Genomic DNA, 57,671 nt, shown 5'->3' on the forward strand with positions numbered 1-57,671 from the left:
ATTCCGAACCCGGAAGCTAAGGCCACCTGCGCCGATGGTACTGCACTCGACAGGGTGTGGGAGAGTAGGACACCGCCGGAACATCATTCGAGAAGACCCCCAGCCTCCGGCTGGGGGTCTTTTTCGTTTCTCCCTCAATTCCTTTGCGCCCCACAGGCATCGACTCCGAATAGATGTCATGCCTCTCTACCTCTCTTACGTCGAAGACCCCGACAGCGGCAGATGGACCGTAACCGGCGAACAAGGCCACCGAACCGTCACCTTCGAACACGAATCCAGAGAAGCCGCGGCGTCCGAAGTCCAAAAAGCCTTCGGCCGCAACGCCTCCCCAACCCCACCCCAACTCCCACCAGGCTGGCACCGCTTCACCCTGATGGACAGCCTCTTCGGCTCGGACGGCGTAAGCCCCACCGACTCACGCTACGAAACTCTTAAATCAAACCCACCCCAGGGCTGCGACCCCAGAGGTTTCGTGAACAGTTTCGGCCTCGAATGTGCCCGTCCAGGAACAGATCTCCTAGATGCCGTGTCATCGACCTGTGCCGACATCCGCGCACAACACGGATTGCTCCTGGCTGACGCCGGCATCGAGCAGGTGGATGAATGGATCTCCGATGGAAAAGACGGTTGGGGTGCTCGCATCCTGGTTCAGCTACTTCTGATGTCCATCGAGCGCGGCCGCCTACTGGGCTACACCTCCGACGATTTGATTCGATTCGTTCAACGGGTCGGCTGACTCGTCCTGGCGCCCGCTAGTCTCGATCGGTGCCGGACCCCTCGATTCGATTTCTGCCGCCCGGGCTTGCGCCGCTCTGGAATGAACTGCATCGTCGCCTGTCATCGGGACAGGCGGTACGGCGGGTGAAGGTAGGTCCTCTCGATGAGCATGAACGGATCGCATTCGCCGACTTCTTCGGCTTGGAACGTTTGCCAGGCGAATTCGCCGTGGTCGACATGGATTCTCTCGAGCCGGTTGTCTCCGCGTCGACCGGGTCGACCGTGCGCTCGGTGGTTGAGCAGTTGGTGGGTCCGATCGGCGACCGCGCTGCCGAACGACGCGAGGAGGAGGCGGAGCGAAACCAATTGTGGGACTGGTTGACAGAGCATGACGTGGTGCGCGCACAACCCGCTCTGCTGGGGTGGGCGGCGGCGATGCGTCGGGCCGGGCTGATTCGAGGCTCGGTGTCGCAGACCCGTGCCGAGCTGGATCGCGCCTTGCTGGTGATCTCTCAATTGCCAGGCGCGGGAATACCTTTACCCGTCTTCGCGGACTCCGTGCTGCGCAATCCGCACGCGCTCGATGAGGGTGCGCGGGTACATGGCATGGTCGTCAAAGCCCTGGCCGCGCTCTTCTGTGTCGACGTGCCCGCGGATTCGGTTCAGTTGCGAAAGCTGTGGGAGCGAGCTGGTCTCGCCGACGACGAGCTGTCTTCTACGGTGCTGGCGGCGGGGCTGCGCGGCGCGGGGGAGTCGGCCGTTGATCGAATCTTGTCGGCGTGTACGGACTCTGGTTGTGCCGCTGTTCTCACCTTGCAGCAGTTGCGGGCGGTGTCGCGCTTCTCCGGTGCGCCGGAACGGGTTGCGGTCGTGGAGAACCCGAGTGTCATGGCGCTGGCGTTGCGGCGTTTCGGTGACCGCTGCCCGCCGCTCATCTGTATCTCGGGCTGGCCCAGTAGCGCGGGAGTACGTCTGCTCCAGTATTTGCGCGACGCGGGAACAGAATTGCACTACCACGGTGATTTCGATGGCGAGGGTCTGCGCATCGCGGCGAATGTGGTGGCCCGGCTCGGGGCGTTGCCGTGGCGTATGAGTAGTGCGGATTATCTGGCGGCGGTGGATGGCAAGGGCCCGCCTGTAGGCCGGGTGACCGGGGTGCCATGGGATTCGGATCTTGCCGCGCACCTGCTCCGTCTCGGCGTATCTGTTCCCGAGGAGCGGGTGGCGGACGGTCTGCTCGACGAACTGGCGCGATTGCACGCTTTGTGAAGCGTTTTCCAGCCTGTCGGTGCTCGGGGTTATGGTGGCGGCTGAAACGTCAGACAGGGGAGGGCACCGTGTATCCGATCCGTGTTCCGCCGGAGATGTTCCGGTTCGCCACAGCGGATCGCTCCGGCTTGTACGTGTCGGTCTTACAGGCCTTCGGTGAGGCGAATGAGCGGTTGGAGACCGCGCTGGGGATCGATGATCTCCGTGCGCGGATGCGGTCGATCGGGTGGCTCGAACCTCTCGAGGACGATGATCTGGTCACCGCGCTGGACCAGCTTCGCACCTGGAATCTGGTCGATGTCATCCAGAATCATTCCGAGAATTACCGCACCGCGACCGAATACGAACGCCGTAACCTGCAGTATTCGCTGACCAGACAGGGCGAGGCAGCCTTCGCGGGTGTGCTCCACGCGATGTCCGTGCTCGTGTCGACCGGTGCGCTGCAGACCGCGGTGCTGGATGCGATCGCCGACCGGCTGGGTGATCTGCTCAGTGAGCTTGAATCCGGCACGGACCGACGGGTTTTCAGCATTCTGAGCGAGCTGGAATCGCATCTGGAAGCGCTGCGCGGCAATACCAAACGTTTCAATGGTGAACTGCAGCGACTGCTGCGTGCGGAGAATGCCGATCTGGCGGTGTTCCATGAGGTGAAGGCCGCGACCGTGGCCTATCTGCAGGAGTTCCTCACCAATCTCGATCATCGCCGTCACACCATCGCCACTCGGGTGCGCGCTGTGGAGGACTACGGCGTAACACTCCTGCACCAGCGCGCCCTGGTCGGTGCGGAACTGCCGCAGCTGAGCGGGGCCGATCCACGCCCGGCGTGGCTCGAACATCGCCGGGCGCGCTGGGATGGATTGCGCGCCTGGTTTCTTCCGCTCGATGGCTCGGTGCCGCGCATCGAACAGCTCGGGCTGGTCGGGCGCCGGGCGATCATCGCGCTGCTCCAAGTGCTGGATCGGCTCACCGAGTCGAAGCGCCGATCCAGCAGCGCGGTGGCCGATTTCCGGGAGCTCGCGCGCTGGTTCACGGTTGTTCCGGATCAGGATGATCTGCACCGTCTATGGTCGACGGCATTCGGGTTGAGCCCGGCTCGGCACGCGCACCTGGCTCATCCCGATCCCGAATTGGTGAGTTCGAGCGTGTCATGGAATGAGTCGCCGCCGGTGGAAGTTTCGGCGCTGCTACGTTCCTCGGGCCGCACCGAGCGCTTCACTCGCACTGGAAGAGTCCGTGATGTCACGGCGATCAAAGCGGAACGAGCCCGCCGTGCGGCGCGTGAGCGCGCTGAATTACAAGCCGCCTGGGACATGCTCGATACCGGTGGCGCAGTGCGATTGTCGGGTTTCGGCTCTCTCGACCAGGGGGTCTTCGAGCGCCTGCTGGATCTGCTGGGCAGGGCACTCGGCAATGCCCCGGACTCGGACGGCACCCGGCGTGGCAGCACCACCGACGGCCGGGTGGAAATTGTCCTGCGCTCGCCACCCGATAACGCGATCGCCGAATTGAAGACGCCGCGCGGTGTTCTCCGTGGTCCCGACTACCTCCTTGAGATCGTTACCGCGGCACGGCAGAGCCGCCGGGCGAGCGGAGATCGGTCATGAGCGAACTCGCCAATCAACTGGTGATCGCTGAGCGCGAGGAGGTGTCGCGGGGTGTCCGGCAACTGCTGGCAAGTCCTCTGGTGACCGAACACAGCGCGCCGGACACGTTCGACCTGATCCGTCGTCGCCGCGAACCCATCGCCAAATGGTTCGACTACTACTGCGGTTGGACGCTGACGGTCGAACCACGCTTGGGTTACGCACGTTTGGTGAAGGTGCGCCGGGCCACGGATCCGAGTCGGCCGGCGCGTCGGCACCGATCCGGGAAGGCACCGTTCGACCGCCGCCGCTATGTGCTGCTCTGCGTGGTGGCCGCGGAGTTGTTCGCCACGCCGGTCACCACGATCGGTTTGCTCGCCGATCGGGTGAAGGCGGCCACGGCGGCGGATCCGGTGGTCGATTCGTTCGACTCCGCGATCCGGCACGAACGGATGGCATTCGTCGATGCGCTGCGATTGCTGGAATCCTTCGGTGTCATGGACGCTGTCGACGGCGCAGCGGATTCGTACGTCGATTCGGCCGCGGCGAAGGTGCTGTACCGGGTGGACGGCACCCTACTACTGAGATTGCTGGCCGCGCCTGTCGGACCGTCGCAGCTGGCGGTGCCGATCGAGGAAGTGCCGTTTCGTTTCGACGATCTACTGGACGGAATTTCGCAGGAGCGCCGGTACGGCCTGGCATCCGGCAAACACGCCGACCGTGCCGTGATCTCCGACGTGCAACGGAATCTTTGGTTGCGTCACAAGATCTTTCGCCGTTTGATCGACGACCCGGTGCTGTACTTGGACGACCTGTCGGCCGAGGAACGGGCCTACCTCGCCTCGCCCACCGGTCGGCAACTGCTGCGCAGGGCCGCTGTTCAGGGCGGTTTCCTGCTGGAGGAGCGCGCGGAAGGTGTGCTGTTCGTGGATGTGGATACGATCGCCACCGACACCAAGTTTCCCGACGACGCCGCGACGGCGAAGGTCGCCGGGCTGTTGCTGCTCGAGGAGTTGGCCACACCGACCACCGTCGAGCGGCTGCGGCGTGCGGCAGCCGAACTGCTGGAACGCTTTCCACGCTGGGCGCGTATCTACCGCGGCGAGGACGGTGCGGGGGAACTGGTGGATGACGCGCTCGAGACTCTCATCGAGTTCGGACTCGTCCGGCGTACCGATACCGGATTGGTGATTCCGCTACCCGCTGCCCATCGTTACCGGCTGGGCGATATCCGAACCTCTCGGGAGTCATCGTGACAATCACTGAACTGCCCAGGCGCACCGATGATTTCGGCGAACATCAGGTGCGCTGGTCGCCGTCGCGGGCGGGCATCCTCAATGTCTGGCGCTACTACGATGAGGTATTCGAATTCCACGACGGCCGTCTACTGCTGCGTGGCCCCAATGGCAGCGGAAAGTCGAAGGCTCTGGAACTGCTGCTGCCGTTCCTGTTCGATGCCAGCCTGCGCCCCAACCGCCTGTCCACATTCGGTACGTCCGAACGCACCATGCACTGGAACATGATGGGGGAGGGGGCTTCCGGAGTTACCCGAGTCGGCTACGTGTGGCTCGAATTCCGTCTGCCCGGCGTCGAGGAGAGCTGGTTCACCTGTGGTGCGCGATTGCAGGCCACTGCTCATACCACGTCCGTCCACCCTGACTACTTCACCACGGACCTGCGCGTAGGCGTGGATCTCGCATTGACCAATGACGCGGGCCAGCCGCTCACCCGTGCCGGTTTGGAGCAGGCGCTCGATATGCGCGGCCGGGTGCATGCCGGGGCGAGCGACTATCGAGAGCAAGTCCGCACGGCACTGTTCCCGACCTTGACCGAGCAGCGATATGACGCGCTCATCATGGCGTTGCTACAACTGCGTACGCCGAAATTGTCCCAGCGATTGGATCCGTCCCTGCTCTCGGTCCTGTTGTCGCGTGCTCTACCACCCCTCGGGCAGGACGAAATCGAGGATTTGGCAGAGGGTTTCGAACGACTCGACGCTCAGCGTGAGCGACTGCAACGGTTGCAGGACGAGGTGACGGCCACCCGCACCCTGGCTCGCCAACAGCGCACCTACGCACAGCGGGTATTGCGCGCTCGCGCCGCGGCCCTCGTCTCCGCGACCACCGAGTTGGAGAAGCTCTCCGGCGAGGCGCGCGCGTCCGCCGAGGAGTACGAGTCGGTGGCCCGGCGCAAGAGCGAATCCGAGGCGCGGGTCATCGAATTGGAGGCCGAGCACGACGAAACCGACGCCCGTAAAGACGGGCTGATGGATTCGGAGGCATACAAACAGGGCCTCGAGTTGGATGGTCTTCGCACCGCGACCGCCAAGGAACAGCGGCGCGCTTTCGGACTGCGCACGCAGGCGGTTCGGTATCGCGCTGAGGCAGAACAGGATACGGCTGAATCCAACCGGGCAGCGGAGATCGAACAGCGCCATGCTCGGGCTGTCTCCGACCATGCCGCCGAGACGCGACAGGCGGCGCTGCGCGTTGGAATGGCCGGCATCTACGAGGAGATCGCGGCGGCGCTCGGCGACGGCAGAACCCGCGCTCTGCTGCGAGGTGCGGTGCGTGGCAAGCGGGATCAGATCGACGCCGTCGTGCGCGCTCTCGAGGATCATGAGCGTTCTGTGGCACTGCGCCGGGATGCGGAGTGCTCACTGGACACAGCCCGTCAGGGTTACGACCACGCGGTGGACCGGCAGGTCGAGGCTGCCGTATCTCGCGAAGAAGTATTGCGGGAGTTACGAATTCGGCTGCTCGACTGGGCAGGATCCTGCCGCCAGCTCACCCTCGACGCACCGGACGAGTTGGCCGACCGTGCCGAATCCGAGACGGCTGTGGCCGAGCTGATCCATGGCGCGGTGCGGACCGTTCTGGACGAGATCACCCGCTCGGAAACCCACGTCGAATCGGCCGTGGAGGTCGCGCGTGAAGAGCGGGAACAGTTTGTCACCGAACGTGATCGCCTCTCCGCCGAACACGATATCCCGCCGGCCGCACCATCCTGGCGGACCACCGACCGGACGCGAATGGTGGGCGCACCACTGTGGCGACTGGTTGATTTCGCCGAAGACATCCCTGAATCTGCCCGGGCCGCAATAGAAGCCGCCCTGGAGGCATCCGGGTTGCTGGACGCTTGGCTCGGGCCGCGGGGTGAGATCGTCGGCCACGACGTTTTCGCGGACCCCGCCGCGCTGACATCGGTCGCCGGTCGCTCACTTGCCGATGTCCTGAGCGTCGAGCCGGTCGACGGGGTCGATCCCGCGCACGTACGGAAACTTCTCCTGGCGATCGGTTTCGGTGATCGTATAGCCGCCGCGTCCATTGAATCCGGTGCGCCGATAGCGGCGATCGGGGCGGATGGCAGCTGGCGGATGGGCGCGCTCACCGGCAGCTGGAACAAGGACCACGCCGCCCACATCGGCGCATCGACCCGACTGTGTGCGCGGGAACGCCGCATCCAGGTACTGGACGACCTGATCGAGCGGTACGACGACACGCTGACTCGACTGGCAGCTGAGCGGCAGGCGCTGACCGCACGCCGCGACGTAATCCGCGCCGAAGTCGATGCCCGTCCCGGCTACACGGAATTCACCGCTGCCCAGCTGCGACTGACCCGAGCCGAATCCGACTTGGCCGCTGCCGATTCGGTCGTCCGCGCTCGGCTCGGCGAGGCCGAGGTGAAGGAGGCCGCGGTGAAATCCGCACTGCTGGAGCTGTCCAGGCTTGCCGCAGAAACCGGTCTGCCCTCCGAGCGGGAGGCGTTGACGCGGTTCGGCACGGCCGTGGACGGTTTCGGCGACCACGCCGAAACCTGGCTGGACGCGCACCGAGAGTGGAAGTCCGCTCAGGACACCGCGGCGCTGCTCACTGGAAAAGCTGGGCGCTCAACAGCATTGGCGCAGGACCGCGAGTCGGAAGCCGCGACCTCCGAGGCCGAACACCGGCAGCTGGCAGCGAAACTCGCGACGGTCGAATCCGCCATCGGGCTCGACTACAGAGACGTGCTCGACCAAATACGCACTGTCCGAACACGACTCGGGAGCATTGCCGACGAATTGCGCTCACGCCGTATCGAGGTCGGCGATCTGACCGGCGAACTCGGCAGGTTGGATTCCAAACGCGGCACCGACACCCAGGCCCGCGACGCCGCGGCCGCCGACCGCGACGCCCTCGCGCGAAGCTTCCGCCACGTGGCAACCGGAGTCTTCCCGATCGACGGAGATCTTCCAGAACTCGACAGATTCCGCACTGTGCTGGCCGGCTCCGAAGGTGTCCGCGCCGCCCTGGACGCCGCCCGCCTGGTGGCAGCCGCCTGGCCTGCCATCCCCCATTCCACAGCCAATCTCGGCGAAGCCCTGCGTCGCCTGAACGACTCCATCCATGAGTCCCGCACCGCCCTCAGCTCTCGTGCCGATCTTGATCTCGAAACCGATGACGACATCCAGATTTTCACCGCCGTCATCGACGGTGTCCGGGTCGGCGCCGCCGAACTCCTGAATATCCTGAGCACCGACGCACAGGAAGCCGAACACGAGATCACGGACCGCGAACGCGACCTCTTCGACAAAACCCTCACCGGCGACACCCGCCGCCACCTCGCCGCCCGCATCCGCCAAGCCAACGACCTCGTAGACGGCATGAACGCCCGCCTCGAACGCGTCCGCACTGCCTCCAACGTCGCCGTCCGCTTGGTCTGGCAGATCGCCGAGAACCTCCCACCCGGCACCAAGGCCGCCCGCGACCTCCTCCTCAAAGACCCGGTCCGTCTCACCGACGCCGATCATGAAGCGCTGCACCGTTTCCTACGCGACCGCATCGAGGAAGCCAAGGCCGATGACACTGCCACCAGCTGGGAACAGCAACTCGCCCAGGTCTTCGACTACACCGCCTGGCACCAGTTCGTCGTCAAGGTCGACCGAGGCAAGGGCGAGGGCTACCAGAAACTGACCAAGAAACTTCACGGCGCTCTCTCCGGCGGCGAAAAGGCGATAGCCCTGCATCTTCCGCTCTTCGCCGCCGTGGCCGCCCACTACCAAACCGCGCCTCAGGCACCTCGCCTGATCCTGCTGGATGAGGTATTCGTCGGCGTCGACACCACCAACCGCGGCCAAATCTTCGCTCTCCTTTCAGATCTAGATCTGGACCTGGTGCTCACCTCGGACCACGAGTGGTGCACGTACGCGGAATTGAGCGGGATCGGAATTCATCAGATCATCACCGGCGACGGTGACGACGCGGTGACAACGGCACGCTTCACCTGGGACGGACAGGAACTGTTGGAGGCCTGACCGCAGAAGCATCGACTTCCGTGCCGGTATCGAAGGGGCTGGCCGACGAGCCACGATGAACGTCGCCATGGCCGACTTCACCCGAACAGTGCCCGAATGTCTTCCGCATCGAGTCGTCCGGCGAATCCGCCGTTCTCATCGTCGAGAACACCGTTGAACAGCGCCGATTTTCGTGACTTGAGGTCCATGACCTTGTGTTCGATGGTGCCTTCGGCGATCAGCCGGTAGACGACGACATTGCGGGTCTGCCCGATGCGATGGGTGCGGTCGACGGCCTGCTCCTCCGTGGCGGGATTCCACCAGGGGTCGAGCAGGAAGCAGTAGTCCGCCTCGGTGAGGTTGAGTCCGAAGCCGCCGGCTTTCAGGCTGATGAGGAATACCGGCGCGGAACCGCCACGGAATCGCTCGATGACGGCTTGTCGTTTGCGGGTGCGCCCGTCGAGATAGCAGTATTCGATTCCTTCAGTGTCGAGCCGGGCCCGGACGTGCGCGAGGAAACCGGTGAACTGGCTGAAGACCAGCGCCCGATGTCCGCCGTCGACAACTTCGTGCAGGTGCTCGGTGAGCACGTCGATTTTCGCCGAAGCGACGGCATGGTGACTGTCGTCGATCAGCCCGGCGTGCAGGCTCAGCTGCCGTAACAGGGTCAAAGATCGCAGGATGGTGAAGCGATTGCGATTCATATCGTCGACGAGACCGAGCACCTTCTGCCGTTCTCGCTGCAGGTGCGTGTCGTAGAGCTTTCGGTGCTTCGGCGTCAGTGCGACTTCGAGCACCTGTTCCTGCTTTTCCGGAAGATCGGTGGCGACCTGTTCCTTGGTTCGCCGCAACAGAAGTGGTTTGATCCGCCGCCGCAGCTGGGCCAAAAGCTCTGTGTTGCCACTCTTTTCGATCGGACCGGCGTAATACTCGCGGAACCGGTTCGGATGCGGGAACAATCCCGGTGCGGTGATGGAGAGCAGGGCCCACAGCTCCATCAGATTGTTCTTCATCGGGGTGCCGGTGACGGCGAGCTTGAACGGCGCGGTAATGCGGCGCGCGCACTGGTAGACCTTCGACTGGTGGTTCTTGACGAATTGGGCCTCGTCCAGGATCAGGCCGGACCAGGAGTGGGCGGAGTAGGCGTCGAAGTCGAGGCGCAGCAACGTGTATGAGGTGACGATGATGTCGGCCTCCGCGGTGATCTGCTGCATGGTGCGGCCACTGCGGCGGAGAGTGTCGGAAACCGCAACCCTACGAAGTCCGGGCGCGAAACGTGCCGATTCGGCAGCCCAGTTCGCGACCACACTGGCTGGGGCGATGATCAGCCACGGATCAGCGTCAGAGGTCTGTTGCCGCGCCGCGCAGATCAGGGCGAGTACCTGCACGGTCTTGCCGAGACCCATATCGTCGGCGAGGATGCCGCCGAGCCGGTGCCGCCAAAGGAAGGACAACCAGGCGTAGCCGTCCTGCTGGTAGGGCCGCAGGTGGGCGGTGAAATCTGTGGGAAGCGCTGGGGCATCGGCAGATTCGATGTCCGGCAGTCCTTGGACCTGACGTCGCCACCCGTCGGCCTGTGCTCCGACGACACCGAGCGCGGCGAACTCCTGCCACAGTCCGGCCTGGAATCTGCTGATGCGCAGGCCGCCTGATTCGACGTCCTGCATGGTCCGGGCCTCGTCGATCAGCCGGCGTAATGATCGCAGTTGGGGGTTGTCGAGTGAGAAGTAGGCTCCGCTCGGCAGGATCAGATGTGTGTCATCGGTGTTCAGCGCGGTGAACACGTCCAGGAACGGAACCTGTTGTCCTGCAGCGGATATTGTGATTCCAAGGTCGAACCAATCAGTGCCGGAACCGTTTTCCTCCGTCGATACCTCGATGACAAGTGCATCATCGGTATCTCGATAGTCCGGTGCGGGGCCCTTGGCGTCGATCTGGACATCAGGTTGTTCCCGCAATAGCGGCAGCAGTTCGGTCACGAACCGCAAGCCCGCGACGCCGGTCAACCGCGTCGGCCGACTGCCGAGGGTGCGCGGGTCGAGTGTTCCGAGGTCGAGTTTCTCGAATGGTGCGATCAGCTCGGTCAGTATCCGCGATTCCGCCGCGATATCACGGAAGTGTGTATCGGTCCGAGGTCCAAGGTCGGCGCGGTGTTCGGTGCCGGCGATACGGTAGCTCCACTGCCACCGCGCATCGACGCGCGGCTCTGATCCGTATGTCACCTCGAGCATCAGCTCCGGACCGGAAATCTCTGGGGCGGTGAATGATTCATCGGCAGAGGTCATGTTGGCAGCGAGCCGCAACCGGGGATAGTACTGCGCGAGAAACGCTGACCGGTCGTGCTCCGGAATGGTCAACCGTACGCTGTTCGTCAGCATTCGCTGTGCCTTGTCCGGCACCGGCCGATCCAGCCGGGCCAGTCGCAGACGACTCTTGTCCGGGCGGTCGAAGTCGGTGATATCGGCCGCCTCGGCGTACACGAGACCGTGACTGGTCGCGCCGACAAATGCGATCGGCACGATCGCTCCGGAGCAGCCGTCGACCCGAATCGCCGGTGTGACAAGGAGATCCCCGGAACCCGCCTGCTGTTCCACATCGACGCAGTAGCGGGCGGAGCCGATGATCGGCTCGTCGTCGAAGGCTCGCTTGCCCTGCACCAGCGCGACCCCTGCGGCCTTAGCCGTCTCCAATAGCGTCCACAGGCGAGGGCTGTCGAAGCTCGAGAGATTGATCGTCTTCTCGGTGCCGTAGTAGGAGTACGCATTGCCGCTCTGGGACAGTGCGTGTATCTCCCGCAGAATCTGCACGTGATCGGGATTCAGCCGGCCACCGTAGTGGTAGCGGAGACTTCCCCAACTCAAATTCCCTGCTACCCAGCCGGTTCGGCCGGGCTGCACCGGCCGGATCGTCGCGATCATGCCCGGACTCGAAGGTTTGGCCTGCCGCACGGTGAACTGAATACCCAAATCGATTGTCTCGGCATCTGTTCGACCTGGGAGCAGACTCTCGACCGCCTCCTCCCAGACCGGCCGTCCCGGGTCCGGGCCGACCATCGATGCGGGAACACAAGCGGACAGTACGATCGCGGCCGCGTGTTTGCAGTCGTACCCGACCGGGCATGTGCAGTCGCAGTCGATGATCTCCAGCACGCCCAGACTGCGCGCGAACCGGACGGCGGTCTGATAAAGGGCACCACCGCTACCGCTCACCTCGCCGATGAGCGCAAGATCCTCGGCCGCCCAGACGATGGATCCTGCCTTACCGCGTTCGGCGTAGTTCAGGCCCCGGTGGAAGGTGAGCTCGTCGAAATAGGTTGCGAGGCAGTGATCGGCGATCGTCAGTTCCGCTCGGTTCACCGAAGGCACCATACGCGTCGAGCGCAATGGACGGAATGGCAGGCGTCGAGCCTTCTGTACACGAGCTGTCATTCGGAGAATCCGCCGACTCGGTTCCAGCATGCGCCGAGATCATTCGTTTCATGTAACGGGTCGGTCGATAGCCGATTTCGGCTCTGGATCGCTTGTGCACCAGTATCTTTGGACTGTCGAGAGCTGCATCCTGTTGAGGGGGCCCGGATGGCCAGGCGACGGAGACAATCGGATACAGCGGCCCTGGTGTTCGTCGCCGCCGTGCTGATCGCCATTCCCGCCGCGGCCGTCATCAGGTTCGCCGGCGACCATGTCGGTCTGCTGATCGGTGTCGCCATCGTTGTATGCGCGGGACTGGCCGGTAGCGCCCTCCTGGTCCGCCGCAGTCGAATCAAGACCCGAGAGATAGATCGAGTCCGCCTGATCGAGGCGTTTCGCCTTGCGCAGATGACCCCCACCGACTTCGAGCGATTGCTCGCGTCACTCTGCGAACGTGACGGCTGCCAGGATGTCCGCGTAGTCGGGGGAGCGGGCGACCTTGGTGCAGACGTCACCGCCAAAGCGCCCGACGGTCGACGTATCGTGTTGCAGGCCAAGCGATACCGAATCACCAGGGCGGTGGGAAGCCCCGACCTCCAGAAGTTCGGCGGAACCTGTTTCTCGATTCATAAGGCCGACGTCGCGGCCCTGGTCACGACGGCAGCCCAGTTCACCCCTCAGGCCCGGGGCTACGCGAACCAGATGAATATCCGGTTGTTCGACAACAAGGCGTTGTCTGCCTGGGTCTCCCAAACCGGCCCATCCCCTTGGGATTGAACGAGGTGCCACCACTAATCTGCGTAGCCGCAGAGTTCGTCGATCAATGGCCTGCGGTGTGCGCCAACAACCTTGGCATGATGTTCAGGTGCGCACCCTCCTCGTCACCCTGATCCTCATCGCCGGCCTAGCCGTAGCCGCCGACTTCGGCGCCGCGGCCTACGCCGAAAAAGCTGCGGCCGAGGCCATGCGCAATACCGCAAACCTCGGCTCCAACCCCTCCGTGGATATCAAAGGCTTCCCAGTCCTACTCCAGGCCGCCAAGGGCAAGTACGACGAACTGGTAATCGAAGCCAACCACGTAGGCACCGAAAAATTCGGCTTCGTAGACGTGGAAGCCACCCTCCACGGCGTAGAACTCCCCCTCACCGACCTGACCAAGCGCGAGCTACACCGTGTTCCGGTAGACCGCCTGGAAGCAACAGCCCGCTTCAACGCTCTCCGCCCCCTCGTCCTCCTCGACGTAGCCGGCCTGCTCCCGTTCGGTGTAGTCCCGACATCAATCCATATGGAGGGCACAACCGTCGTCGTAACCGGCACCGGCAAGAACGTCCTCGTCGATATCGACGCACTGAAGGGCAAATCCTGAAATGCATTGATTCACAAGGAGGTTGAGATCATTTCTGTGCACCGCCGACTACGGTCGTGGACCCGTGCATTCGAAATTCGCCGGTCGTGTACTACCGACCGGTTCGAATATTGCGGGCGAGCGGGCTGCGCTGGCGAGTTATCCAAAGTTTCGAACAAAGACAGTTCGGATTCGATGCTGGCTCTCGGTTCAGTGACAGGCTCGCAGCTTCGACTCCACGAATTCTGCGTGGAATCGACGAATGGTTCCCCGGGATTCGAGCGTGTGCCAGCCGGCTGTCACTGTAACGATTCGTCAACACCCTCGGCCTCGAATGCGCCCGCCCGGAACAGATCTCCTCGACGCAATCTCCGCCACCTGCGCAGAAGTCCGACAACACCACGGTCGCCAGCTGTCCGACCTCGGCGTAGACCATGTCGACGAGTGGGTCTCAGATGGCAAAAATGCCTGGGGCGCAACAATCCTGGCCCAACTCCTCCTGATGTCCGTGGAGCGCGCCCGCCTACTCGGCTGCACCCCCGAAGACCTGATTCGCTTCATCCATCGAACCGCCTGACCCCGAATCTCTTTCATCCTCCATCAGCAGGTTCGGTATCGCATACCAGCGGCCACTCCTCTCCCGAGCGGAGGGCCGCCAGAACCTCCTCACCCCTGGTCCCCGCGGAAGCAACCCAAAGCACAACCCACCGCATCAGGATCAGAGCCGCCGGACTCGGTCATAGCGCTGGCAAGCCGCACCGCCCCATTCTGGGCAGGAAACTCCGCCGGATCCCCGCCAAGCGACTCCACAAGCCTGTCGTACACCAACAGCTCCGCGGTCAACGTCCCCGCATTACAGTGGAGTGACGAACGTCGCCCGACCTCATGCGGTGTTGGTGTTGATCTCCAGTGCCCCCTGGGAAATGATCGCAGTTCATGCTGGATGGGAATGCTTGTCCGGCAAGGGGTTCGGTCTTCACGGGGGTGAATCGATGCAATCGGCATATGACTCGAAGAATCCGGAGCCACGTCCCAGGCCGGTCGTGGTGGCAATCTGTCTGTTGCTGGTGCTCGCGAGCCTGACGACCTACGGTGCGATCCGGTTGGCGCTGAAGACGTTCTCGGAGTCGTCGCCTGTAAGTCTTTCCGCGGCAGCCGATCTGCTCGCGAAGGCTCCCGCATTGAGCATGCGCGTGGTGTATTCCGATGTCGACGGCCGCCAGGTCTCCGGCGACGTCGTGGTCACGAGCGAGCGCGACACGGCCGGAGTGATCACCGATCCGGTAGGGGGTCGGGCGGATCTGGTTGCGACCGCGGATCGATCTGCCGTGCAGGGTGATTCCGATTTCTGGGCTCGCCGGGCGCCGAAGAAGGCCGGGCAGCTGCGCAATCAATGGGTGCGGCCGAACCGGGGCTCCGAATTCCCGGTGGATATCCCGAGCACGCTCAATCCGACCTCGCTCGCCGATTTCGTGCGTTCGCTGTCCGATGCAGCCACGGTCGATGGTGATATCGAGGTGATCGACGGCAAACGGGTTCGCACCCTGGTGTCGGGTGGCTGGACGGCCGCGCTCTCCACGGAGGACGGTGCGCTGCTCTGGCTCTCCGGTCCGGTGCGTCCAGGCTGGGGTGTTCGGCCGGCGGGTGTCCAGATCGACCTCGGCACCGAAACCACCGTCGGGCCGAAACCTGCTGCGCCGCTGATTGATCCGGTCGACAATGACGCCGATCTCCCACATATCTCGATCGCGCCTGCTCCGACGGAGGCAGGTCCGACCAAGGACAGGGTGGACAAGGTGCTGCCGCCCGCCGCCGCACCCTCAACAGTGCCGCAAGCACCGAAAGCCATGCCGAACGAGAATGACCCGGCACCGTTCATCGATTTCAAAATCAGCGGCAATACCCCCGACTGCTGGACACCGACCTGCAGCTGGACCGTCACAGTCACCAATACCGGCAATACCGCGGGCGATGCCACGGTGATCGCCTCCGCGACGCCGGGAATGGCCACCCAGGAAATATCCCTCGGTGTCATCGCCGCCGGTGCCTCGGCTACGACACCGCCGATGACATTCGCGAACCCAACCCCCAAACCCGGACCGGGACAGACGAATACCATCCGCATCCAGTACGCGGCCTCGATCTTCTCCACCGCACGCGACGGTTCGGACGACGGTGCGTTCCGCGATGCCCGGCAACGAATCACCGCCCAGAACGGCGACCCGAAACGTTTGCTGGTCGCGGACTCGACCCTGATGCCGGATATCTGGCGCGCCTTTCTGCAGATGACCGATCACGCACCCGCCGATACCGTCGTCCTGGAATCGGCGATCGAAGCCGTGGACACCGCGGTAGGCAAGGAACTGCTCCCCGAGGTGAGCGCACTTGTGAAGTCCGGACGGTTGCAGAATCCGCAGGATCTACCGAAACAGATCTCCGATGCTGTGAAGGCGAATAACGACGGTCGACTTTACGAGATCCAGCGCGCTGCCCGCTTGGTACGTGAGAACCCCACCGCGAGAGTGATTCTCGACGGCTACTTGGAGATGGTCAATCCCGCCACCGGTCAGCAGGAGAAGTACGGCGCGGACATCCTGGATACCGCGAACAGGATCGGCTATCAGCTTAAGGTCGTCACCGGCCCCCGAGTGCCCGCGAACATCAACGACGCAATCGACCAACTCAACGGCGTGAAGGGCCGGAATGATCAGACCGGTGTCTGGCAGAACGCCCCACCCGGATACCAGAAGGTTGTCGAGATCCACGTAGATCCCCAATCGGCCCGGTTCAGCAACTCGGACAAGGCCTGGATCGAGAACACCCTGCGCTACGCACAGAACCTCCAACTCTGCGGTCCCGATGGTATCCCGCGCGTGGATCTCCTGATCATCGAGAACTCCCGTGATACTTTCCAGTGGCGGAAGGAGGAATTCGGTGCCGTCTTCGGAAGCCCCTGCCAATAACTGGAACAGCTGCGAAGACGAGGTATTCGTCTGGCATTTCGACCTCCCCGCCATTCACGACGTCCTCGTGCCATGGCAGCGGTCCATCCTCGAGGCAGGCGAGCGCACCGGCATCCTGCGCGTTCAGGAACTGACCCTGATGGACGGCTACTTCCGCCACGACCGCGACGGCTATATCCTCGACTTCCTCGTCGCCCACCCGAATCAGATCCCGAACATCGAGCCCGAAGACTCCCGCTCCCAAGGCATCTTCACGAAGTACCTGGATTCCTCTTTCGGAGCGCTCCCGGCAACCCGCCTCGAGTACTACGGCCGAGACGGTGGAATCATCGACACCTGGGTCTCGGATATGAGCGAAATAGGCTCCGCCGCAGGACTTCCAGAGTGGTTCCACCAACCGCCCGTCATGCTCGGCGGTATGGATTCCCTCCCCGGCGAGGACGCGCCCGTCAGTTTCGAGCTGGCGGTAACCGCGGACATCTTCTTCCCATGGAATCCCGCCATCCGTAGACCCGGTTTCAAGCCCCTCGACAACACCCACCTCGCCCACCTCAACGGCTCCCGCCTGAACGCCTTCCTCTCCGCCCTGCGTGCGGCCACATTGACCGCCGGTGGCGAATGGAAGCCCGTCCCGAACTACAGCCGCAACCGCCGCCAAGTCGACGAGAACGGCTTCATCCTCCTCGACGCCCCATCCTCATCCTGGCAGATCGGCTCGCAGGCACGTTGATGAGATCCGATGCTGATTTCGGTTCTGGATTGCTTGTCCCCCAGTATCTTTGGACTAGCGAGAGCTGAATCCCGCGTTGAGGGGTCCCGGGTGGCCAGACGAAGGAAACAATCGGATACAGCGAGCCTGGTGTTCGTCGCCGCCGTGCTGATCGCCATTCCAGCTGCAGCCGTGGGCAAGTTCGCGGGCGACCATATCGGGCTGCTGATCGGTCTCGCGGTAGTCGCGTGTGCGGCACTGGCCGGTGCTGCTTTCCTGGTCCGGCGTAGTCGAATCAGGACTCGAGAGATAGATCGAGTCCGCCTGATCGAGGCGTACCGCCTTGCCCAAATGACCCCCGCGGACTTCGAGCGGCTGCTCGCATCCCTCTGCGAACGCGACGGCTGCAGGGACGTCCGCGTAGTCGGAGGAGCCGGCGACCTGGGTGCGGATGTCACCGCCAAAACGCCCGATGGTCGCCGTATAGTGTTGCAGGCCAAGCGATACCAAATCGCCAATACCGTAGGCAGCCCCGACCTCCAGAAATTCGGCGGAACCTGTTTCTCGATACACAAGGCAGACGTCGCGGCCCTCGTCACGACGGCAGGCAGGTTCACCCCGCAGGCCCGCGGCTATGCGAAGCAGATGAATATCCGGTTGTTCGACAACAACGCGCTGTCGGCCTGGGTCTCCAAGACCGGCCCATCCCCTTGGGGTTGAACCAGGTTTCATCGCTTGCCTTGTTCGGCGACCTTGACCTAGGGCAGGAATGCCTTCGCCAGTTCCACCGCTGCGACTTGCGGTTCAGTGACAGGCTCGCAGCTTCGACTCCACGAATTCTGCATCGAATCGACTACTGGTTCCCCAAATCTCGTGGGCAGCATTGAGTTTGGTTACCAGGTTGGCTACCAGTGCTGATTCTTGATCGGCGGTGCGGGCACCTTCCATAAGCACTTTCGCGTATCGAACCGAGTCGACAATGACGGACTTGATCCGCTCATGGTTCAGATACGTTCGCAGATCAGCTTCCCACCGGCCGGTCGCAGCTTCAGGTTCGGCACTGATCCACTGGGAGAGGAAGGACGATCGTTCACCCTGCTGATAGCCCATCTTGTGCAGATGCGTCGCGACGTCGTACAACGGATCGCCGAACAGTGCCAGCTCCCAGTCCAGGAATACGACCTCGCAGCCGCTCTGGATGATCATGTTCTTCCGATGGATGTCCGCGTGAAGGAGACGGAAAGGCCGGGATTCGAGCGTGTGCCAGCCGGCTATCACTGTCGCGAGCGGATCCTCGGGCACTCCGAGGCTGCGATACAGCGGGCCGAATCGGTGCTCGTTCTCCCGGTAGACGCGCTGAGTGATGTCCGATAGGCGGCGGGCGAACTCAACCGGATCCTCGATCCGTGGGCTGGGCGTCTCCGGCAGTAACTCCGCCGGAATCGTGCGGAGGTCGGCGAAGAGCCGGGCGACATCCCGCGGTACACAGTCGGGGACCAGCTGCCCACGCGGCGCGATGTCATCGAGCAGTTCACCGCTGATGAAGTCCTGAATCTGATACGCGGGATGCACTGACTCCCAACGCAATCGAGGTGCTGCGGGTACGAACGGCTCGATGGCTCGCAGCACCTGCACTTCCGGCCAGATCCGCAGATCCATCATGTCAGCACCGGTTACGGGGATCCGGACGTTCACCGGGCCGGTGGCAGTTTCGATTCGCACGTTGTGGTTGTAATAGCCTGCGGCGGAATCGGTTCGGGTGAGGGCCTCGCGGTAGTAGGAATCGAGGTCGAGGCCGAGTATCCGCGCGCTCAGCCGTTGGGCGGCAAGGTCCAGATCGCTGTCCGGGACAGGGGGTTGGATGCGGCGGTGTGCCCGGACCGCCGCCAGTGAGACCGCCGGATCGGACCAGCCGAGTAAGGCCAGCACCGCTCGCGCGACGAGCACGAGGGCGGGGTAGACGTTGGCGGCCTCCAATTCCTCGACCGCCCAACGGGTTCCGGTGACGGCTTCGGTTCGTCGGCCGCGTCGTGCGTGTGCCCCGGCTCGGAACAGTTCGGCTCGGGCTCGGCCGGACCGATAGCCCGCGCGCTCGAGTGTTTCGCAGGCATCGGCGAAAGCGCGCTCGGCTGCGTCGAGGTCACCGAGTGTCAACTGGGCGATGATTCCTCGCCCACCGCGGTGTGACTTTCCACCTCGACGATCGAGCCTGCGAGGACGCCTTCGCCCGAGCATGGGTCAAAGCCCGCGATGTACTCGGCCGCATCGACGGGACGGATTATCAGTACTGGAAGGACGAACTGCACCGCGTAATCAAGGGGCGCGGTATCACGACGTTCAAGGACGAGAACGGTCGCCGCGGCTATCGCGGTATCAAACGTACTGGGCGCGAAGGTGTTCCGCTCTTCAACGCCCAGCGCGAAGCGGTATGGAACCTCCTGTTCGAGCCCTACCAGGCACGGCTCGAACACCGTGGCGTCGATGACTTCAACGATCTCATCCGCAAAGCGGTCGAAGAACTGCGGGCCAGCCCACTCGACGACTTCGAGGACTACGCGATGGTCGTCGTCGACGAAGTGCAGGACTGCACTCTGCTGGAACTCCAACTGGTGCACCAGATAGCGGGCGGTGGACCGAACGCCCAACTGCTATTGGTCGGCGATGGCCAGCAGCAGGTCTACGCCGGCGGCTGGACACTCTCCGATGCCGGCATCCCTATCGTCGGCCGCGGTCGAGTCCTGCGAACCAACTATCGCAACCGGGAGACGGTGCTGAACTATGCCCAGCGCATCGAAGCCGCCAATACCGTCGACGACCTCGACGGCGGACCCGGCTTCGTACTGCGCGACAGCGAAGCTGTGCTGAGCGGCGGCCGTGCCATAGAGAAATCCGTGCACCGTAATGCAATTGAGGCGGAGTTGATCGCCGCGATCACTGAATCAGGCTTCTCATACTCCGAGATCGCGGTGATCACCCACACCCCGAAGGAGGCTTTCAGCTATCGGAAGGCACTGGAGCGAGCAGGTTTTCCGGTCTTGCCGCTCGTGGACTACGACGGCACGCAGCCCGACGTGATCAAAGTCGGATCCGTGCGGCGCGGTAAGGGTATGGACTTCGGTGCGGTCTTCCACATCACGGAATCGACGGATATACCGCTGAGCGAACTGACCGGCGGAGAGCGGGATCGGGCGGAGATCCTGGCCCGCCAAACACTGGTCGCGCTGACCAGGGCCCGGGACTACATCTGGGTCGCCTACTTTCACGACTAAACGGCTGTGCCGCGGTTGGTCGACGGTGCCGGATTGTGTGCCTCGCTGGTGACCAGATCGGCGGTACTGACGCAGGCGGCGAGGATCTGGTCGGAGGTTTGCAGTGCCAGCCCGGCGGCTTCGTCGTAGGACTTGGCCCAGTCCTGGCCGATGCTGTCGCTTCCTGCTATGCCGGTATTGGCGTTCAGGACCCCGAGTAGCCCGATATGAACATCGGCCGCATCGTCGGCGATCGATGCGAAAACCTCAGCGGCGCTGTGGTATTCCTCGCTCCGGACCGCGATCACCGGTTCGGTCGCTCACAGCCACATCTCCGAATTGGTCCGGCCGACAACGCCGTACGCGTCTGGCGCGGTGGTCAGCCTCGCCCGCAGCTGGGCGAGCGCGGCCCGCATCTCCGCGATCGCTCGCATCCGCGCCTCGTGCGCTTCGCGATGCGCGATGGCGGCAGCACCCGTCCACGACACTTGCAGTTCGTCGATCTGCTTCTCGGCGGCCGTGACCGCGTCCTCGATAGTCGACTCCAATGTCGTGGTCGCATCGACCAACCGCCCCAAGCCGACCAAATCCACCCGATACCCGGCCATCTACACCACGTCCGGTAGATCGAGACTCGATCCCGCGCGCTCGGTCGCCGATACCCGCGACCGATCCACCGCGGTGACTTCGGCGGCGGTGCGACGCAGCAGACCGGCATCGGTGTGGAAGGAGCCGATAATCTGCCGCGCCCCGTCCTCCCGCTCCGCCCACGGATTCTCATGCGACCCCGCTGCGGTGCCAGTCCACTCGACTCCGACGAACGCCCGAACCGCCCGCATATGCGCATCAATCTGGTCGGTGAGCTCATCCGCGATTTGGTCCAGCCCACCCGCAGTGGCCTGCACCTCGACCGGATTGATTCCCATCCCCGCACTTACGCGCCGAACGATATCGGCAACTATTTAGTAATTGCCAATGGGATGGTGGGTCCCGCTTCAAAAGAGCCTGTTTAGAGCATGAGGCGCGGCGCCTGATCCTGGCGTCGCTGTCTGTCGAATCCGGCTGTGGTGATTCATCAGCAATCTGCCGCTTCGGTGACGATGGGCCTATAAGGCGGTGTCGTCTAAAGCCCCCCGCGACCGGTACGCCCGATTCTTCATGATCAGGTCGAAATCTAGCGTTTTCGATTTCTGCCGGCCCGCTGGCGGAAATCGTTGCCGCGCACCCGATGTCGGCGGAGACATGCGCCGCCATAGACACGCCCACAAGTCCGGGCGGAACATGAGAAGCTCGGTCCCTCGGCCCTTGTCGCGGTTCGGCCGAGTACGGAAATGGGGAGTTCGGTGGTTGTCGAGTCTGACCCTGCGTCGACAGGGAACGAGGATCAGTCCAATTCTGATGGCGTCGGGTTGATGAAGCTCTTCGATAAGTCGCTGATCTCGGCGGACAAGTTGGTCAGTAGCAGAGTCAAGAGGATTCGGGAGCGTCACCCCGAGGCCACGGATGCCCAGTTGGTCAAGAAATTGGAGACAACCTTCCTCTCCACCGTGGTCGCTTCGGGAGCTGCGACGGGCGGCGCTGCCGCAGTCCCCGGTGTCGGTACCGTCGCCGCCGTCGCGACCATGGGCGCCGACACCTCCTGGTTTCTGACGGCTTCGATAGCGCACGTGCTGTCGGTGCTGCGCGTACACGGAATCCACCTCACCGACCTCGAGCATCAGAAGGCCGTCGTCCTGACTGTCCTGGTAGGTGGCGGGGGATCGAACTTTATGGGCAAAGCCGCAGGACGTACGGGCGCCCACCTGGGAAAGCTGCTCACCAACTCGATCCCCGCCGCCACCCTCAAGTCCGTCAACAAAGTGCTGGGCGTCAACTTCGTCACCAAATTCGGGGCCAAACAAGGGGTTCTGGTGCTCGGGAAAGCGGCGCCGTTCGGAATCGGGATGGCGATCGGGGCCGGCGGCAACCTGGTGATGGCCAAAGGCGTCATCAAAGCCACCCGAATCGGTGTGGAGACAGCGCTGACCGACTTACGTCCTTTTGACGAGCGCATTATCCACATCCCGGACTGAACTATCCAAGCAGAGAGTGATCTGCTGAATCCTGTTGTCCACCAAGGGTCCGGTACTGTCTGAGGTCGATGAGTGGCGTGAGAATGAGGGTGGGATGAAGGCGTCGGAGACCACGCTGGCGGCATTGGTCCAAGGGGAGAAGCAATTTCAGATCCCGTTGTATCAGCGGACTTACTCGTGGACTGACAAGCAGTTGGCGCAACTCTGGAGCGATATTTGTGAGCAGGCGGACTTGCTCGCGGATGGAGATCAGGGGACGACGCATTTCTGTGGGTCGGTCGTGCTGGCTCCGTCGCCGCTGAATGATGCGAGCTTCGCGCGGTGGCTGGTGGTGGATGGCCAGCAGCGGCTGACGACGCTGAGTCTGGCGCTGGCGGCGATTCGGGATCATCTGGCCGCGACTGATCCACGGCAGCGTGAGCGGATCGACGAGCAGTATTTGATCAATAAGTTTCAGGACGGGGACAGCTTCTTCCGGCTGCTGCCGACGCAGGCCGACCGGGTCGCCTACGGCGAGCATGTTCGAAACACTCATGCCGGGAGCGGCAGCGACCGGGTCGGATCAGCGTATCGATTCTTTCGGCAGGCGCTGGTCGCGTTGGACGATCCGGCGGATCCGCGCGATGTGTCGCATATCGAGAAGGCGATCACTACGCGGCTGACCCTGGTTCAGGTAGTGGCCGAGCGGGATGACAACGTTCATCGAATCTTCGAGTCGCTCAACAACACCGGGTTGAAGCTGTCGCAGGCCGACCTGGTGCGCAATTACCTGTTCATGCGCCTGCCCAAGCGTGGCGAGCAGGTGTATCAGACCTACTGGTTGCCGTTGCAGCGCAGTCTGACCAATGAGCAGCTGGAACAGTTGATGTGGTTGCAGCTGGTGCTCGACGGCGGGGTGCGAGTTCGACGGCAGGACATGTACTCCGCCCAGCAGCGCCGATTCATGCGCGACGGCGAAAGCGAAGCGGACATCGAGGCGTATGTTCGCGAATTGCACCGCCGGGCACAGCATTTCCATCGGATTATCGATCCGGACCATGAGCCGAACCTCGAGGTGCGTCGTTACCTGCGCCGCATCGACCAGTGGCAGGCCGCCACCACGCACCCGACGCTGATGATGCTCCTGGACAAGCGGGAGACCGGCGCAGTCACCACGGCCGACTTGGTTCGGGGCTTGTCCTATATCGAGTCCTTCCTGATCCGCCGCATGATTTGCCAGCGGCCGACGCAAAATCTCAACCGGATCTTCCAGGAGTTGCCTGGCCAACTTCCGGACGGGATGTCCGTGATCGACGGTTTGCAACATGTGTTGTCCGCGCCGCGTCGGTACTGGGCCACCGATGCCGAACTGCGGGACGCCATTGCAACGAAACCTTTTTATTGGCAAGGAAAATGGGAGCAGCGGCGCCTGGTGCTGCAACGGCTCGAGGAAAGCTACGAACACCCCGAACCGGTGGATTTCGTCAATGCCAAGCTGACCATCGAACACGTGCTGCCCCAGCAACCCGGCCCGGAATGGCTGACGGCGCTGGCAGTCGGCATCGCCGACGGCGAAACACCGCAGGACGTGCATGAGCGGCTCGTGCACACCTTGGGCAATCTCACGCTGACGGCCGAGAATTCGAAGCTGTCGAATCACCCCTTCGAGCGGAAGCAGGATCTGCTCGCAGGAAGTCATCTGGAGATGAACCGGCGTATCGCCGCCACGAGCACCTGGGGCGTAGCCGAAATCGCCGCCCGCGCGGATGAACTGGCCGACCAGGCGATCAAGCTGTGGCCAGCTCCGATTACGGGCGTGGATCGCGTCGAGAAGACGCGCGACTGGAGTCTGCTCCGGCAGGCGCTGGCGGTGTTGCCGCCCGGAACCTGGACCTCCTATGGCGATTTGGCCGCGCTGGTCGGGTCGAGCGCTATTGCGGTCGGCCAGCAGATGACTCGTCCGTTCACGAATGCGCACCGTGTGCTCGACCACGCCGGTCGGGTCGCCGAAGGGTTCAACTGGGGGGATGGGCCGGATCGCGGCGATGTCCTGGAAGTGCTTCGCTCGGAAGGCGTTACGGTGAACGACCGCGGAATTGCCGCGGCCGGTCAACGCCTGTCCGTCCGCGATCTGGCCGATCTGCTCGGCATGACCGACGTCGATGGGACCGAAGGTTCGAAAGCCGCCACGACGAGCGAGGCCGACCGTCGGGATCGTTTCTTCGCTCAGCTCGCGGCCCAGAACCCGCCGCCGGTGGCGGAGGCGGTCGCGGGCGTATTGGCCTTCTGGGAAGCCAATGGCGGCTACCTCGAATACGGTACGGGCACCAGGTCCACCAGTTGCATCCTCATGCTCGACCGTGACTCCGACGACCCCATCTGGCCCGGCGCTTTCTATCCCGGAAATGGCGGACCGGGGAAACTGGAGATCGTCTTTCAGCACCTTGCCGTGCGAGACCCGTTCACCGACACCGAATTACGGAATCAGTTCCGCCTGCGCCTTAACGAGCTGTCCGGTGTGGACATTCCGGAGGGTAAACTCGCTCTGCGCCCGAGTTTCTCGCTCAAAGCGCTCAAAGATCCCATCGACCACAAGCGCCTTTGCGATGCGCTGCTCTGGTTCCGTGACCGTGCGCTCGGGCGCTTGTCCGACCAGGCTGGGATGGCAGGAGGCGAAGTTGGTGTCTGGAGCGGGAGTTCCGAGCTCGTATCCCAGGCTGTACGAGGGCTGTTGACAGCCTTGTCGCAACGGGGAGTCTCGCAACCCGAGATCGGTGTCGAACTGGGCGTGCACAACTGGCCGGTCGAAGCAGTCTGGCCTGATCACAAAGTGGTGCTGGTCGAAGGTGAGGACGTCGACCGAGACGAGGGATTGCAGGCTGACGGGTATCAGGTGTTCGGAGTCTCGGGCGCAGCGCTGGACCGGTTGGCGGCGATATTGATCGGGGATTGAGCGGAGCTTCAGTCGAGTATCCATTGCGACCCGGCGCCCAGCGGTGCGATCAGAGCAGCGTTGGTTCGTCGGGTGTGGCCACGTGTGAGCGCACCGCGGCGGGTACCGGCAGGATGCGTTCGTCCTCGAGCTCGGTCACCGAGATGCACGTGCCGGAGCAGATGCGATCGAGCAATTGTGCTTGGGCTGAATGTAATTCGATGCAGCGTCCCAGCACGTTCAAAAGCTCGAGTAGTTCGGTGGTGAACCTCGCAGGCCATTCCGCTGGATGAATGTCGTCCAGGGGCGACGTGCGTTTGCCGCTCGGGATCCGTTTGCGATAGTCGAACCAGTGCTTGACCACCTTCAGCCCGGACACCTCGTATTCCCAGACCTCTTGCGGCACTGGCGTGATACGACCGGACCCGATGTGCAGCGTTTCGGTGTCTGCGGAATATCCGACAGACTCGGGCATATCCTCGGCCGTGTCCGGAATTGTCTCGACGACGCGTGGCTTCCGTTCGCCGCTGAGCCTCGGTGCACCGTGTGGGCGGCTCTGGACGGGATCGACGAGGCGGTGTCCAAAAGTATGGAGCCACAACACTTCACGCCCAAGACGTACGGCATCGGTCCAGCACTGGTGGTCGGCGGTGAGCGGTATGCGCACGCCAGGGGTTCGCAAATTCTCCGCGAATCGTTCCGTGTATCCCCGGTGTGACGCGACCGCCGCAATGTAGGCGAGGAGATCCTCAGCGGAGACCGAGGCTTTGATCCGACTGCTCATCTGAATGAGAAGGCCGGGAGCGATGTTCGGTATCAGCCCGGCAGCATCCCTGTACATCGGTAGTACGCGTCCACCGCGACCGTTGAAGTGGTGGACGCTCGGGACCAGTTCGGTGAATACCAGTGCCGGACCGGTGGTGATGGGGTGGGCATGCTGCTCGGTCACATAGATCTGGTTCTGCCCGCGCACCTCCCAGAGCGGACGCCGTACAAAGTCGATGACTCGGGCATCGTAGATCAGGTGTTGGCGGTCGAAGCTGCGCAGAGCAAGCGGTTCGATTGCTGGTTGACCGACGTTCTCCTCGCTGATCGGCGTTGGTGTCGGTGCTGTTCCGTGCAGGGGCAAGGGCGTTGTGGTTAGGGAGCGGTCCCTGGTCACCTTCATCAGGTCGGGCTTCTCGTCGGTGGAACTTCGTATCAGCCGTGCCCACCGCCGGTTCAGTGTCGCTGTGTCCGGTGCTTGTACCCAGTTGCGGTTCGGTGTCACGCCGGTCTGCGACCACGGCAACAGATCACCGAGCAGGGGATACCGGTCCCAGTTTCCGCTGCTGACCGGAGCGAAGGGAGCATGCCAGCCATCCTGTGTCGCGGACCATTGCGGCCCTTCGGGTTCCAGGTCGGACAGTGCGGAGAACTTGTCGGCGCGGCCCCCCTCAACTGCCGTGTACTGAACCAGTGCCGGCTTATCGTTGTTCCCGGTGCCATAACGCGCGAAGACGCTGATACACAGCCGATGCTTGACCCCAGGGAACACTCGGGTGCCGACCGGCGGCTGATGCTCTTCCGGAGAGACATCGATGATCCAGCCTTCATCGGCGGTCCGCCGCAGGTATTCGCGCATCCCCGAGTAGCCGCGCCCCGTCGTGAAGGAGGACGGCGTAATGAATGCGACGATCCCACCAGGGGCATCGGGGTGCGCGTCGAATACCTTCCATGTCGCCCAACGCCAGAAGAACACATAGAGATTCGACAGTACGTACTCGTACCGTCCCAGCCCTTTCGCCCGGAAGGCATCCAGCGGGGCTTTCTCGCCGCGGGCCCCGCCGCCGGATTCGATCCATGCGCCGAGACCGCGAGCATGCTCGCGGTACGGCGGATTTCCAATGACCACGAACACCCGCGAATCGCGTTTCACCTTGTTCGCTCTGGAACGGGATCGGGCGATCGGCTCGAGGATCGACGGAATGTAGCTCTGCTCGATGTACGGGTCGTCCAGGGTGTCAGCGACGTAGAACCGGACTTGCCGCTCCGGTATCTCGGCCTTGTGCTGCGACTTGAGGGCTTGGTGGATGCGCAGTTCGGCCACCGCGAAGGGGCCGGTCTGTCGTTCGAATCCGATGAGCCGGCTGAACAGCGCTCGCAATTGGGGCGGCACGGCTCCGGTTCCCTGCTCCTCGGCTACCGTGCGCGCCACGCGGTCGATGATGTTGAGCAGGAACGTGCCGGTGCCCATCGCGGGATCGACAATCTCCACATCATCGGTTGCCAATCCCCAGTCTTTGCCCAGCCGCTGGCGTAGCAGTTGATCGACGAAGCGCACTATGAAGGACACCACTTCGTTGGGCGTGTAATAGGACCCACTCTTCTGTCGCAGGGCGGGATCGTATTTCTCCAGGAACCGTTCGTAGAAGAGCAGATACGTGTCGGTATTGCCGTTGCTGAGGGCGTCCCAGTCGACGGTGCCCACCACACGCTGCAGAGTCTTCACCACGACGCTGCGGTCCTCTACCCCGTGTGCGGTCAGCACAGCGAGAGATCTGCCCATCAGCGAGTGTTTCTTGCCGAGCAGTTCAGCGATCTCCGCCAACGAACGATTGTCGAAGGAAATGCCGTCCACGCGAGCCAGTAGCAGAGCGAAAGTGACTGTCTGCGCATAGGAGTCGGCGAATTCGGCATCGGAGAGCCCCGGGAACATGAACTGCCGCCAGTCCTCGGCCAGTCCGGTGAAGATGGGCTTTTCCTCGACACCGGTCTGCTCGCGCACGATGGTGTCGGCAACCTCAGCACGCAGTAACTGGCACAGGTTGGCCAGAGCGCGTACCAGTTGGGGCACCGCGCGCGGCGGATCGGGCTTCCACAGCAGGAAATCGGTGAGTACCCTGGCGAATTCGCCGTCGTCGGCACGCAAACCGGAATCCGCGTGCCGGAGGTCACCATTGAGATGAGCGACCTCCCCGATGCGCTCGCCGTATCGGAACACAGCCCAGTGCGATCCGTCGGTGTACAGCACATTGGGCAGCAACGAGAGTTTGTCCCATTGATCCCGCTCGTGCTGGTTTGGTTTCCATAGCGTCGGGACCTTTCGGCCGGGCGCCTTCAACTCGGCGTATCCCGCGCGAGCACCTGCCACGTCCACCATGAAGTCCGGGCGGACACCCAGTGGTTTGAGGGACGCTTCTGCCACCGTCAATACCGATACGCCGAGCGCGGCGCCGACCTCCGTGATCAGATCGCAGAATGGTCCACTGAGCTGGTGTTCGGCGCCACCAGAACCGGTCCTGAGTCGAGGACCCACCGCTCCTCCGAACCTGGAAATCGCCGCCGCGAGCGAATCCGAAAAGCTTTCCAGGCCAACATACTTAGACTTGCGCCCCACCAGTATCCCCGCTGCACTTGATATTTCGCTGTATTCAAGATGCTCACATACGAAATCTGTTTGTGCAGTGCACTTCTCGGTTCTCGGTGCTTGCTGGCCATGTGCTACTGAGCCGTCTCAGTCCACGATGACTCCGTGCCACGCGAAGTCGCGCGCTCGGCTCAGAGCGACCATGGTCTGGCGGTCGGCCAGTTCGGCCCTGTCTCTTTCGCCCGCGGTGAGCTGCTCTCGCGGCTTGGCCGACTGCACGCTGAGGTGGAATACAGACCGGAAGTCCATGCCTTTGGCACGGAAGACGGTGCCGACCTTCACCAGCTCATGTGCTGTGCCGTCATGCTTTTCGAGAGACAGGGTGGGGATCCCCGCGCTCTCCAACACCTCTTGATAGTCCTTGGCTTCCTTTTTCGTCAGGGCGATCACCGCCAGGTCGGCATGGGGACGCTGGGACTCGGCTACCGCCTGAACGAGTGCGTCGTTGACCTCGGCGCGGCGCAAGTGCCGGGTAACTACCCGGCCGCCCGGCAGCATGACTTCGGTGTCGCGCAGCACGAAACCCGGTTCGCCGTCGAGATCGCCAACACTGTTGGTGGCATCGATACGCCCGGCATACTGATGGATCGCCTCCCGATTGCGATAGTTGACGCGCAGGACAGCACCGCGACCGATGATGGGAATGCCTGCATCGGCCAAACGCCAGCCACCCGGATAGACCTGCTGTTGGCCGTCGCCGACGAGCAACAGTTGAGAATCCGTTCTACCGCCGGCGATCTGATGTACGAGACGTAATTCCATCAGCGTGAAGTCCTGGACCTCATCAACGACGACCAGGCCGTAGGGGTCTTCCGCCGGTGTTGATCGCAGCGTGGTGATCGCCTTGCGAATGACGTCGTTGAAGTCGTCGACGTGGCGGTCGCGCAGCCGTTCCTGATAGGGCTCGTAGAGCAAAGTCCACACGGCGGCACGCCGGTCATCGTCGAGCCGGATGCGGTTGCGGCCGCTGCGTTCGATCTTTTGATATTCGGCGAGAGTGGTGATCCCGCGGCCCTTGATAACACGATTGAGTTCGTCCCGCCAGTAGCGCAGGTCGCTTTCGATGGGTGCGAGCTGGGTTCGTGCCTTGGTCCAGGCGAGGTTGAACGCGGTGTCCACACTCGTGTCGTCGAGATTGAACCGCACCTGGCGATCATTGAGGAATCGCGTTGTCCAGGCATGCAATCCGACGAACTCCGCACGGTCGCCCACTCGTGGCGCGAGCCGCTGGAAGCTGGTGCTGTGATAGCCGGGGAGGGTCCGCACGAAGCTGGTGAAGAGCATCCGCCCCGGATTCCGCTTGGCGAATCGCGCCATACGGTGCAGTGCTACAACGCTTTTGCCGGTGCCAGCCGGACCACTGAAGCGTGCCGGTCCGTTGAACGTGCGGTTCACCAGCCCGATTTGTTCCGGGTCGAGGAAGGTTGTCCATTCCTCGAATGGGCGGGCGAGCGCGGCGTCGCGCTCGCCTTCCTGGAGTTGGGCTGGATCGAAAAGATCTTCAGTGGTGGCGACTTTCGCAACCGGAGCATCGCTGGTGGAGATCAGCTCGAACCGTTGAGCGCGGGCGGCAACTGTCGACGCCAGTTGCTGTGCGCGGCCGCGTGACATGGCGACTTCGGTCTCGAGAAGCGTTCGGCGGATGCTCGATTCATCGACCGATCGAATCCCCACGCTCGTATCGACCACCGTGGCTGTCGGCATGAGCAGCATGAGTTCCAACATGTGCGGGGCATACTGACTGCGCCCCTGGACAAGTCCAGCGAAGGTATCCTCCGCATGTGTGCGGATACGTTGTAATCGCTCTGCGGCTGGCGTGATCTCGGTCAGAACCAGGGCGTAAACGCCGGTGGGGCCGATCGCGAAGGCTCCCGCCCGGTCCGTGGACGGTCTGCGGTCAATCACCACATGCCATCCCGGCTCCATGAGTGGGACCGAAAGGAACCTGCGCCATTCGGCGGTGAGGTTCGGAATCTCAGCGAGCTTGCGCTCCACCCAGCGCACCCGACGTTCACGATTTAGATCTGGCACCCTGCCCCCTGACAAGATCGAATCTGCCGCTGGTGTAACCATATCGCGCGGCAGATCGACTGGCAGGTGAATTACGTTATGCGGCAGAGTGTTTGACGGGGCGAATCTTCTCTTCGCTGCTGATAGGAGGTACCTGTTGCCGGTGCGGGACATCACAGTGTCGGGCGCGCGGTCCTCATCTCCGAGGGCATTCGTGCCTTGCCGGATTGTCCTGTCCGGGAACCGATTCGAGTTGCACGGCACCGGCGGTGATGAGGGTGATGCGGGGCGGACGCCCGTGTTCAACGAGGGGTGTGGCGATCGGGAAATTGGAAGATGGTCGCGGGTTTCGGGCCGAAGTCGTCGTTCAATTGTTCGCTTGCGGCGCGGGCCCGCTCACACGGTGGGTTGCAGTCGCGATGGTGGCCGCTGGCTTCGATCGCCTCCGTTTGCGTCATACGACTTTCGGACTCCGCAACGGTGTGTGCTTCGAGCATCTTCAGGCGTGGACCGTATCGCTCCGCCGTCTCCGTACTTACCGATCCCGAGTTGACTATTCGTTTCGCCCAATGCCATTCGTTGCGCTCGGCGATCTCGAGTAGTTGCCGCAATCGGCCGCAGCTTCTGACGTTGTGTCCTGGTCCGGCAATGCAGTGGCGATGTGGGTAAAGCAGCGCGCTGACGCCGTGTGGGTAACGCAGGTCGACTCGATAATCTGACACAGGGTGGTGATCGAGTCGGGAATACACGCCGGTCATCGCCGCCACCGTCCTGCCGCGCCCTCGACGCGGTGCCGTCCGTGCGCAGGCCTGGCCATCATGGGATAGGTGCTGCCGGTGGACAATTCGAGACGGAACGCGGTTGCTCGGGCTTGGTGGCCGTTATTTTCGCGGAGGTCCGCCACCAGTGCGCTGAGGATGGTGATCAGGCCGCCGATGAACAGGATGAGCAAAACCCAAGATTCCCAAAGCATTTGAATGTCCCCTTTGTCGGTATTCGCTCTGGTTGCCGAGTGGCGGCGGCTTGGCCGAGGTCGTCGCCGGGTATGGGTCAAGTAGACACCGAATTGCTTCAATGGACCTCGCGAATTGGCCCGGTCGTGAAACTATGGTGGAGGGCCATATTGGTCCGGTCCAAATAGTGCCAACCCGGATAGCGAGGCTAATGAAATGAGCACCGTTTCCCGCAGAGCATTTGGAAAATTTCTTCGCGAAATCCGCGAAGGGGCGAAAGTCAGTGGGCTGTCAGCCGGACTGCATATCGAGACGTCCAAGCAGACCTTGCTGCGTCTGGAGGACGGCATCTCTACCAAGATCGCTACGGCGCAGATAGGTCAACTACTCGACCTGTACAAAGTGGCACCGGAGGTCCGGACCGAGGCATTGCGGCTCTGGGGTGAGGTGAGGGAACAGGCGAAACAGGATAAGCTGCAAGGCAATTCGAAGGGTTTTTGGCAGCCGTACGCGGATCAGTTCGCTTCGCACTTCCCGCACTACCTGCGTTTGGAGGCGGCGGCCAATTGCCTCATCGCACACCAGCTCGTCCTGGTGCCCGGGTTGTTGCAGACGGCCGACTACCGTCGGGCGCTCGCTCGTCTCGAAGTCCCTGGGTTATCGGCCGTAAATGTCGAACGCCGGATCGAGCTGGCCGAACAGCGACAAGTCAGATTGACCGATAGCGGGTTCAGGACTGACGTTCTCCTGTCCGAGGCCGTGCTGCGCCACCGGCCATGCACGCCCGCCGTCATGGCGGTCCAGATGCGCTGGCTGGCGGAGGTTGGCAACCGCGACAACGTCAGCGTTCGGGTGGTTCCATTCGCTACCGGCCCGCACCAGGGGTTGGCGATTCAGTCGTTTCACATGCTTGAATTTCCGCGCCTGGACAGTGGTTTGGACGAACCGACGGTTGTCTACCTCGAAGGTGCGATTGGTGCGCTCTATCACGAGCAAGCCGACGTCGTGGCCCGATATCAGCAAGCGATCTCGGCGCTGCGAGCGGTAGCGTTGTCTGAAGACGGCACCCGAGACCTGGTGTTGCGAGTTGCGAAGGAGTATGAGGCGTGAACAGTCAACCGCCCGTTCGGCAGTGGTACAAGTCCAGTCGATCTTCGAATGCCGCCGACTGTGTTGAGGTGTACCAGGATGGCGATCGGGTCGGGGTGCGCGACTCGAAGAACCTGGGTGGTCCGGAGCTGTGGTTCTCCAGCGAAACGTGGGATGCGTTCTTGGAGAGCGGAATTTGGAAGTCTTGATCCCAAATAGACAAGTGCCCCCGACCGGAAATCCGTTCGGGGCACTCGCCTATTCAGGGCTATTTCGACTGTGACGGTAGGTCATCAGCCGAGCAGCTCCGATTTCTTGCCGTTCCAGGTGACCACGAGCTCATCGCGTGCCCGGCTCGCCGCCACGTAGAGCAGCGAGCGCTCACGCAGCATGGCCTCCTCCCTCTCCTCCTCGAGGACGGCCCGCATGCCACCGGCGGCAGACATATGGGTTTCACCGACCCCGGCGAGGATGACGCGGGAGAACTCCATGCCCTTTGACCGGTGCATGGTGAGCACCTGCACCACGCCGGGTGCGGCTGGATTGCCTTCGAGCGCTTGAGCTTTGATGTCACGCTGGACCAAAGCTGTGACGAACTCATCGCGATCCTGCTGTCCGCGGGTGAGTACGGCAACGGTGCCCGGATCGACTCCCTCATTGAGCCATTGCCAGACCAGGTCGGTGATCCTGTCGAATTGTTCTGTGGCCGTATAGCATTCGATCTGCTGAGGATTCGGCCCCAGCCGTGCGGACCGGTAGCCATTGGTGGATTCCTCGCCTTGCTCGAGGTCGTGGTAGTCACCACCGGTCAGGATGTTCACCGCGAAGTGCAGATTCTGTGCCGTGGTTCGATAATTGAGCGTCAGTCGCCGAGCGCGGCCGACAATCTTGATTCCGAAGCGGGACAACACCACTGGTTGCCCGTAAATCCGCTGATGCGAGTCCTCAGCGATGAACAGGTCGTTGGGTCCATCAGCCGCCAGGGCACGCAGGAGCGCCCAGTGGGTTGCATGCAGATCCTGAGCCTCGTCTACCAGGACGTGGTCGGCGAGGAACGGCTGGCCGGCGGTTACCCGGTGTTGCAGATACTCGGCGGCGACGGCTAGCACCTCGGGGAAGCTCAGGCTCCCATCGTCGCGACTCTTCTGGCGGAATGCTTCGACCAGCATCCACACCGAGAGCCGCTGCGCCCGGTTCAGCCGGACACCGCGCCCGGCCCGCGCCACCTTCGCATACTGGTCAACGGTCGTCACTCGATTCGCGAGAACGACTGAGACGTATTCCCTTTCAAGGAATCCCGGGTTGGCGAGACGAGGTTCGAGGCCGCTCCGCACGGACTTGGCCACAGCACGCCAGACATGATCCGTCCGGGTTCGCTTCGGGGAGACACCACGGCGTGCGGGGCCGAACAATACTTCGAGCGCCGCGGTGAGGTCGGTCGCCATGTGGAGAACCGCACCGGCGAGCTTGTCGATCCCCGCCACATACACGCCCGGATCGCCAGGGCGTTGCGCGATCCGCAACTCCGGATCGAGGACGCGCAGATCCGCTTCGAGACCCATGGCGAGGGTTTTGTTGTACGTGGTCAAGATGATTCGCGCATTCGGGTCACGTTTGGCGAGCATTCGTGCGCGATGAATCGCCACCACGGTCTTGCCGGTACCCGCTCCGCCGGAGAGCCGAAACGGACCACTGAAGTCTCGTGCGACGTAAGCCCGCTGCTGGGGGTGCAGGAAGGTCCGCCAGGCCGCGAAGTCTCCGCCTTCCAGGACACGGCGCAGTTCGTCGTTGCTGTCGATGAGGGTGAACTGCATCTGCGAGGCCGGGTTGTCGAGTGCGTCGATGATCTGATCGTTCTCGCCGAGAGTGCGATCGATCCGCGACGAGGTGAACCCGAGCTTCTCCCGAATGTCGTCGATGCTTGTGCCACAGGCGAGTTCGAGCAGGGCGTTGCCCTGCCATCCGCCGACCTCGGCCGCCAGTTCGTTGATCGCGTAATCGTCGGCCGCCGCGAGTGCGCGTTCGGCGACATCCTCGGGAAGGCCGAGGCATTCGACCAGATCGGCCAGGGTGAATCCGACCTTGGTGAGATAGGGGAGGGCGCCGGTGATGATCCTGCTCAGCTGCCCGGTGCGATCGGGCACCACAGAACGCCGCTGACGCTCGGCCTTGCCATTTGTTCCTCCGAGAATGGCTTCCAGCACATTGTTCACCGGGTTGACGCGGAGCACCGATTTCGCCGCCATGGCGATGGCGTCGTCGTGCGGCCAGGTTCCGAGATAGAGGTAGTAGGTGTCCCCGGCCGAGCTGTCCACGCGGAACAGCACGGCCCGGAACTTGAGGTCGACCCGCCCGGTCCGCACGCGGGAGTCCGCCGAGTTCCTGATCGGCTCGATGTGCAATCCGGGTGTGGCGTCGTTGATTTGGATCTTCTGCAGGAAGTCGAGGACTTTGCCCTTGAGAGACCCGTCCAGCTTCGGCATCGACTTCGGATGGGTTCCCATCACCACATATGCCATGTCTGACCCCCGTCGATCATCGTGTTCCAGATCCATAGCTTGCCGTAGTTGTTCGCTCTCCGATCGAGGAGGTCAGCGTTACGGATTCAGAATGGTCGGGCCCTGGAACCTATTTCGTGAAGTTGCTGTCGTCAATACCGGTAGAACTATGCTCTTCCAATAGAGGCCGGAATCCTTCACTGACCTCCGGCCAACCCAGGACCGCCGCCATCTTCGAGGTCAACTCGGCCAAGACTTGAATTTGATCGGTCTCGCCGCTTACCCGATCAACCAGGCCCACAACGGTCTTCGCGAACTTGGTGACCGAATCGTCGTGGCGGTCCGCATGGTTGATCAACGGCCTGACGGATTTGTCGAAACTTTCCCAGTCGATAGTCGAATCTCCGTTCTCCAGACTTCGCATCAGCCACCACAGTTGCGCCTGTCGCGGATCGCCGAGTGTCACATCACCGAAGGACTCGAGGCGCTGACGTGTGGCGTCCTGTTCGAGGTGTATCACGCGTCGAGCGTCGTTGTAGCGTTCGGCCTTCGCGATGGAATCCGGGGGCAGCCGGAGTCGCAGCCTTGCCTTGTACTCGACCCCCGATTCCGCATCCTCTGTTCGCCATTCGGTCAGAGCACGAGCTATCTGCTGTTCGGCTTCGAACATCATGTCCGGGTCCACCGCCCGGCTGATCTTGCTCGTACGGCCGTAGCACGCCGCGAGCGCGGTCGCACGAGCTGCTGTAACAGACAGCCGCACAGCCTGATCCGGCGCTCGGCGGAACCAGACACGCCCACGAACCGCGAAGCTGATCCCGGGTATCGCGGTGGGAAGTGGTGCGGCAAGCCGGGTATGACGCACTTGCCGCAAGCCCCATCGCTGGATTCGGCTGGACATCTAGCCCCGGTTCCGTGCCGGTTCGGTAGCGGTGATGAGCACCTGACCCCAGAAGTCCATGTTGCCGGACTCTTTCGAGTTGAGGAGCCGCCGCAGGATCCGGTCCCGCAACCGCGGCGCGTAAAGCACCGCCAGGAACTCGACTGTCGCAGTCGTATCCAGGTCCCCGTGCTCTGCGAAGTCTGCCCACTTCTCGAGGACGGTGTCTGCGGCGTCAGCGGAGTCCGAATTTTCCAGGGCCGTCTGGAAATACTCGATCAAGCGGCTCTCCCCGGCCGATTCACCGGTCGTCAGGCCGAGTTCATGGTGCAGGAACTGGACGCCTTCCGGTCGGCTGGCCAAGGCGAGAAGGCAATTGATCCCAGCCAGTTCGGAGTTGGCGTTCGAGATCCACGCGTCGATGGCCAGGAGTACTTTCCGCGGATGAAGGGCCGCCAGGGCATTGATGGTTTGGACGAGTGTGGGGTTGTCCGGTTGCGACCGCTGCGCGGCGTGACGGAGTCGTACCAGGGCCTGGTCAGGCATTTCCGCGCCGAACAGCCCGCCGCAGATTTCCGTGACGAGCTCGACGGTGTCGGCAGTGGGGGAGCCCTTCACCCACGTGTTGAGACGCTCGCGCATATGTGTTCCGAACCGCGGATCGAGTGCGCCTCGGGTGAATACGCGAACGGCGAGATTGCGGCGGCCGGCCACCAGCTTGTCGCGAAGGCACCGCATCAGGTAGTCGTCACGGCGGTCGACAACGATCTCGAAGATGGCGTCCACCACCAGCTCGGCGTCCGCGAGCGGGAGGCTGGCCGCTTGCTCGACGATCCAACCTGTGAGCAGACCGGTCTGGTCCGTGAACTGCTCCCACAGATGGCGGCGAACGGCGGCGGCGAATCCGTGTTTGCCTGGCAGTAACCTGACCTTGTCGATCTGGACTTCGAGCTTGGCCTCCGTAAGTCGGCGCGAGGTCGGAGCATCCGCCAGAATTGTTGCGGGACTGCGATTTTCGCCGAGCAATTTGCGCAACGCCTCGGCCATGCGAAGAATCGATTGCTGGTTGCCGCCATCGCAGAACGCCCCGGACCACCACAGCGCTCGCGCGGCGAGGCCGTCCGGAATGTCGTTGTCGATATCGCTGCGCCAGTCCATGTACTCGGAGACGATCGTCGCGGGGTCAGCCTGCGGATTCCGCATGATGATCCCTACAAGCCGACACATATCGGCGGCGTTCGGGTTTGATCCCCAGACCTGGCCGTATGACTGGTGCGCGACAAGGTCTTTCGGATCGGCGATGCCACGTGCGGACAGTTCGGCCGTCACGAGCTGCCACGGGTCCGGAGGTCCCAGCTCGACAGTCTGGCTTTCCACCCCGGCGGCCCAGGCCCCGGACCACGCCGGTTTCGTCGTGGTGACCACCAGATAGATGCGCTTGGTGCGCACGTAATCGAGGAGCTTCTTCGCGAACTCCTCGGTGGCCTGTTCCGCGGTGGGCTCGGTCATATCCAGCAGGTAGGCCTCTTCGGGCCGCAGCACGGTAGGCATCAGTTTCGTTTGCGGCCGTGCCCATTCGGGTTCCAGCGTGGAGACTTTGCCGATGCCACACTGCTTCTCGAGGAGGTGCAAGGCGGCGGTGCGCCGCCCGGTGCCGGAGTCGGCCACCAGCACGAGCAACCTGTCATTCTTAAGGATGCTCGCGGCGAGCTGCCAATCGCCGGACGGTACTACGAATCTTTCCGCAGCGGATGCGGCGAAGTCGTGAGCAGGCACGATCGTCGGAGCTACGAATCCCTCGCCGAAGTAGTTGTGGTGGAAGTTCTGGTCGCGCTGCGCGACGAACAGCGGGCTTTCTCCGTGGTTTTCGATGCTCAGGTGGGTCATATTCACCGCTCCTCTTGTAATGTGCGCTATTTGGATTGCTCGTTGAACGACATGCCGCCGTGGAAGTTCTGATCGCCGCCGGCGACGAAAGACGGCGCTGAGCCGTAGTTGTTGACCGTGATGCCCGGCGGAGGGCGCGGCTCTTCGCCTGGCTCCGCGAGCCGGATTCCGAATCGGTCGTGGAGAGTCACCCGAAGATGCCCGGCGTCGACCACTCCACCGCGCGGACCGAACTCCCCGGCGAGTCCGCGCAGATGTTGTAGAAGGTCGGCTGGCGTAGTGCCCGAACCGGATGCGACCGGTGTCAATCCGTCTAGTTCGGCGCGCCAGTCGCGGCCCAAGTCGACTTGCCAAATATGCAGAGCGCTCAGGATTCGGTGGGCCGCCTCGTCGATCGCGCCCTCCTGCCGGATGCCGGTCGCACGCGAAACAGCCTCGGTCACATGGTCATACCGATTCCGGAGCTCCGCTTTGGTGACCAGCGGGCGCAACAGCTCGACATATGTCTCATGCTGGACGTGCGCTCGAGCCATGTCGGTCAGGGTTGTCAAGTCCGTCAAGCCCTTCACCGGTCCCGGCGCCGCCAACGCCAATTTCATTGAGCCATTGGCGATTTCATCTGTGTGATCGAGGCACACCGCGTGGGCGGCCTGCATGACTTCGATGAAGTCCGGATCGCTTGCCGTCGGACGAATCCCCAGTTTGACCTGAATCTGGACGCTCGCCGCCGTTCCCGCAGGGTCGGCGAACGCGACGATATCGTCGAACCGGAAGCCGGAATTGCGCTGCTGCAGACCGATCCGGGCTACCGGTAGTTCGCTCCCGACCGGCAGGTGCGCGCCGCGCAGCATTCGACTGAGCAGCAGCGTGGCCACGTCGTACTCGAACTCGTGCCCCGCTCCGCCCGAGGCAAGCGGGGATACCAATCGATCTGTCATGACTTGCCCACATGCCGCGCCCGGCGACTTCCTCGGTGCTGCTGAAGGTTCTCGCTCATCTATGCCTCCCGTGTTCGAGTCGCGGATTGTTTTCGCGCTGCGATTCCCAGTCGCGACCGATGTACACAGACCGTAACATGACTGAAAACATTAACACCAGCGATCTTGGTGTTTGATTTTTTCGAACCGGCCGGTAAGGATGGCGGTTGTATCCGAGAGGAGGGACATGTCGAATCTTGTTCCACCGGTGACCGCCACCGAGATCTCGCGTCTAGCCGGAGTCACCCGCGCTACCGTCAGCAACTGGCGGCGTCGGCACGCTGACTTCCCTCAGCCGATCGGCGGCACCGAGGCCCGCCCGGTGTTCGATCTGAACGAAGTGCAGAGCTGGCTGGCCGGACACGGGCGAGACGCCATTGAATCGCCGATCACCGAACTGCGGACCTGGGTACGTTCTTCTCTGAGTGCGGGAGAGATGGCCCAGATGATGGCCTCGCTGAGGCCGACCGATAGTGGCTGGACGGTGTCCGCAAGCGATGAACACTCCAGCTCCAGGCTTCTGCCGATGATGGACGCGGTTACCGAGGCGGATGGCAGCCGGGCAGCTGTCGATGCCCTCGCCGAATATGCTCTGGGTTCGGATTCCTCGGGTGGTGTTTACCTCACCCCTGCCCCGGTCGCGCATTTGATGGCCGCTCTCGCGAATCCTGTTGCGTCGCAAAGATTCGAGAGTGTCCTCGACCCCGCATGCGGAAGCGGGTCACTGCTCACTGCCGCGGCGCGCGCCGGGGCTGGTCAGCTGTACGGCCAGGACGTGCTGGCTATTCAGGCGCAGCGCGCCGCCTTGAATGTGGAAGCCGAGACCGGGCGCATACCGACTGTGCACGTAGGCGACAGTCTGCACGCGGATGCTTTCCCCGGTCTGGAAGTCGATGCTGTGCTGTGCAATCCCCCCAGCGCACAACGCGATTGGGGTTCGGAATCCCTCAATATGGCCGACTCGCGCTGGGACTATGGCCTCCCGCCGCGCGGTGAATCCGAACTGGCTTGGGTGCAGCACGCGATCGCGCATCTGCGGCCGGGCGCGACGGGCGCGCTCCTGTTGCCCCCTGCGGTGGCGGCTCGCGGTTCCGGGCGGCGCATTCGTGGTGAGCTACTGCGGCAGGGTGCATTGCGCGCGGTGATCGGGTTGCCTGCCGGCGCGGCGCAGCCATGGCAAGTGGCGCTACAGATCTGGGTCGTGCGCAAACCCGAACCGAGGACCCCGATGCTCGATAGTGTGCTGTTCGTCGACACCGCGGAACTGCCTCGGGCCATGGGATCCGGCGAAGGTATCGACTGGCCCTCCGTCGCGGATACCGTAATCACCTCGTGGCGAGCCTTCGAGGCGGGTTCCTTCGATGCCGCGACCGTACCGGGGGTGGCGACCGCGGTGCGAGTGGTGGAGGTGCTCGATGACACTGTCGATCTCACCCCCGCCCGCTTTGTTCGGTCCTCCTTGGATCCGGGCGCGGTCGCGAATCAGGTGGATATCGCTGCCGGCCGTCTCGCCGCGGCGGTGTCCGAATTGGCGACAGCTTCTTCGTCTCTGCGCGAATGGGCGGCGCCCACCGGCCGATCCTGGCGCACCGCCACCATCGCTGATCTGGCGAGCAATGGTGTCCTGCAATGGTTCCGGGCCTGCGCGTCGAGCTCGGAAGCATCCACGACCGCCGATGCTCGCCGCGTTCTCACCGCACCCGACGTAGCCACCGGTGTACCCGCCTCGGGGACCTATGCGAACTCCGCCCCCGCCGAGGAGATCGCGATCGAACCCGGCGACGTCCTGATCCCGGCCGTCCGCAGCAGCCGCACCGGCGGCCGCAGCGCCCGCGTTGCGGATCCCGGTGATGTAGGCGCGATCCGCGGCCCCCACCTACACCTGCTCCGCCCGACCCCCGGCCGCTCGGTCGGCTGGTTCCTGGCCGGTTTCGCCGGCGGCTCGGACAATTCGTCGATGACCCGGACCGCCACCATCCGTTTCGACCCGGGTCGCCTGCGAATACCGTTGCTGCCCTTGGCCGAACAACAACGCTACGGCGAATCCTTCCGTCGGCTCTACCTACTCCGCGCCGCCGCCCGCCGCGCTGACGATGAGGCCGCGCGAGCCGCGGATCTGATGACCACCGGCCTCACCGCCGGCGCGCTGGCACCACCTGAAGCCCCTGACACAGGGGACCCGGCCCTCTGTGGCGGTACCGAGTAATCGTTGGTGAGTGCGTCCAACTCACCGCGTGAACTGCATACACTGTGCTCGAGAATTGGAATCTCGTCCGGTGTGAAGGGCAGGGTGATGACGAGCCAGGATGCGACCCTCACGGCAGCGGACATCGCGAGGATGACCGGATACGGCCGCGCTGCCGTGAGCAACTGGCGGCGGCGGTACTCGGACTTCCCCCGGCCGGTGGGTGGCACCTCGGCGAGTCCGCTGTTCTCGCTGGCCGAAGTCGAGCAGTGGCTTGTCCGCGCGGGTAAGCGGGTCGAGGTTTCCGAAGAAGATCTCTGGTGGCAGCAGCTCCGATCCGCGACCGACGATTTGGGACTGGCGCGGGCCGTCGCTGAGGTCGGTCGCAAGGTCAACGAATCGGTGACCGGAGGTACCTCGCCGGATTTGCCTTCGGGCTTGATCGAGGGACTGGGCGCTGCGGAGGCGTATGAGTTCATTGTCGCGCGATATCTCGAAGCCCATTCCAGGCGCGTCGCGGTGACCCCGGCCGCTACCGCGAGATTGATGGTCGATATCGCCGAAGTCGATGATGCGGCGGTCTTCGATCCCGCCTGCGGAGTCGGAACCTTGTTGAAAGCCGCGGGTGCGGCGGGCGCGGCGTTGCTGGCCGGTCAGGAACGCGATGCCGACGCTGCGCTCATCACCGCATCGCGTCTGGCGCTGGCCGGGGGGAACGCGGAAATCCGGAGCGGGGATTCCTTGCGGGACAACTCGTTCGGGGGTTCGGCATTCGATGCCGCGTTGTGCGACCTGCCTTTCGGTGATCGGGATTGGGGATTCCCGGAGCTGTCCAGTGACCTGCGGTGGGTGTACGGTCTGCCGCCACGTGGGGAGCCAGAGCTGGCCTGGGTGCAACATCTGCTGTGGCATCTCAAGCCGGGTGGCAGAGCGGTTGTCTTGCTTCCGGCCGTGGTGTCCGACCGAACTTCGGGAAGGCGGGTCCGGGCGAGTCTGCTTCGTGCCGGTGCATTGCGGGCGGTCTTCGCTTTACCGGGCAGTTCGGCTGCCGGCTCGACGGCAGTGCCGCATCTGTGGGTCCTGCGGCAGCCCGTCCAGGGCGACCCGCTGCCTCCTCGCGTGCTTTTTGCCGATATCACTGCCGGTCCGGTCGGTCGAGTGCTCGATGTGTGGCGGAGTTTTCTCACGAAGCCTGATTCGGAACCGCTGGCGGGGTACGCGGTTCCGCTCATGGAACTTCTGGACGATCGAGTGGACCTGAATCCGACTCGTTTCGAAAAGGTTGTGGGACAGGGTGATCGGAACGTTGCGGTCATCCGTGCCGAGCTCGTCGATCTGCTCGCTGAGTCGGCGCGGGTGGTGGAGATGCTGTCGGAGGTGGTGTCCTCGCCGAATACGACACTGATGACCACGGTGGGTGAGCTGCTGCGCATCGGCGCGGTTTCCCTCTTGCGCGCACCCGCGCGGATGGACACCACGATCGGCGACCTGCCCGTGCTCGGCGTCGAGGATCTTGTTGCGGGACGGTCGCCGTCCGGCTTGACGACGGATACTCCCGGTGTGGTTCTGCTCGAACCGGGGGATGTCGTGGTCGCCGAGGGGCGCAATCGGTACGATCCGCTCGTCGTCACCGAAGGCGGAGCGGCTCTGGGGCCGCGGCTGTATGCGCTTCGTCCGGAGTCGGATCGGATCGATTCGAATTTCCTTGCCTGCTCGCTGCATGCCGTCATGCTGGGACGTTCGGAGTCGGCCTCGGCCAGCGCTCGCTCGGATGTCCGCCGCGTGCCTGTCGCCCAGCTGTCGCTGCGAGATCAACGCGAGTATGGGGCGGCGTACCGGAAGGTCCGGGCGGCATCGCTGGCCCTGCGTCGGGTCGCGGAGTCGGGTGACGCCCTTGTCGCCCGGCTGGTTGATGGTCTGGCCGACGGAACATTGCGACCAGATTCGGGTCAATTGTCGTGAATTGAATACACATTGAATCGCCGAGTGGACTTCGGTTCCGTTGGCTACAGTGACTAACGCGTGCGCTGATCTAACTGAGGAGAGTCGTGGCTAGTGCCGTTGAGGCCGGGGTGGAGCAGGGCAAACTCGTACAGGTTCGTGGCGAGCGCTGGGTGGTCAGCGACGTCGATGCGCAGGGCACGAGTACCCTCGTCACCCTCCAGAGCGTGGAAGGTGATCGCTTCGACGAGACCCTCCAGGTGATCTGGGAGATCGAACACGACCCGATGGTTCTGCCCAGTGGATCCTTGCCCGAGATCCGAGCCGGGGGGTTCGACCAGCCGGTCACACTGCAAGCGTTTCTCGACGCCATCCGCTGGTCCGCGGTGACCTCAGCGGATGTGAAGACCTTGCAAGCGCCCTTTCGTTCCGGCGTCGCCATCGAGGACTACCAGTTGGAACCGGTGGCCCGTGCGCTGGACGCACCGCGTGTGAACCTGCTGCTGGCCGATGACGTCGGTCTCGGCAAGACGATCGAGGCCGGACTCGTTGCCCAGGAGCTGCTGCTGCGGCAGCGTGCCAAACGAATCATGATCGTGTGCCCGGCCGGCCTCACCACGAAATGGAAAGCCGAGATGGACGAAAAGTTCGGTCTCGACTTCACCATCATCGACTCCGACAAATGTGCCGAAGTTCGCCGCACTCATGGCAGCGCCGCCAACCCGTTCGAGGTGTTCGGGCAGTCCATCATCAGCCTGCCCTGGCTGCGCGGCGCCAAGGCGCAGCGACTGCTCGACGAGGTATTGCCAGGGGATGGGCCCACCTACCCCCGCACCTTCGACCTCTTGATCCTGGATGAGGCGCATCACGTCGCACCCGCCGCGCCTAAGCAGGTCTACGCCGTCGATTCCCAGCAGACCAAGCTGATTCGCCGTTTGGCACCGCACTTCACCCATCGCCTGTTCCTGTCCGCCACCCCGCACAACGGGTACGCGGCCAGTTTCACCGCGCTGCTGGAGATCCTGGACGATCAGCGCTTTGCCCGCGGGGCCGTAGCCGATCGCAAGGTCGTGAACGATGTGGTCGTGCGCCGACTCAAGCGGCAGTTCCCGCAGTTTCCGCGGCGCGAAACCAAGGAGCTGTTCATCACCTATCCGGACTCCGAACGCGAAGTCCACGCTCTGCTCGATAAATTCGCCGCCGCCCGCAGGGTGCGGTTGAAGCAGACCAAAGGGCGCAAGGCTGCTGACTTGGTGACACTGCTGCTGAAGAAGCGCCTGTTCTCCAGCCCGTACGCTTTCGCCCGCACCATTGCCACCTACTCGGATACGTTGCGCAGCAAAGGCACTCGGGTGCTCGATCCGGAGGACTCATGGCTCGACGAGTTCATGGGTGACGCCGCCACACTCGATGACAAGGCGTTGGACGAGGCGGAGACCGACGCGCTGTCGCGGACCGTGGGCCTCATCGATACCGATGAGGACGAGCTCGCTCTGCTGACTCGGATGAAGCACTGGGCAGACGGTCATATCGCGCAACCGGATACTAAGGCGCACAAGCTTATTGAGGAGCTCAAGGCCTACTGCAAGCCCGATGCGCACTGGTTGAACAACCGGATCATCGTCTTCACCGAATACCGCGACACCAAGAACTGGCTGCGCGATCTGCTGGCGGACGAGGGGCTGGGCGCGCCGTATGTCGCCGAACTTGACGGCTCGATGGACAATGCCAAACGCGAGGAGCTGCGCCTGGCGTTCCAGAAATCGCCGAGGGATCACAAGGTGCGGATTCTGCTGGCCACCGACGCTGCTAGCGAGGGCATCGACCTTCAGAACCACTGCCACCGGCTGATCAACTACGACATACCCTTCAACCCGAACAAGTTGGAGCAGCGGATCGGCCGTATCGACCGTTACGGGCAGACCGAACCTCCACTGATTCAGCATTTCGTCGGCACCGGATTCGACCGCGCGGTCGACCCCTACGAGGCAGATCTTGAGTTCCTGTCGCGCGTGGCCTGGAAGGTCTCCCGGATGGAGGAGGATCTCGGCTCGGTGAACGCGGTGCTGGCGGAGGCCATCCAGAAACGTCTCACCGGGGGTGGCGATTTCGATATCGAGCATGTCGCCCCCACCGCTGGGGGCGGCGAATTGCCACCCGAACAGAACGTCGACGAACAGCTCCGAAAACTGCGCCGGAACCTGGACGAGACGATCGAGGAACTCCGCATCACCCCGGGCGCGGTCAAACGCGTCGTCGACACCGCTCTGGATCTGGCACGGCAGTTACCGCTGACCGAGGCCAACGACCCCGACGAAATCTATGATGTGCCAGACCTGACCGGCACCTGGCAGCGTGCCACCGCGAAACTGTTCGAGAAGCTGCCGGCACCGGGTAAAGCGCCTCGTCGACTTCGGGTCTCCTTCGACCAGGCGGTCGCCAAGCGGCGTGATGACGTCGTACTCGCTCACCTTGGGCATCCGCTGGTGGCCATGTCGACGCACCTGCTGCGCACTGCGGTCTCCAACAGTGAGATCAACCTGCATCGGGTCGCGGCCGTGGTGCATGACGATCCGAAGCTCGAAGGTGTTCTGGTAGCGGCGTTCTCGCGGTTCGTCCTGGTCGGTGGCGACGGTGTGCGGCTACACGAGGAAGTGCTGCACTCCGGCGGCTGGCTGCCGCAGGCCGGGCGCTTCCGGCGTTGGGAGAACGTGCAGGACTTCGGGGCAGTGCTCGACCGCGCGTTCACCGGCGGCTCCGCGGCCACACCCCGGGTGCAACAGCTGATCCTGGACCGATGGAATTCCACCAATGCCGCCGACGGCCTCGAGGGCGCGATCAATTGGCGCACCCGCGATAAGCAACAACAGTTGCTGCGCAAGCTGGCTCAACGCCAGGAAGCCGAGGAGAAACGAATCGTCGCCAACCTCACCCAATTCGACGCCTCCCTGCGCAGGCAACTCGACGACGGGGAAGACGCCCTGTTCAGCCGGGCCGAATTGGAACGCGACCGCGAGGAACTCAAACAATACGAGCGCGATCGGGACAACTGGAAATTACGCCTGGAACAGTTGCCCGCCGAACGCGATCGAGAACTCGAGCAGATCGCGGCCCGCTACCGCGATCCGCAGGTGCACGTCTTCCCCGTAGCGGTCATCTTCGTCGTGCCATCCCGTGAGGTGCAGTGACCATGGCTCCCCGTCCTCCCCACCGCCCCGCGTCGCGCGAGTTCGACCATCGCGAGTGGCTGGCGCTCATCGACTACTCCGGACCGTTCCTCTCGGTTCCGGTGCTGAAGCAGCATTTCAGGGCCGGACTCGACGCACTGGAAAAGCCACAGCGGCAACAACTTCGGCAAGCCCACACGGCGATGCCCGGCCCCGACTGGATCGACTACGTCCTGCGCGATCTCCTCGAATGGGATGACGCTCTCGTCACCGACGGTTTGGACGATCTCGCCGTCGCCTATCCCGCACACGAGACCACCCTCACCCCCGATTTCGTGCTTCGCGACCCCGACAGCGGCGAATTGCGGCTGCTCGGCATGGTGTCGGAAGGACCGCCGACGCAACGGGTCAAAGGCTCCGAGTGGTCGGCCACACCGGCCGACCGATTGCTGAAGCTATTGCGCCACCACAAGATCGAGCTCGGCCTGTGCACGGACGGCCGCTGGTGGGCGCTGGTCCGATGCCCACTGGAAGGCGGTGCGACCACCCTCGCCGTATTCGACTCCGTCAACTGGCACGAGAAAGCCGAACGCGATGTCGTCAAGGCGTTCTTGTCGATCCTGCGCCGCTCCCGGTTCTTCTCCGTCCCCACCGAAGAAACCCTGCCTGCGCTGCTCGCCGCCAGCAAGGACAACCAGGAAGAGCTGACCGACCAGCTGGGCGTAAACGTGCGCCGAGCCGTCGAACTGCTGGTGCTCGCCATCGACCGCGCCAACGCCCGCCAGCTCGAACAAGGTCGCCCCGGCTTCCTGTACGGCGACGGCACCCGAGTGAGCGCCGAACAGGTATACAGCGGTGCGGTCGCGGTCATGATGCGCATCGTGTTCCTGCTCTTCGCAGAAGAACGCGGCCTGTTGCCCGCCCACCGCGAGCTCTACCGCCGCTCCTATAGCATCGGCCCACTGCTTTCGGAACTTGAGGGTCGCATCAAGGGCGGCAGCGAAAACGAGCTGGAGCACACACGCGGCGCGTGGAATCGCTTGCTGGCCACCTTTAATGCCGTCTACTCCGGCATCGACCACCCCGAACTGTCCATGCCCGCCCACGACGGTTCCATCTTCGACCCGCAACGATTCCCCTGGCTGCCCGGTGGCATCGACGACCGGACTGTCCTGCACATGCTGCGCGCGGTGCAAGAGGTCACCATCGGGCGGGGCAAGAGCCGGGAACTGCGGCGGCTGTCGTTCAACCAGCTCGACGTGGAACAGATCGGCTACGTGTACGAAGGCCTTCTGGCCTTCGAGGGCCGTTACGCCGAGGACACCGTGCTGGGATTGGCTGGCAAAGAAGACGGCTACGAGGTAGACATCGCGCTGAGCGACCTCCTCGTAATGCATCGCTCCTGCTCTGGCACAGACGAATTGGCAGCGAAGCTGGCCGACTACTACAAGGCGGCCATGCCATCGGGCAAGGGCACCAAGGCATTTGCCGCCGGGCCACTGGTGCGCAAACTGGCCGCGATGCCCGCGCAGGAACTGGCTCGGGCGCGCACCAAGTTGCTCGCCGTCACCGGCAACGATCATGACTTGGTCGAAAAGATCCTGCCCTACTTCGGTTTGCTCCGGGAGAATCTGCGGGAGCAGCCCTGCGTGTACCTGCCCGACGCCCTCTACGTGACGGGGTCGGCGCTGCGCAGCAGCACCGGCACTCATTACACGCCAAAATTCTTGGCCGAACAGGTCGTAGAAGGTGCACTGCAGCCACTTCTCTACTCTCACGGCCCATTGCAGACATCCGACGAAAGTCAGTGGGTGCGGATCTCCGCCAAGGAGATCCTCGCCCTCAAGGTCGCCGACATCGCAATGGGTTCGGCGGCGTTCCTGGTCGCGGCCTGCCGCTATCTCGCCAAGCATCTGGTCGAAGCATGGTCCCGCGAGGGCGATCCCCGAGCGGTGGCCTATCTGGCGAAGCCGAAGGAGAACGCCGTCGCTGACGATGCGGATCAGGTCGTCATCGACGCCCGCCGACTGATCATCGAGCACTGCCTCTACGGCGTTGACATCAACCCGATGGCGGTGGAGCTGGCGAAACTTTCCCTGTGGCTGGTGTCCATGGACTCGCATCGGCCATTCACCTTCCTCGATGACCGCCTAGTCGCCGGGGATTCGTTGCTCGGTATCATCTCGGTTGACCAGATCGAGGTGATGCATCTAGACCCAGTCGCTGGTCGCCGATTGCATGCCGATGACCAAGGCCTGTTTAATCTGACCGCAGGCATGCGTGAATTGGTCGATGATCTGGCTCGTGATCGCCGAGCCCTCGCCGACCTGGACGGCTCGACCCTCGAAAGCCTCGCCGAGAAGCGTCGCGTCCTCACTCGGACCGCCCGCAAGGCGGGTCGCCTTGATGCTGTCGCAGATCTCTTGGTCGCCGCATCGCTGGCCGCAATGCGCGACGAGTCGCTGGACTATGCCTCGGGACAAGCGATTCAGGCCGTATCAGAATTTCTCGGTGATGGCGCTGTCTTGGATGGACGGTTTACGCCCACACAGGATTTGGGCCGACAGGAAGCCGCTCGCGTACAGGCTGAGGAATGGCTCCGAACCGATCTGCCATCTGGCGCGTTTCGGCGTAACCCGCTGCACTGGCCATTGGAGTTTCCGGAGGTCTTCGATCGTGATCGCGCAGGCGGCGGCTTCGATGCCGTCATCGGCAATCCGCCATTCTTGGGCGGTCTGAAGATTACGGGAGCTCTAGGGAAAGCATATCGAGAATTCGTAATAGAATTTGTCGGCGGGGGTTTACGAGGCAGTGCTGATTTAGTTGCGTATTTCCTACTCAGGGCGCATCAACTTCTTAACTCGGGTGGACAAACCGGCATCATTGCAACGAATACGCTCGCGCAGGGCGATACCCGTGAAGTGGGATTGGAAAGCTTGGTAAATGCCGGGGTGGAAATACGCCAATCTGTAAAGAGTAATCCCTGGCCATCGAAGTCAGCGGCCGTGGAGTACTGTGCCGTGTGGACTAGCGCTTTCAAACTCTCAAGCGGTGTCTTGCTGATTGCAGACGGAATCCCCGCAACTCGGATTGCGCCCACGCTGGATCCGGTTTCTAGGGTTTCGGGTCGTCCGAACAAGCTGTTTGCGAGCCGTGGAATTGCGTTTATTGGATCGTATGTGCTTGGCATGGGATTTGTTCTTGATCCCGATGAAGCAAAAGCTCTGATCGAACAGGACGCCCGGTATGCCGACGTGTTGTTTCCCTATATCAATGGTCAGGATATTAACAGCCGCGCACGCGGCGGCTACCGTCGGTGGATTGTGAACTTTCATGGTTGGTCGGAAGATCGTGCCCGAGAGTATCCAATCTGCTACTCGTGGATCCGTGAGCGAGTAAAGCCAGAAAGGGATCTTTCGAGCATTCGTCAACGAAGGGAAAAGTGGTGGCAGTATGCCTCACGTGCATCAACCTTGGTTGACGAAATTTCGCAGCTTAAGGTGGTAGTTGGTATCGCTCTTACGAGCAATACCTTAATGCCGGTAATGCTATCAACTGAGGCAGTTCTTGATCAGACTATTGTAGTTTTCGCGACGGATGACACAGCCATGCTGTCTTTCCTGAGCAGCGCGCCGCATTACTGGTGGGTCGTCTCGCGGGCGCCTACGATGAAGTCGGATTTGCGCTACGCGCCATCAGATGTGTTTGAGACGCTACCAATGCCTCCATTGGATGAGGAGCTGCGCAATTTGGGTATTCGGCTAGACCTGGAGCGAAGTGATGTATTGCTCGCGCGAAACTCAGGCCTGACGAAGACTTACAATTTGGTGCACGACCCGGCCTGTCACGATGCTGATATCGTGAAACTTCGAGGAATCCATCGGGAAATCGACGTAGCGGTCTGCCGCGCATACGGCTGGGACGATTTGATCGACGTACTCGACCACGGCCATCACGATCTGGGTCGCGAGATCCGTTACACCGTCGCCCCAATCGTGCAGCGCGAGTTCGTGGATCGCCTGCTCGAACTCAACCACGCCCGCTACGCCGAAGAGATCGCGGCGGGCGTCCACTATAAGAAGCAGAGCAAGAAGGTCGGTGCGCGCAAGAAGGCGGTCGCCGCCGAGCAAGGCGATCTCTTCTGATTGTCCTGTCGCCACAGCGATTCAGTGGGGCGGCGACGACCCCGAACCGGGATTCTGCGGCGGGCAATCGCCGCCCGTGACCAGGCATACCTCGAGGGAGCACTCAAGCGGTTCGAACATGCGCTTGAGTGCGAATTCAAGCTTGGCCGCACGGAATTCGGGGTCGATGCGCCATGCGAGCAGGAGAGTGGCTGCTGCGGATTGAGCGTGTCCGCCCAGTACCCAGGTGTCCTCGATGTCCTTGAGGACGACGACATGCCGGCCGACTACCGACCGCGGATCGGATAGGCCGAAATGATCCGGATGGGTGAAGCGCCGCTCGCTGTCCGGGACCTGGGACGCGGTCAGCTCGACCCGGTCCCAGCCTTTCGGGAGCACCCCCCGCCAAAACAGTCAACGGATGCCGATGGGAGCGGCCGCTCAAGGATGGAACCGTTGTCAACCGAGTGACCGGCAGCGCGGCGACGGAGTCGAGGCAGTTGGAATGAAGAATGGTGAAACCCAGAACGAGCACCAAAAGTCGTTGGTAGGAAAGGTTTTCCATCCGAGTGCCGATTGTCGGGTCCTTATACCGGTCCATATCGCTATCCGCCTGCCCGCCTACGCGGGCATATGTCAGTGGAACGACGCGCCGGGCGACGCGGATACCCGGCAGCGCGGTATCTTGGTTTGCACCGAAAGCAGCGCCGGTAGCCGGCTACGGGGCCGGTACAGATCTCGCAGGTGACGTTCTTCTCCCGGAGCGGATTCCATATGACCGCACCCAGCATCGACCGGCTGAGCTCATGTTGTTCTGGCGGAATCTGTCGCACAGCGCGTTATCCGATGGCCGACAGCAGGTCCTCGAGCAATCGGGGCCGCTCGAGGAGGCCGTCGATGACGGACAGAGCGTCGTCGGCGCTCGAGGCTACGTGGACGTCGGGTTTGGTGGCCATTACCCGGCCCCAGTCGGTGCCGTCGACGACGGACCGCATGAGTACCACCGGCCGACCGTGTTCGACCGCTTTGCGGGCTTGGATACGGGTACCGCTGCGTTCGGTGGCCTCGACAATGACGGTGGCCAGACTGTAGCCGGACATTGTGCCGTTGCGCTGTGGGAAGGTCGTCTTGTCGTGGGGCTGGTCCGGCCAGAATTGGGAGAACACTGCCCCGTGTGCGGCGACTTCTCGGTGCAGCTCCCGGTTTTGCGGCGGGTAATGCTTGCGGATTCCGGTGCCGATGAAGGCGACGGTGCGGCCACCGGCCCGTATAGCGGTTTCGTGAGCGGCGGTGTCGACTCCGCTGGCCATGCTTGAGACGACGGTGAGGCTGCGCTCGACCAGACCGGTCGCCAGTGCCGCGGTGACTTCGAGTCCCGCTGGACTCACGTTCCGGGATCCGATGATCGCCGTCCCGAGGTCGTCGGTGCGGAGCGTTCCGCGTGCGAAAAGCAGTGCGGGGTGGTCGAATACGTCTCGTAGCCGATTTGGGTAGCGTTCGTCGTGCAAGGGGAGGACTTGGATGCCCTCGCGTTCCCATTCCGCGACTTCTCGCTCGGCGTTCCGGAGGGCTTCCTCGACTGGGTCGGAGATCAGGTCGGGTGGTCCGAGTCGATCTTGCAGTACGGACAGCGCAGACTGTCCCTGCATTGTCGCCAGGACCAGGTCACGGCCCGCTTTTTCGATGCCGCCGTGCCGCAGCAGCGCGACGATTGCCGCAGTTTCCCCTCCGTCCCGTCTCTCGATGCTCACAGCGTAGCCTCTGACCTGGGCGACTCGTACTTTGAAACGGCGAATGGATCTCTGTCCGCCTATCTGTATATCCAGTTCACATGCTTAATCCTGTGAACTGTCGGTGGGTGGGGTTAATCTGGTTCGCATAGGTTCGGGGGCAAGTAATTTGCGTGTGCGACAAGGAGATTCGATGACGCCACCGGTAAACGACGATCAGGCTGAGCTGTTCGACACCGGTCAGCCGAAACAGCAGGTTTTCGACCTGTCGGGTGGGGGAGGGGAAGCCGTCCATCCTTTGGATGTTCCCCAGCAGTTCGAGCCGGGTGGCTCCTACGAGGTCCGGGACGAACTGCAGAAACTGGTCATCGATGACCTGCTGGGGCCGTGGGACGGTCCGACCGAGGAGCGACGCCGGGGACCGCGGGAGCGATATGTCGTGGGTTTGCTGGGACCCAAGCATCGTATCGACTCGGTGGGGCAGCGGTCCGACGAGGCGCCCAGCGACGAGACGGGCGTAACCGGCGATCCGTTCGAGCAGGGGCTTCCAGAGATCGTCTCCGCGCAGGCGCTGGGCCGGATCTGGGCGTCGTCGATGGGGTTGTCGTTCTGTGTTCCCGCCGATGTCGATGCCGTCCTTGTCAATGCCCAATGGGGTTGCTACCACCCGGCGGAACAGGTGGACGACAAGGGGCGGACTTCGACGGTATGGGTAAGGGAGCCAATCGAATACGAACTCGAGATTCGGCTCGACGCCGAACCTACCTACGCGATGCCCTTGACCGCCAAGCATCCCGACGATCCGGGCATTCATCTGACGGTGGCGGTCCGGTCTCGCGATGGCCGCCGGGTCGTGGAGCTCGTATTGGTGAACGGCCAGGCCGAGCCGGCTGGCCTCAAGGACACCGCGTGGATCTTCCAGTCACAGTTGACGGTGACCGCGCTCGATGGAATCCGGGCAGTCTTCCTTCCGATCGATGATCCCGAAGACGAGCTCAAGGCGATCGAGGGCGATCTGGAGGAATTGCACCTGCGACTGCTTTACCGGCATGAGCGCCGCTACGCGGCCGGCCGGAATATCGCGGTGCACGCCGATATTCGAGAGGACGAGCGTGTCGCGCATCGGCTGACCACCATGTGGACGCCGGTCTACAACGTGCCCGCGACCGTCGCGCCGTCCGGACCCGGCACCGCTATGGCCGATGTCGAACTGTCGATGGACAAGCTTGCCGAGGCGGAACCGCAGGCGCTGGCAAAGGGGCTGCTGCCGCTCATCGCCGGCTACGCGGCCTGGCTGAATCTGCGCGAAAAGGAGATCGACGGCCTGCCGGAGGCGTTGAAAGCCGTCGGCCGCAATGCGATCAACGACGCCCGCACCGCCTGCCGCCGGATCGCCGACGGCGTGCAACTGCTCACTGACCCCACTCAGCCGCGGCACGCCCACGCGCTCGCCGCCTTCCGTTTCGCCAATGAGGCGATGGCGTCCCAGCGCCGCAACACCGCACTGGCCCCACTGCGGGAGAAGGGGTTTGGTTACCCCGAAGCCAAGGCACAGATCGACGCGAAGGGTGCGGCAGCCGCCAGTTGGCGGCCATTTCAGCTCGCCTTCGTCCTGCTGAATCTGCCCTCGCTCACCGATCCGGGCCATCCGGAGCGGGCGGCCGATCACACCGCCCTGGTGGATCTGCTGTTCTTCCCCACCGGTGGTGGTAAGACCGAGGCCTATCTGGGTCTGACCGCGTACACCTTCGCGATTCGTCGCCTGCAAGGTGTGCTTGGTACGGGCGTGGACGTCCGCGACGGGCTCGCCGGTGTCGCGGTGCTCATGCGATACACCTTGCGCTTGTTGACCGCCCAGCAGTTCCAGCGCGCGGCCGCGCTGGTCTGCGCCGCCGAGGTGATTCGTCGCCGCGACTCCGCGACCTGGGGTGCGGAGCCGTTCCGGATCGGCCTCTGGGTCGGGGAGAGCGTCGCACCCAACTGGTTCGAGGGCGCGAAGGAACAGGTCATCGAGGCCCGAGATTCCGCGAATGGGCGGCGCGCCAACGTATTGCAGACACTGAGTTGTCCGTGGTGTGGCAGCCAACTCGTCGCGCAGCGGGATCTGCATGTCGATGAGGATCGCCGGCGGATCCTGCTCTACTGCCCGCAGGCCGAAGGTGCTGCCGCATGCCCGTTCTCGCGAAAGAACTCGCCGGTCGAAGGACTGCCGATCATCACCATCGACGAGGAGATCTATCGCCTGGCTCCCAGCCTGGTGATCGCAACTGTCGACAAGCTCGCTCAGCTGCCGTGGAAAGGCCAGGCGGGCATGTTGTTCGGGCGCGTCGCCTCCCGCTGTCCACGGCATGGGTATCGCCATGAGGATATGGACACGCGCACCGCGTGCGCCAGCAGGCATCGCAAGACGCACACGCTGCCGAGTGTCACGGCGGCGCCGGTGGTGCGGCTGCGGCCGCCGGACCTGATCATTCAGGACGAATTGCATTTGATCTCAGGCGCTCTCGGCACCACGATCGGTCTGTTCGAATCGGCCGTCGCGGAGCTGACGACCTGGCGTTTCGGAGACGCACTCACCGCACCGAAGGTCGTCGCGTCGACGGCTACCACCAAACGAGCCAGAGAACAGGTGCGCGGTGTGTTCGCGCGTGAGCTCGCAGTATTCCCGCCTCAGGTGCTCAATGTCGCCGACACATTCTTCTCCGAGCAAATGACCGTCACCAAGGATGATCCCGGCCGCCGTTACCTGGGACTGTGCGCACACGGTGTCCGAATGAAATCGGCCGAGATCCGGCTCGCTGAAATCCTTTTGATCGCGGGCCAGACGCTCTTCGACCGCTTCGGCGCGCCCGCCGACCCGTATATGACGACGGTCGGGTATTTCAATGCCACCCGTGAGTTGGCGGGAATGCGGCGTTATCTGGACGACGATGTGACCACCAGAGTGCGCCGGGGCAGTCGGCACACCGGCATGTCGGACCGGTTGCACACCAAGTCGTCGATGCTGTCCATTCAGGAACTCACCTCCCGCATCTCCTCCGGCGATATCAGCGATGTGTTGAAACGACTCGAGTACGAGTTCCATCCCGACCTCGACACCTCCTCGCGCCGCCGTGACGCACCCGCCGAATACGCCCGATTCTTCAAAGACCAGCGGGCGGCCAAGTCGAACGAGAAGGTTGAACCCGCCCACGAGATCGCGCAGCGCTTCGGACAGCGTGAGCGGGACGGCCTACGGCCAGTGGACGCGGTGCTGGCCACGTCGATGCTGCAAGTGGGCGTGGACGTCCCCCGGTTCGGATTGATGGTGATGACCGGTCAACCGAAGAACACCGCCGAGTACATCCAGGCGTCCTCCCGGGTCGGCCGTGACGCCGCGCGGCCCGGATTGGTTGTGACCCTGTACAACTGGTCCCGCCCGCGCGATCTGGCCCATTACGAGGACTTCGAGCATTACCACGCCACCTTCTACCGTCAGGTCGAAGCTCTGTCGGTGACCCCGTACACCCGCCGCTCCATCGATCGGGGCGCTGCCGGCATGTTCGTGGCCGCCATTCGCAATGCGGTGGAAGCACATTCGCGCAACCCCGACGCCTTCGACGTCGATCTCGGCGGGCAGGGAGTGCAGCAGATCGTAGGTCGCATGCTCGCCCGCGCCGAGGCGGTGGACGGCCAGCGCGGCCGCTCTTACCTCGAGGAGCAGCTCAAGGTGATCAACGACCGCTGGGCCGGATCCGAGGGCCAAACCCACCCGTCGGTGCGGCTCGGCTACACCGACGGAACCTGGAACAGGCAGCAGTTGCGGGGACTGATCGAACCCGCGGGCAGCGGCGTCTGGGGAACCATGACGGTTGGAATGTCCATGCGGGAGACCGAGAACGAGATCAATCTGCTGTTCCCGCGCAAGGAAGCTCTGTTCGCGCCGTTGTACGGCGAACCCGACTGGTACTTCGCGTCACGGTCGGATGAGGAAGACGCCGAGGAGACCAACTGATGGCCGACAACTTCGAATACTTCAGGCGGGTCGGCAGTGTCCGTCCGAGTCACCTGATGTTCACCACCGGGGTGGGTGCTCTGGTGGATCTGCCGAACTTCGCGGTATTGGTGAAAGGTCTGGACGACTGGGATCTGCGCAAGACGCCGCAGATGCCGATTGTGGAGCCGCGCGTCCTGGACGCGGTACAGCGGATCCTGGGCAAGGGTGTCAAGGACTTACAGCCCGCGCCGTGGCTCGAAGGCATGGACAGCGATCCCAAGGGGCCCGCGTCTACGGTCGGCGTGCCGGTCACACCGTTTCCCGGATGGTTCCGGTGCACCTATTGCAATCTGCTCGCCCCGTTGAGCGGGCACGCTTTCGAGTTCCAGAATATCAATGCGCGCCGACCGCACGAGGCGCGCTTCGTGCACGCGAAGTGTGCCAAGAAGGGCACGGCGCGGCCGCTCGCGGTCACCGCGCGATTCGTATTGTCTTGCACCAATGGGCATTTGGATGAATTTCCGTACCGGGAGTTCGTGCATCAGGGTGCGTCTTGTCCGCAGGTCGCGTACCCCAGGCTCCAGATGGAGGACCGCGGCGGCAACCTCGGAGCGGACGTGAAGATCACCTGTTTGAACTGTTCGGCCGAGCGCAATATTCGTGATGCGATGGGAGCCCGCGGTCAGGAGAATCTGCCGCCGTGTCGTGCCCGCCATCCGCACCTGGCCATTTTCGAACCACGCGGCTGCGTCAAAGAGCCCAAGGTCATTGTTGTCGGCGCGTCCAATCAGTGGTTCGCCGAGACCCTTTCGGGGCTGGCCGTTCCGCCACTGGCGGGCAGCGTGCTCGATGCGTTGGTCGAAAAGCATTGGGCCGCACTGGAACCACTGCAACCGGCGATGTATCCCTATGGTCGGAGCCAAGTCCCCGCCTTCAAGGAACTCCTCGACTGGACCGATGAGCAGATCGCGCAGGCGGTTGAGCGGCACCGGGCTGAACTCGTGGGTGCGGTCGCCGAAGAGTCGGACGACTCCGGTGTTGATCTGAAGGAGGCGGAATGGCAGGTGTTCTCCGGAGAGCAACTGCCCGACCCGAATTCAGACTTTGCCCTGTATCGGGATGTGGATGGCGTACCGAAGCCGCTGTCCGGAATCTACGACGATGTGATTCAAGCCGAGCGTTTGCGGGAAGTGCGGGCGCTCATTGGATTCACGCGCCTGGACGCGCCTGACCCTGAGGATCGGAAACTGGTTCCGATGGCTCCGATGTCCCGCGGTAAATCTGATTGGATTCCCGCCAGCGAGGTGCGCGGCGAGGGGTTGTTCTTCAAGCTGCCCGAGGATCTGCTG

General features: G+C 63.1%; 36 protein-coding genes and 1 pseudogene (1 of these 37 running past the window's edge). 22 read left to right on the plus strand and 15 right to left on the minus strand.

The window, feature by feature from the left end:
* The first annotated feature begins 178 nt into the window (after positions 1-178).
* From GFY24_RS36235 to GFY24_RS36255, 5 genes are all read left to right on the plus strand, one after another.
* Complete coding sequence (locus GFY24_RS36235) at positions 179-736, plus strand: hypothetical protein (protein ID WP_153809635.1); 558 nt, start codon at positions 179-181, stop codon at positions 734-736.
* Between the two features lie 125 nt (positions 737-861).
* Positions 862-1,986: a TIGR02679 family protein gene (locus tag GFY24_RS36240; protein ID WP_309231755.1), complete on the plus strand. Its 1,125-nt coding sequence runs from the start codon at positions 862-864 to the stop codon at positions 1,984-1,986.
* A 68-nt stretch (positions 1,987-2,054) separates the two neighbouring features.
* On the plus strand, positions 2,055-3,590 hold the full coding sequence (locus tag GFY24_RS36245; RefSeq protein WP_309231756.1) for a TIGR02677 family protein: 1,536 nt from the start codon (positions 2,055-2,057) through the stop codon (positions 3,588-3,590).
* On the plus strand, positions 3,587-4,825 hold the full coding sequence (locus GFY24_RS36250) for a TIGR02678 family protein (RefSeq protein ID WP_153809636.1): 1,239 nt from the start codon (positions 3,587-3,589) through the stop codon (positions 4,823-4,825). The genes GFY24_RS36245 and GFY24_RS36250 overlap by 4 nt, the downstream gene beginning before the upstream one ends.
* Complete coding sequence (locus GFY24_RS36255) at positions 4,822-8,862, plus strand: TIGR02680 family protein (RefSeq protein ID WP_309231757.1); 4,041 nt, start codon at positions 4,822-4,824, stop codon at positions 8,860-8,862. The genes GFY24_RS36250 and GFY24_RS36255 overlap by 4 nt, the downstream gene beginning before the upstream one ends.
* 77 nt (positions 8,863-8,939) lie before the next feature.
* Here the strand turns inward: GFY24_RS36255 and GFY24_RS36260 are convergent, their stop codons facing one another.
* On the minus strand, positions 8,940-12,209 hold the full coding sequence (locus tag GFY24_RS36260) for a DEAD/DEAH box helicase (protein WP_153809667.1): 3,270 nt from the start codon (positions 12,207-12,209) through the stop codon (positions 8,940-8,942).
* A gap of 246 nt (positions 12,210-12,455) precedes the next feature.
* Here GFY24_RS36260 and GFY24_RS43505 point away from each other — a divergent pair, with 246 nt between their 5' ends.
* From GFY24_RS43505 to GFY24_RS43510, 5 genes are all read left to right on the plus strand, one after another.
* Positions 12,456-13,025 carry a restriction endonuclease gene (locus tag GFY24_RS43505; protein ID WP_309231759.1) on the plus strand — a complete coding sequence of 190 codons (570 nt, stop codon included), beginning with the start codon at positions 12,456-12,458 and terminating at the stop codon, positions 13,023-13,025.
* An 88-nt stretch (positions 13,026-13,113) separates the two neighbouring features.
* Positions 13,114-13,614: an LmeA family phospholipid-binding protein gene (locus GFY24_RS36270; protein WP_194853153.1), complete on the plus strand. Its 501-nt coding sequence runs from the start codon at positions 13,114-13,116 to the stop codon at positions 13,612-13,614.
* A 971-nt stretch (positions 13,615-14,585) separates the two neighbouring features.
* Positions 14,586-16,556, plus strand: a complete 1,971-nt coding sequence (locus GFY24_RS36275; RefSeq protein WP_153809639.1) for a hypothetical protein — start codon at positions 14,586-14,588, stop codon at positions 16,554-16,556.
* Positions 16,528-17,286: a hypothetical protein gene (locus GFY24_RS36280; protein WP_153809640.1), complete on the plus strand. Its 759-nt coding sequence runs from the start codon at positions 16,528-16,530 to the stop codon at positions 17,284-17,286. Before GFY24_RS36275 ends, GFY24_RS36280 begins: the two co-directional genes overlap by 29 nt.
* A gap of 129 nt (positions 17,287-17,415) precedes the next feature.
* On the plus strand, positions 17,416-17,985 hold the full coding sequence (locus tag GFY24_RS43510) for a restriction endonuclease (protein ID WP_309231760.1): 570 nt from the start codon (positions 17,416-17,418) through the stop codon (positions 17,983-17,985).
* An 84-nt stretch (positions 17,986-18,069) separates the two neighbouring features.
* Here GFY24_RS43510 and GFY24_RS36290 read toward each other — a convergent pair whose 3' ends face one another.
* Positions 18,070-19,419 (minus strand): aminoglycoside phosphotransferase family protein, encoded by a 1,350-nt coding sequence (locus tag GFY24_RS36290; protein WP_194853154.1) that lies wholly within the window; start codon positions 19,417-19,419, stop codon positions 18,070-18,072.
* A 29-nt stretch (positions 19,420-19,448) separates the two neighbouring features.
* Here GFY24_RS36290 and GFY24_RS36295 point away from each other — a divergent pair, with 29 nt between their 5' ends.
* On the plus strand, positions 19,449-20,534 hold the full coding sequence (locus GFY24_RS36295; RefSeq protein WP_309231761.1) for a UvrD-helicase domain-containing protein: 1,086 nt from the start codon (positions 19,449-19,451) through the stop codon (positions 20,532-20,534).
* Here the strand turns inward: GFY24_RS36295 and GFY24_RS36300 are convergent.
* The 3 genes from GFY24_RS36300 to GFY24_RS36310 are packed head-to-tail and all read right to left on the minus strand — an operon-like array spanning position 20,531 to position 21,439.
* Positions 20,531-20,821 carry a hypothetical protein gene (locus tag GFY24_RS36300; RefSeq protein ID WP_153809643.1) on the minus strand — a complete coding sequence of 97 codons (291 nt, stop codon included), beginning with the start codon at positions 20,819-20,821 and terminating at the stop codon, positions 20,531-20,533. The genes GFY24_RS36295 and GFY24_RS36300 overlap by 4 nt on opposite strands.
* A 12-nt stretch (positions 20,822-20,833) precedes the next feature.
* Entirely contained in the window at positions 20,834-21,121 is a 288-nt protein-coding gene (locus GFY24_RS36305) for a WXG100 family type VII secretion target (RefSeq protein ID WP_153809644.1), read from the minus strand.
* Positions 21,122-21,439: a WXG100 family type VII secretion target gene (locus GFY24_RS36310; RefSeq protein WP_153809645.1), complete on the minus strand. Its 318-nt coding sequence runs from the start codon at positions 21,437-21,439 to the stop codon at positions 21,122-21,124. It abuts the gene before it with no gap.
* Positions 21,440-21,856: 417 nt separating this feature from the next.
* Here GFY24_RS36310 and GFY24_RS36315 point away from each other — a divergent pair, with 417 nt between their 5' ends.
* The 3 genes and pseudogenes from GFY24_RS36315 to GFY24_RS42620 all read left to right on the plus strand — a co-directional run bounded on the left by GFY24_RS36315 (position 21,857) and on the right by GFY24_RS42620 (position 25,517).
* The gene (locus GFY24_RS36315; protein ID WP_309231762.1) at positions 21,857-22,585 is read left to right on the plus strand and encodes a hypothetical protein; all 729 of its coding nucleotides are present in this window, start codon (positions 21,857-21,859) and stop codon (positions 22,583-22,585) included.
* Between the two features lie 94 nt (positions 22,586-22,679).
* Positions 22,680-23,300: pseudogene (locus GFY24_RS43930) on the plus strand (DUF262 domain-containing protein); the annotation flags it as partial.
* A gap of 339 nt (positions 23,301-23,639) precedes the next feature.
* Complete coding sequence (locus GFY24_RS42620; protein WP_309231763.1) at positions 23,640-25,517, plus strand: DUF1524 domain-containing protein; 1,878 nt, start codon at positions 23,640-23,642, stop codon at positions 25,515-25,517.
* A gap of 49 nt (positions 25,518-25,566) precedes the next feature.
* Here GFY24_RS42620 and GFY24_RS36325 read toward each other — a convergent pair whose 3' ends face one another.
* The 4 genes from GFY24_RS36325 to GFY24_RS36340 all read right to left on the minus strand — a co-directional run bounded on the left by GFY24_RS36325 (position 25,567) and on the right by GFY24_RS36340 (position 31,888).
* Complete coding sequence (locus tag GFY24_RS36325) at positions 25,567-28,683, minus strand: type ISP restriction/modification enzyme (RefSeq protein WP_153809647.1); 3,117 nt, start codon at positions 28,681-28,683, stop codon at positions 25,567-25,569.
* Between the two features lie 309 nt (positions 28,684-28,992).
* The gene (locus tag GFY24_RS36330; RefSeq protein ID WP_309231764.1) at positions 28,993-30,900 is read right to left on the minus strand and encodes a UvrD-helicase domain-containing protein; all 1,908 of its coding nucleotides are present in this window, start codon (positions 30,898-30,900) and stop codon (positions 28,993-28,995) included.
* Positions 30,901-31,217: 317 nt separating this feature from the next.
* Positions 31,218-31,673: a hypothetical protein gene (locus GFY24_RS36335; protein WP_153809648.1), complete on the minus strand. Its 456-nt coding sequence runs from the start codon at positions 31,671-31,673 to the stop codon at positions 31,218-31,220.
* Positions 31,670-31,888: a hypothetical protein gene (locus GFY24_RS36340; RefSeq protein WP_153809649.1), complete on the minus strand. Its 219-nt coding sequence runs from the start codon at positions 31,886-31,888 to the stop codon at positions 31,670-31,672. The genes GFY24_RS36335 and GFY24_RS36340 overlap by 4 nt, the downstream gene beginning before the upstream one ends.
* Positions 31,889-32,084: 196 nt before the next feature.
* Here GFY24_RS36340 and GFY24_RS36345 point away from each other — a divergent pair, with 196 nt between their 5' ends.
* Together GFY24_RS36345 and GFY24_RS36350 are read left to right on the plus strand one after the other, a co-directional pair.
* Positions 32,085-32,978 carry a DUF5753 domain-containing protein gene (locus tag GFY24_RS36345; protein ID WP_153809650.1) on the plus strand — a complete coding sequence of 298 codons (894 nt, stop codon included), beginning with the start codon at positions 32,085-32,087 and terminating at the stop codon, positions 32,976-32,978.
* Entirely contained in the window at positions 32,975-33,166 is a 192-nt protein-coding gene (locus tag GFY24_RS36350) for a DUF397 domain-containing protein (protein ID WP_309231765.1), read from the plus strand. The genes GFY24_RS36345 and GFY24_RS36350 overlap by 4 nt, the downstream gene beginning before the upstream one ends.
* Before the next feature lie 84 nt (positions 33,167-33,250).
* On the opposite strand, the gene GFY24_RS36355 is transcribed toward GFY24_RS36350, so the two are convergent.
* From GFY24_RS36355 to GFY24_RS36370, 4 genes are all read right to left on the minus strand, one after another.
* Positions 33,251-35,476, minus strand: a complete 2,226-nt coding sequence (locus GFY24_RS36355; protein ID WP_153809651.1) for a 3'-5' exonuclease — start codon at positions 35,474-35,476, stop codon at positions 33,251-33,253.
* Positions 35,477-35,585: 109 nt separating this feature from the next.
* Complete coding sequence (locus GFY24_RS36360) at positions 35,586-36,218, minus strand: hypothetical protein (RefSeq protein ID WP_153809652.1); 633 nt, start codon at positions 36,216-36,218, stop codon at positions 35,586-35,588.
* A 138-nt stretch (positions 36,219-36,356) separates the two neighbouring features.
* Positions 36,357-38,222: a hypothetical protein gene (locus tag GFY24_RS36365; protein WP_153809653.1), complete on the minus strand. Its 1,866-nt coding sequence runs from the start codon at positions 38,220-38,222 to the stop codon at positions 36,357-36,359.
* 26 nt (positions 38,223-38,248) lie between these two features.
* Positions 38,249-39,160 (minus strand): hypothetical protein, encoded by a 912-nt coding sequence (locus GFY24_RS36370; RefSeq protein ID WP_153809654.1) that lies wholly within the window; start codon positions 39,158-39,160, stop codon positions 38,249-38,251.
* Between the two features lie 226 nt (positions 39,161-39,386).
* Here GFY24_RS36370 and GFY24_RS36375 point away from each other — a divergent pair, with 226 nt between their 5' ends.
* The 4 genes from GFY24_RS36375 (at position 39,387) to GFY24_RS36390 (ending at position 50,637) form a co-directional block, all read left to right on the plus strand.
* Positions 39,387-41,405, plus strand: coding sequence for an N-6 DNA methylase (locus tag GFY24_RS36375; protein WP_153809655.1), 2,019 nt, complete (start codon positions 39,387-39,389; stop codon positions 41,403-41,405).
* 87 nt (positions 41,406-41,492) lie between these two features.
* Positions 41,493-43,346 (plus strand): N-6 DNA methylase, encoded by a 1,854-nt coding sequence (locus GFY24_RS36380; protein WP_153809656.1) that lies wholly within the window; start codon positions 41,493-41,495, stop codon positions 43,344-43,346.
* Between the two features lie 86 nt (positions 43,347-43,432).
* On the plus strand, positions 43,433-46,513 hold the full coding sequence (gene drmD / locus GFY24_RS36385; RefSeq protein ID WP_309231766.1) for a DISARM system SNF2-like helicase DrmD: 3,081 nt from the start codon (positions 43,433-43,435) through the stop codon (positions 46,511-46,513).
* 2 nt (positions 46,514-46,515) lie between these two features.
* Positions 46,516-50,637 carry an Eco57I restriction-modification methylase domain-containing protein gene (locus GFY24_RS36390; protein WP_153809670.1) on the plus strand — a complete coding sequence of 1,374 codons (4,122 nt, stop codon included), beginning with the start codon at positions 46,516-46,518 and terminating at the stop codon, positions 50,635-50,637.
* Between the two features lie 21 nt (positions 50,638-50,658).
* Here the strand turns inward: GFY24_RS36390 and GFY24_RS36395 are convergent, their stop codons facing one another.
* Together GFY24_RS36395 and GFY24_RS36400 are read right to left on the minus strand one after the other, a co-directional pair.
* Entirely contained in the window at positions 50,659-51,015 is a 357-nt protein-coding gene (locus GFY24_RS36395) for a hypothetical protein (protein WP_153809658.1), read from the minus strand.
* Positions 51,016-51,455: 440 nt separating this feature from the next.
* Positions 51,456-52,367, minus strand: coding sequence for a DNA-processing protein DprA (locus GFY24_RS36400; RefSeq protein ID WP_153809659.1), 912 nt, complete (start codon positions 52,365-52,367; stop codon positions 51,456-51,458).
* Positions 52,368-52,539: 172 nt separating this feature from the next.
* Here GFY24_RS36400 and drmA point away from each other — a divergent pair, with 172 nt between their 5' ends.
* Together drmA and drmB are read left to right on the plus strand one after the other, a co-directional pair.
* On the plus strand, positions 52,540-56,340 hold the full coding sequence (drmA, locus tag GFY24_RS36405) for a DISARM system helicase DrmA (protein ID WP_153809660.1): 3,801 nt from the start codon (positions 52,540-52,542) through the stop codon (positions 56,338-56,340).
* On the plus strand, positions 56,340-57,671 hold the 5' portion of the coding sequence (gene drmB, locus GFY24_RS36410) for a DUF1998 domain-containing protein (RefSeq protein ID WP_153809661.1). The gene runs 573 nt beyond the window's last position; only the first 1,332 of its 1,905 coding nucleotides appear in the window; its start codon is at positions 56,340-56,342; its stop codon lies off the right edge, out of view. Before drmA ends, drmB begins: the two co-directional genes overlap by 1 nt.

Source organism: Nocardia sp. SYP-A9097 (assembly GCF_009649815.1).
GTDB lineage: Bacteria > Actinomycetota > Actinomycetes > Mycobacteriales > Mycobacteriaceae > Nocardia.

What these genes read in the sequence shown, in the direction of transcription:
- GFY24_RS36390 (WP_153809670.1), top strand. Translation starts at nt 46,516, where the DNA reads ATGGCTCCCCGTCCTCCCCACCGCCCCGCGTCGCGCGAGTTCGACCAT.
- GFY24_RS36235 (WP_153809635.1), top strand. Translation starts at nt 179, where the DNA reads ATGCCTCTCTACCTCTCTTACGTCGAAGACCCCGACAGCGGCAGATGG.
- GFY24_RS36375 (WP_153809655.1), top strand. Translation starts at nt 39,387, where the DNA reads ATGTCGAATCTTGTTCCACCGGTGACCGCCACCGAGATCTCGCGTCTA.
- GFY24_RS36365 (WP_153809653.1), bottom strand. Translation starts at nt 38,222, where the DNA reads ATGACCCACCTGAGCATCGAAAACCACGGAGAAAGCCCGCTGTTCGTC.
- GFY24_RS36250 (WP_153809636.1), top strand. Translation starts at nt 3,587, where the DNA reads ATGAGCGAACTCGCCAATCAACTGGTGATCGCTGAGCGCGAGGAGGTG.
- GFY24_RS36355 (WP_153809651.1), bottom strand. Translation starts at nt 35,476, where the DNA reads ATGGCATATGTGGTGATGGGAACCCATCCGAAGTCGATGCCGAAGCTG.
- GFY24_RS36345 (WP_153809650.1), top strand. Translation starts at nt 32,085, where the DNA reads ATGAGCACCGTTTCCCGCAGAGCATTTGGAAAATTTCTTCGCGAAATC.
- drmA (WP_153809660.1), top strand. Translation starts at nt 52,540, where the DNA reads ATGACGCCACCGGTAAACGACGATCAGGCTGAGCTGTTCGACACCGGT.
- GFY24_RS36310 (WP_153809645.1), bottom strand. Translation starts at nt 21,439, where the DNA reads ATGGGAATCAATCCGGTCGAGGTGCAGGCCACTGCGGGTGGGCTGGAC.
- GFY24_RS36370 (WP_153809654.1), bottom strand. Translation starts at nt 39,160, where the DNA reads ATGACAGATCGATTGGTATCCCCGCTTGCCTCGGGCGGAGCGGGGCAC.
- GFY24_RS36335 (WP_153809648.1), bottom strand. Translation starts at nt 31,673, where the DNA reads ATGACCGGCGTGTATTCCCGACTCGATCACCACCCTGTGTCAGATTAT.
- GFY24_RS36380 (WP_153809656.1), top strand. Translation starts at nt 41,493, where the DNA reads ATGACGAGCCAGGATGCGACCCTCACGGCAGCGGACATCGCGAGGATG.
- GFY24_RS36305 (WP_153809644.1), bottom strand. Translation starts at nt 21,121, where the DNA reads ATGGCCGGGTATCGGGTGGATTTGGTCGGCTTGGGGCGGTTGGTCGAT.
- GFY24_RS36340 (WP_153809649.1), bottom strand. Translation starts at nt 31,888, where the DNA reads ATGCTTTGGGAATCTTGGGTTTTGCTCATCCTGTTCATCGGCGGCCTG.
- GFY24_RS36275 (WP_153809639.1), top strand. Translation starts at nt 14,586, where the DNA reads ATGCAATCGGCATATGACTCGAAGAATCCGGAGCCACGTCCCAGGCCG.
- GFY24_RS36260 (WP_153809667.1), bottom strand. Translation starts at nt 12,209, where the DNA reads ATGGTGCCTTCGGTGAACCGAGCGGAACTGACGATCGCCGATCACTGC.